General features: G+C 72.2%; 50 protein-coding genes and 1 pseudogene (1 of these 51 running past the window's edge). 24 read left to right on the top strand and 27 right to left on the bottom strand.

Annotation, left to right across the window (positions count from 1 at the left end):
* Positions 1-178, top strand: the 3' portion of a protein-coding gene (locus tag ABZ192_RS25845) for a hypothetical protein (RefSeq protein ID WP_356926838.1). The gene continues 365 nt to the left of window position 1, outside the view; 178 of the gene's 543 nt are visible here — the last part of the coding sequence; its start codon lies off the left edge, out of view; the stop codon is at positions 176-178.
* Between the two features lie 405 nt (positions 179-583).
* Here the strand turns inward: ABZ192_RS25845 and ABZ192_RS25840 are convergent, their stop codons facing one another.
* The 3 genes from ABZ192_RS25840 to ABZ192_RS25830 all read right to left on the bottom strand — a co-directional run bounded on the left by ABZ192_RS25840 (position 584) and on the right by ABZ192_RS25830 (position 3,684).
* Entirely contained in the window at positions 584-1,144 is a 561-nt protein-coding gene (locus ABZ192_RS25840; protein ID WP_356926837.1) for a PadR family transcriptional regulator, read from the bottom strand.
* A gap of 28 nt (positions 1,145-1,172) precedes the next feature.
* Complete coding sequence (locus ABZ192_RS25835) at positions 1,173-3,188, bottom strand: NADPH-dependent 2,4-dienoyl-CoA reductase (protein ID WP_356926836.1); 2,016 nt, start codon at positions 3,186-3,188, stop codon at positions 1,173-1,175.
* A gap of 127 nt (positions 3,189-3,315) precedes the next feature.
* Positions 3,316-3,684, bottom strand: a complete 369-nt coding sequence (locus tag ABZ192_RS25830) for a hypothetical protein (protein ID WP_356926835.1) — start codon at positions 3,682-3,684, stop codon at positions 3,316-3,318.
* Positions 3,685-3,929: 245 nt separating this feature from the next.
* On the opposite strand from ABZ192_RS25830, the gene ABZ192_RS25825 reads away from it, so the two are divergent.
* Complete coding sequence (locus ABZ192_RS25825; protein WP_356926834.1) at positions 3,930-6,008, top strand: SpoIIE family protein phosphatase; 2,079 nt, start codon at positions 3,930-3,932, stop codon at positions 6,006-6,008.
* 35 nt (positions 6,009-6,043) lie between these two features.
* Here ABZ192_RS25825 and ABZ192_RS25820 read toward each other — a convergent pair whose 3' ends face one another.
* On the bottom strand, positions 6,044-6,838 hold the full coding sequence (locus ABZ192_RS25820; protein WP_356926833.1) for a putative protein N(5)-glutamine methyltransferase: 795 nt from the start codon (positions 6,836-6,838) through the stop codon (positions 6,044-6,046).
* 274 nt (positions 6,839-7,112) lie between these two features.
* Here ABZ192_RS25820 and ABZ192_RS25815 point away from each other — a divergent pair, with 274 nt between their 5' ends.
* The 7 genes from ABZ192_RS25815 (at position 7,113) to ABZ192_RS25785 (ending at position 13,252) form a co-directional block, all read left to right on the top strand.
* Positions 7,113-7,577: a MarR family transcriptional regulator gene (locus tag ABZ192_RS25815; protein WP_356926832.1), complete on the top strand. Its 465-nt coding sequence runs from the start codon at positions 7,113-7,115 to the stop codon at positions 7,575-7,577.
* Positions 7,578-7,664: 87 nt separating this feature from the next.
* Positions 7,665-8,270 carry a sulfite oxidase-like oxidoreductase gene (locus ABZ192_RS25810; RefSeq protein ID WP_356926831.1) on the top strand — a complete coding sequence of 202 codons (606 nt, stop codon included), beginning with the start codon at positions 7,665-7,667 and terminating at the stop codon, positions 8,268-8,270.
* Positions 8,263-9,018 (top strand): ferredoxin reductase, encoded by a 756-nt coding sequence (locus ABZ192_RS25805; RefSeq protein WP_356926830.1) that lies wholly within the window; start codon positions 8,263-8,265, stop codon positions 9,016-9,018. Before ABZ192_RS25810 ends, ABZ192_RS25805 begins: the two co-directional genes overlap by 8 nt.
* A gap of 342 nt (positions 9,019-9,360) precedes the next feature.
* Positions 9,361-9,945, top strand: a complete 585-nt coding sequence (locus ABZ192_RS25800; protein ID WP_356926829.1) for a hypothetical protein — start codon at positions 9,361-9,363, stop codon at positions 9,943-9,945.
* Between the two features lie 122 nt (positions 9,946-10,067).
* Complete coding sequence (locus ABZ192_RS25795; RefSeq protein ID WP_356926828.1) at positions 10,068-11,036, top strand: acetylxylan esterase; 969 nt, start codon at positions 10,068-10,070, stop codon at positions 11,034-11,036.
* A 133-nt stretch (positions 11,037-11,169) separates the two neighbouring features.
* Complete coding sequence (locus tag ABZ192_RS25790; RefSeq protein ID WP_356926827.1) at positions 11,170-12,336, top strand: serine hydrolase domain-containing protein; 1,167 nt, start codon at positions 11,170-11,172, stop codon at positions 12,334-12,336.
* Between the two features lie 130 nt (positions 12,337-12,466).
* Entirely contained in the window at positions 12,467-13,252 is a 786-nt protein-coding gene (locus ABZ192_RS25785; RefSeq protein WP_356926826.1) for a GntR family transcriptional regulator, read from the top strand.
* Here the strand turns inward: ABZ192_RS25785 and ABZ192_RS25780 are convergent.
* Positions 13,188-14,147 carry a helix-turn-helix domain-containing protein gene (locus tag ABZ192_RS25780; RefSeq protein ID WP_356926825.1) on the bottom strand — a complete coding sequence of 320 codons (960 nt, stop codon included), beginning with the start codon at positions 14,145-14,147 and terminating at the stop codon, positions 13,188-13,190. The two genes, ABZ192_RS25785 and ABZ192_RS25780, sit on opposite strands and share 65 nt — an antisense overlap.
* 154 nt (positions 14,148-14,301) lie before the next feature.
* On the opposite strand from ABZ192_RS25780, the gene ABZ192_RS25775 reads away from it, so the two are divergent.
* Entirely contained in the window at positions 14,302-15,135 is an 834-nt protein-coding gene (locus tag ABZ192_RS25775) for an alpha/beta hydrolase (protein ID WP_356926824.1), read from the top strand.
* Positions 15,136-15,165: 30 nt separating this feature from the next.
* Positions 15,166-15,987: an alpha/beta hydrolase gene (locus ABZ192_RS25770; RefSeq protein WP_356926823.1), complete on the top strand. Its 822-nt coding sequence runs from the start codon at positions 15,166-15,168 to the stop codon at positions 15,985-15,987.
* On the opposite strand, the gene ABZ192_RS25765 is transcribed toward ABZ192_RS25770, so the two are convergent.
* Both ABZ192_RS25765 and ABZ192_RS25760 read right to left on the bottom strand, forming a co-directional pair.
* The gene (locus ABZ192_RS25765) at positions 15,988-16,716 is read right to left on the bottom strand and encodes a class I SAM-dependent methyltransferase (RefSeq protein WP_356926822.1); all 729 of its coding nucleotides are present in this window, start codon (positions 16,714-16,716) and stop codon (positions 15,988-15,990) included.
* Between the two features lie 9 nt (positions 16,717-16,725).
* Positions 16,726-17,298, bottom strand: coding sequence for a PadR family transcriptional regulator (locus ABZ192_RS25760; protein WP_356926821.1), 573 nt, complete (start codon positions 17,296-17,298; stop codon positions 16,726-16,728).
* 74 nt (positions 17,299-17,372) lie between these two features.
* Here ABZ192_RS25760 and ABZ192_RS25755 point away from each other — a divergent pair, with 74 nt between their 5' ends.
* The 3 genes from ABZ192_RS25755 (at position 17,373) to rho (ending at position 20,067) form a co-directional block, all read left to right on the top strand.
* Positions 17,373-17,771, top strand: coding sequence for a nuclear transport factor 2 family protein (locus ABZ192_RS25755; RefSeq protein WP_356926820.1), 399 nt, complete (start codon positions 17,373-17,375; stop codon positions 17,769-17,771).
* Between the two features lie 80 nt (positions 17,772-17,851).
* The gene (locus ABZ192_RS25750) at positions 17,852-18,679 is read left to right on the top strand and encodes a class I SAM-dependent methyltransferase (protein WP_356926819.1); all 828 of its coding nucleotides are present in this window, start codon (positions 17,852-17,854) and stop codon (positions 18,677-18,679) included.
* Between the two features lie 251 nt (positions 18,680-18,930).
* Positions 18,931-20,067, top strand: a complete 1,137-nt coding sequence (gene rho, locus ABZ192_RS25745) for a transcription termination factor Rho (protein WP_356926818.1) — start codon at positions 18,931-18,933, stop codon at positions 20,065-20,067.
* A gap of 55 nt (positions 20,068-20,122) precedes the next feature.
* On the opposite strand, the gene ABZ192_RS25740 is transcribed toward rho, so the two are convergent.
* Entirely contained in the window at positions 20,123-22,291 is a 2,169-nt protein-coding gene (locus tag ABZ192_RS25740; RefSeq protein WP_356926817.1) for a VCBS repeat-containing protein, read from the bottom strand.
* A 229-nt stretch (positions 22,292-22,520) separates the two neighbouring features.
* Between ABZ192_RS25740 and ABZ192_RS25735 the strand changes: the two are divergent.
* A pseudogene (locus ABZ192_RS25735) lies at positions 22,521-23,405 on the top strand (serine hydrolase); the annotation flags it as partial.
* Between the two features lie 11 nt (positions 23,406-23,416).
* Here the strand turns inward: ABZ192_RS25735 and ABZ192_RS25730 are convergent.
* From ABZ192_RS25730 to ABZ192_RS25660, 15 genes are all read right to left on the bottom strand, one after another.
* A complete protein-coding gene (locus ABZ192_RS25730; protein WP_356926816.1) occupies positions 23,417-24,802 on the bottom strand; it encodes a glycosyltransferase 87 family protein in 1,386 nt (461 codons plus the stop codon).
* A complete protein-coding gene (gene mptB / locus ABZ192_RS25725) occupies positions 24,799-26,193 on the bottom strand; it encodes a polyprenol phosphomannose-dependent alpha 1,6 mannosyltransferase MptB (protein ID WP_356926815.1) in 1,395 nt (464 codons plus the stop codon). The genes ABZ192_RS25730 and mptB overlap by 4 nt, the downstream gene beginning before the upstream one ends.
* A gap of 261 nt (positions 26,194-26,454) precedes the next feature.
* Positions 26,455-27,378 carry a glutaminase gene (locus ABZ192_RS25720; RefSeq protein WP_356926814.1) on the bottom strand — a complete coding sequence of 308 codons (924 nt, stop codon included), beginning with the start codon at positions 27,376-27,378 and terminating at the stop codon, positions 26,455-26,457.
* A 44-nt stretch (positions 27,379-27,422) separates the two neighbouring features.
* Positions 27,423-28,835, bottom strand: coding sequence for an aspartate ammonia-lyase (gene aspA / locus ABZ192_RS25715; RefSeq protein ID WP_356926813.1), 1,413 nt, complete (start codon positions 28,833-28,835; stop codon positions 27,423-27,425).
* A gap of 118 nt (positions 28,836-28,953) precedes the next feature.
* A complete protein-coding gene (locus ABZ192_RS25710; protein WP_356926812.1) occupies positions 28,954-29,970 on the bottom strand; it encodes an asparaginase in 1,017 nt (338 codons plus the stop codon).
* A 32-nt stretch (positions 29,971-30,002) separates the two neighbouring features.
* Complete coding sequence (locus ABZ192_RS25705) at positions 30,003-31,445, bottom strand: amino acid permease (protein WP_356926811.1); 1,443 nt, start codon at positions 31,443-31,445, stop codon at positions 30,003-30,005.
* Positions 31,442-32,119, bottom strand: coding sequence for a FadR/GntR family transcriptional regulator (locus tag ABZ192_RS25700; protein WP_356926897.1), 678 nt, complete (start codon positions 32,117-32,119; stop codon positions 31,442-31,444). The genes ABZ192_RS25705 and ABZ192_RS25700 overlap by 4 nt, the downstream gene beginning before the upstream one ends.
* A gap of 164 nt (positions 32,120-32,283) precedes the next feature.
* Positions 32,284-33,120: an undecaprenyl-diphosphate phosphatase gene (locus ABZ192_RS25695; protein WP_356926810.1), complete on the bottom strand. Its 837-nt coding sequence runs from the start codon at positions 33,118-33,120 to the stop codon at positions 32,284-32,286.
* 72 nt (positions 33,121-33,192) lie between these two features.
* Entirely contained in the window at positions 33,193-33,540 is a 348-nt protein-coding gene (gene crcB / locus ABZ192_RS25690) for a fluoride efflux transporter CrcB (protein ID WP_356926809.1), read from the bottom strand.
* Positions 33,537-33,917, bottom strand: a complete 381-nt coding sequence (locus ABZ192_RS25685) for a DUF190 domain-containing protein (protein WP_356926808.1) — start codon at positions 33,915-33,917, stop codon at positions 33,537-33,539. Before ABZ192_RS25685 ends, crcB (ABZ192_RS25690) begins: the two co-directional genes overlap by 4 nt.
* Positions 33,914-34,375, bottom strand: coding sequence for a fluoride efflux transporter CrcB (gene crcB, locus ABZ192_RS25680; RefSeq protein ID WP_356926807.1), 462 nt, complete (start codon positions 34,373-34,375; stop codon positions 33,914-33,916). Before crcB (ABZ192_RS25680) ends, ABZ192_RS25685 begins: the two co-directional genes overlap by 4 nt.
* A gap of 169 nt (positions 34,376-34,544) precedes the next feature.
* Positions 34,545-35,504, bottom strand: coding sequence for an SMP-30/gluconolactonase/LRE family protein (locus ABZ192_RS25675; RefSeq protein ID WP_356926806.1), 960 nt, complete (start codon positions 35,502-35,504; stop codon positions 34,545-34,547).
* A gap of 57 nt (positions 35,505-35,561) precedes the next feature.
* Complete coding sequence (locus ABZ192_RS25670; protein WP_356926805.1) at positions 35,562-35,819, bottom strand: ArsR family transcriptional regulator; 258 nt, start codon at positions 35,817-35,819, stop codon at positions 35,562-35,564.
* Positions 35,820-36,001: 182 nt separating this feature from the next.
* Positions 36,002-37,552 (bottom strand): arabinogalactan endo-1,4-beta-galactosidase, encoded by a 1,551-nt coding sequence (locus ABZ192_RS25665; RefSeq protein WP_356926804.1) that lies wholly within the window; start codon positions 37,550-37,552, stop codon positions 36,002-36,004.
* Between the two features lie 112 nt (positions 37,553-37,664).
* A complete protein-coding gene (locus ABZ192_RS25660) occupies positions 37,665-39,686 on the bottom strand; it encodes a beta-galactosidase (RefSeq protein ID WP_356926803.1) in 2,022 nt (673 codons plus the stop codon).
* Between the two features lie 184 nt (positions 39,687-39,870).
* Here ABZ192_RS25660 and ABZ192_RS25655 point away from each other — a divergent pair, with 184 nt between their 5' ends.
* The 5 genes from ABZ192_RS25655 (at position 39,871) to ABZ192_RS25635 (ending at position 44,506) form a co-directional block, all read left to right on the top strand.
* Positions 39,871-41,190: an extracellular solute-binding protein gene (locus ABZ192_RS25655; RefSeq protein WP_356926802.1), complete on the top strand. Its 1,320-nt coding sequence runs from the start codon at positions 39,871-39,873 to the stop codon at positions 41,188-41,190.
* Positions 41,187-42,113: a sugar ABC transporter permease gene (locus ABZ192_RS25650; protein ID WP_356926801.1), complete on the top strand. Its 927-nt coding sequence runs from the start codon at positions 41,187-41,189 to the stop codon at positions 42,111-42,113. The genes ABZ192_RS25655 and ABZ192_RS25650 overlap by 4 nt, the downstream gene beginning before the upstream one ends.
* Positions 42,110-43,018, top strand: a complete 909-nt coding sequence (locus ABZ192_RS25645) for a carbohydrate ABC transporter permease (protein WP_356926800.1) — start codon at positions 42,110-42,112, stop codon at positions 43,016-43,018. The genes ABZ192_RS25650 and ABZ192_RS25645 overlap by 4 nt, the downstream gene beginning before the upstream one ends.
* On the top strand, positions 43,015-44,046 hold the full coding sequence (locus tag ABZ192_RS25640; protein ID WP_356926799.1) for a LacI family DNA-binding transcriptional regulator: 1,032 nt from the start codon (positions 43,015-43,017) through the stop codon (positions 44,044-44,046). The genes ABZ192_RS25645 and ABZ192_RS25640 overlap by 4 nt, the downstream gene beginning before the upstream one ends.
* A gap of 70 nt (positions 44,047-44,116) precedes the next feature.
* Entirely contained in the window at positions 44,117-44,506 is a 390-nt protein-coding gene (locus ABZ192_RS25635; protein WP_356926798.1) for a MarR family transcriptional regulator, read from the top strand.
* Between the two features lie 30 nt (positions 44,507-44,536).
* Here ABZ192_RS25635 and ABZ192_RS25630 read toward each other — a convergent pair whose 3' ends face one another.
* The 3 genes from ABZ192_RS25630 to ABZ192_RS25620 all read right to left on the bottom strand — a co-directional run bounded on the left by ABZ192_RS25630 (position 44,537) and on the right by ABZ192_RS25620 (position 46,653).
* Positions 44,537-44,938 (bottom strand): SseB family protein, encoded by a 402-nt coding sequence (locus ABZ192_RS25630; RefSeq protein ID WP_010043978.1) that lies wholly within the window; start codon positions 44,936-44,938, stop codon positions 44,537-44,539.
* Positions 44,939-45,114: 176 nt separating this feature from the next.
* A complete protein-coding gene (locus ABZ192_RS25625) occupies positions 45,115-45,966 on the bottom strand; it encodes an aminoglycoside phosphotransferase family protein (RefSeq protein WP_356926797.1) in 852 nt (283 codons plus the stop codon).
* A gap of 27 nt (positions 45,967-45,993) precedes the next feature.
* A complete protein-coding gene (locus ABZ192_RS25620) occupies positions 45,994-46,653 on the bottom strand; it encodes a 1,4-alpha-glucan branching protein (RefSeq protein WP_356926796.1) in 660 nt (219 codons plus the stop codon).
* A 280-nt stretch (positions 46,654-46,933) separates the two neighbouring features.
* Here ABZ192_RS25620 and ABZ192_RS25615 point away from each other — a divergent pair, with 280 nt between their 5' ends.
* The 4 genes from ABZ192_RS25615 (at position 46,934) to ABZ192_RS25600 (ending at position 53,510) form a co-directional block, all read left to right on the top strand.
* On the top strand, positions 46,934-48,127 hold the full coding sequence (locus ABZ192_RS25615) for an MFS transporter (RefSeq protein WP_356926795.1): 1,194 nt from the start codon (positions 46,934-46,936) through the stop codon (positions 48,125-48,127).
* Positions 48,128-48,210: 83 nt separating this feature from the next.
* The gene (locus ABZ192_RS25610) at positions 48,211-49,974 is read left to right on the top strand and encodes a glycoside hydrolase family 35 protein (protein ID WP_356926794.1); all 1,764 of its coding nucleotides are present in this window, start codon (positions 48,211-48,213) and stop codon (positions 49,972-49,974) included.
* On the top strand, positions 49,968-52,352 hold the full coding sequence (locus ABZ192_RS25605) for a beta-galactosidase (protein WP_356926896.1): 2,385 nt from the start codon (positions 49,968-49,970) through the stop codon (positions 52,350-52,352). Before ABZ192_RS25610 ends, ABZ192_RS25605 begins: the two co-directional genes overlap by 7 nt.
* Before the next feature lie 87 nt (positions 52,353-52,439).
* Positions 52,440-53,510, top strand: coding sequence for a LacI family DNA-binding transcriptional regulator (locus ABZ192_RS25600; RefSeq protein ID WP_356926793.1), 1,071 nt, complete (start codon positions 52,440-52,442; stop codon positions 53,508-53,510).
* Positions 53,511-53,519: 9 nt separating this feature from the next.
* On the opposite strand, the gene ABZ192_RS25595 is transcribed toward ABZ192_RS25600, so the two are convergent.
* Positions 53,520-55,499, bottom strand: coding sequence for a heavy metal translocating P-type ATPase (locus ABZ192_RS25595; RefSeq protein ID WP_356926792.1), 1,980 nt, complete (start codon positions 55,497-55,499; stop codon positions 53,520-53,522).
* Between the last annotated feature and the right edge of the window lie 204 nt (positions 55,500-55,703).

The raw sequence follows: 55,703 nt of genomic DNA, 5'->3' as shown, positions 1-55,703 counted from the left end.
CCCCACGAGATCGCCGTCCCCTTCGGCGTCGCCGTCCCGCGGTGTCATGGGCGGGGTCGGCGGGAGTGCCACGGACTACGGCACCGTCACACTCGTGGCGGGCGGCGCGCTGGTCGGGACCGGCCTCCTCGCGACGGCCTGGTACCTGCGCCGGCGCAACAGGCCGTACCGGCTCTGATCCGGTACGAACGGCGGCCCGCCCCTCCGAAGCGCTCCGGCCGGGCGGGTCGTCGTCACGTCCCCGTCAGGTCGGGCGGTCCGGCGTCACGTCCGCGTCAGGCCGGGTAGCCAGCCGTGGCACGCCGGTCAGGCCGGGCGGGCCCCGGTCACATGCCGGTCCGGCCGGGCGGCCGCCGCCCCACGCCCGTCAGGCCGGGCGGGGCCCCCAGCCCCACGCCGTTCCGGCCGAGCCGGACGGCGCCCCACGCCCGGGCAGGCCGCCGTCGCACGCAAGCCGGGCGCTCCGCTGTCACATCCCCGTCAGGCCGGTCAGGCCGCCCTCCCACCGCCAGCCAGCCCAGTCAGGCCGGGCGGCCAGCCTCCGCGCGCCGGTCAGGGCGAGTGGGTCGCCGGCACATCCCCGTCAGGCCGGATGGGCCGGCTCGTCGGTCGGGAGTTCCGCGAAGTCCGCCAGGGCGCGCCTGAGCCACTGCGTCCAGAACGTCTCCAGGTCGATGCCGGCCTGGAGCACCAGATGCCGCAGCCGGTCCTCGGCGCCGTCCCGGCCGGGCGGGAAGTCGCGCTGCTCGATCTCCTGGTACTCCGCCAGCTGCCGTTCGTGCAGCTCCAGGTGGCGCCGCAGATCAGCCTCCAGTCCCGCGGTGCCGACCACGGCCGCCGCCCGAAGCCGCAGCAGCAGCGCGTCGCGGTGCGGCTTGGGGTCCTGGGAGGTGGCCGTCCAGCGGGCCAGTTCGGCCCGGCCCGCCGGCAGGACCTCGTAGCTCTTCTTCTGCCCGCGCGTCGGCTGCTCGGCGGGCAGCGCCCGGATCAGGCCGTCGGCCTCCAGCTTTCCCAGCTCGCGATAGATCTGCTGGTGCGTCGCGGACCAGAAGTAGCCGATCGACCGGTCGAAGCGGCGGGTCAGCTCCAGCCCGGACGACGGCTTCTCGAGCAGGGCGGTGAGGATCGCGTGCGGGAGTGACATGGCCTCATCCTAGGGACGCGTATCGGCACTACAGGGCGGCCGCCAGCTCGGTGCCCTGCTTGATGGCGCGCTTGGCGTCCAGTTCCGCGGCCACGTCGGCGCCGCCGATGAGGTGGGCGCTGCGCCCGGCCGCGATCAGTTCCTCGTACAGGCCACGGCGCGGCTCCTGGCCGGTGCACAGCACGATCGTGTCGACCTCCAGCACGGTGCTCGCACCGTCGATCGTGACGTGCAGTCCGGCGTCGTCGATCCGGTCGTAGCTCACGCCCGGGACCATGGTGACGCCGCGGTGCTTGAGTTCGGTGCGGTGGATCCAGCCGGTGGTCTTGCCGAGGCCGGCGCCGACCTTGGAGGTCTTGCGCTGGAGCAGGTGGACGGTGCGCGGCGGGGCGGGCCGCTCGGGCGCGGCGAGGCCGCCGGGGGCGCGGTAGTCCAGGTCGACGCCCCACTGCCGGAAGTACGTCTGCGGGTTCTCGTGCGCCTTGTCACCGGTGTCCGTGAGGTACTCGGCGACGTCGAAGCCGATGCCGCCCGCGCCGAGGATCGCGACCCGGTCGCCGACGGGTGCGCCGTCGCGCAGGACGTCGAGGTAGCCGAGGACGCTCGGGTGGTCGACGCCGGGGATGTCGGGGGTGCGCGGGGTGACGCCGGTGGCGACGACGACCTCGTCGAAGCCGTCGACGTCGCCGGCCCCGACGGAGGTGTTCAGCCGTATGTCGACGCCGTGCCAGTCGAGCTGGGTGCGGAAGTAGCGGATCGTCTCGTCGAACTCCTGCTTGCCGGGGACCTTGCGGGCGACGTTGAGCTGGCCGCCGATCTCGCTCGCCGCGTCGAACAACGTCACCTCGTGCCCGCGCTCGGCGGCCGAGACCGCGCAGGCCAGCCCGGCCGGACCGGCGCCGACGACCGCGACGCGCTTGCGCAGCCGGGTCGGGGAGAGCACCAGTTCGGTCTCGTGGCAGGCGCGCGGGTTGACCAGGCAGGAGGTGATCAGGCCGCTGAAGGTGTGGTCGAGGCAGGCCTGGTTGCAGCCGATGCAGGTGTTGATCGCCTCGGGCCGGCCGGCGGCGGCCTTGATGACGAAGTCCGGGTCGGCGAGCATCGGGCGGGCCATCGACACCATGTCGGCCGCGCCCTCGGCGAGCAACTCCTCAGCGAGTTCGGGGGTGTTGATGCGGTTGGTGGTGACGAGCGGGACCGACACCTCGCCCATCAGCCGCTTGGTCACCCAGGTGTAGGCGCCGCGCGGCACGGAGGTCGCGATGGTGGGGATGCGGGCCTCGTGCCAGCCGATGCCCGTGTTGATGATGGTGGCGCCGGCGGCCTCGACGGCCTTGGCGAGGGTGATCACCTCGTCGAGCGTGGAGCCGCCCGGGACGAGGTCGAGCATGGACAACCGGTAGACGACGATGAAGTCCTCACCGACCGCCTCGCGCACCCGGCGCAGGATCTCCAGGGGGAAGCGCATGCGGTTCTCGTACGAGCCGCCCCAGCGGTCGGTGCGCTCGTTGGTCTGCCGCGCGATGAACTCGTTGATGAGGTAGCCCTCGGAGCCCATGATCTCGACGCCGTCGTAGCCGGCCTGCCGGGCGAGGCGGGCGGCGCGGGCGTAGTCGTCGATCGTCCGCTCGATGTCGGCGTCGGTGAGCTCGCGGGGCGGGAACGGGCTGATGGGCGCCTGGAGCGGGCTGGGCGCGACCAGGTCCTTGTGGTAGGCGTACCGGCCGAAGTGCAGGATCTGCATCGCGATCCGTCCGCCCTCGCGGTGCACGGCGTCGGTGATGACCCGGTGCTGCTCGGCCTCCGCCTCGGTGGTGAGCTTCGCGCCGCCCTCGTAGGGGCGTCCCTCGTCGTTCGGTGCGATGCCGCCGGTGACGATCAGGCCCACTCCGCCGCGCGCGCGGGCGGCGTAGAACGCGGCCATGCGGGCGAACCCGCCCTCGGCCTCCTCCAGACCTACGTGCATGGAGCCCATGAGGACCCGGTTGGGCAGGGTCGTGAAGCCCAGGTCGAGGGGGGTCAGCAGGTGCGGGTAACGGCTCATCGGGCCCTCCGTGCGCGGTGTCGTGCCTGTAGTTGTAGAGGACCGCGCACGGTTTATGCAACTAGTTGCACAAGGTGATGGAGGGCACAGGGGGCCGATGACCAGGAAGATCGAGGGGCAGCAGCGGTCACCGGCTTTCGAGACGCACGTGCAGTTCCTTCTCCTGGTCGCCGGAGACCGTGCTCATGTCCCGCACGGCGAACAGCGAGTCCAGCCTCCTGCGGAACTGCTCGATCGCCCAGTAGCCGCCGTGCAGGTCGGCGTCGACGGACGACGACAGCCGGGCCGGTCGCGCCCCCTCGTGCGTGTCGGCGACGTCGAACGTGCCGAGCCACACGGTCGGGCGGGTCGCGTGCAGTTCCTCGGGTACGTCGTCGGCGCACCGGTCGGACTCGAAGCAGGCGCACAGCGTGTCGAACACGATCCGGGCGTCCTGCTTGCTGCACCCGCTGATCTCCACCGAGACGGAGTGGGGATGCGGCTGCTCACGGTCCATCGTGATCGCTCCTCTCGTGGCGTATCCGCCCCTACCCCAGCAAAGCACCACCTTCTGCCGAGCACTACCGGCGGTGCCCCCGCCGTGCTGACGGGTTTACGGAGCGGGTGGCTCCGCGTTGGGAGATGGTGGAAGGTGACGCAAGGGGCCTCGGATCGACGGCTCCGCGCGGTAGAACAGCGGTAGAACATGGGGTGTCGGCACCGTGACGGCGGGCCGCGTGATCGGCGAAGGCGGGGCGTGGGATGAGTGCAGCCGGGTCTCCCCTGGCCGAGGGTGACGAGCCGGCGCGCGCGCCGGTGCGGCCGAGCGGGCTGCTCGACGTCCTGCGCGTGGCCTCGGTGGTCCTGGACGCCGAGGGCCGCATCGTGCTGTGGAGTCCCCAGGCCGAGGAGCTGTTCGGGTACGAGGCTCGGGAAGCACTCGGCGAGTACGCCGCCCGGATCATGGTCCACGAGCAGCACCTCGATCTCGTGGTCAAGCTGTTCGCCGACGTCATGGGCACCGGGCAGAGCTGGGCCGGGGCCTTCCCCGTCCGCCGCAAGGACGGCACCACGCGGCTCGTGGAGTTCCGCAACATGCGGCTGCTGGACGACCAAGGGGACGTCTACGCGCTCGGCCTGTGCGCCGACCAGTCGACCGTGCACCGGCTGGAGCGCGAGGTGGCGCTGTCGACGCGGATGATCGCCCAGTCCCCGACCGGGCTGGCCGTGCTGGACACCGACCTGCGGTACGTCTCGGTCAACCCGGCGCTGGAGGAGCTCAACGGCGTGCCGGCCGAGGAGCACCTGGGCCGGACGGTCCGCGAGGTGGTGCCGCGGATGGACGTCGACGCCCTGGAGGCCGCGGCGCGCCGGGTGCTCGACACGGGGGAGCCGGTCGTCGACCAGTCCACGATCGGCCGCACCCCGGCCGACCCCGATCAGGACCACGCCTGGTCGATCTCGCTGTACCGGCTGGAGAACGCCTTCGGGACCGTGCTGGGCGTGGCCCTCTCGGTCGTGGACGTCACCGAGCAGTACCGCGCGGGCATCGAGGCGGAGGCCGCGCGGCGCCGCCTGGCCGTGATCGCCGACGCCTCCGGCCGCATCGGCACCACGCTGAACCTGGACCGCACGGCCCGCGAGCTCGCCGACGTGGCCGTGCCGGAACTCGCCGACATCGCGGCCGTGGACCTGTTGGACGCGGTGGTGCAGGGCCGGCGGACCAGCCTCGGCCCGGCCGAGGGGGCCGTGATCCGCGCGCTGGCGGTCCAGGGCTACGACTCCGCCGAGGCGCTGGAGGCGGCCGACCCGCCCGGGCAGGTGGCCCGGTACGCGTCCGACCGGCTCATCACCCACTGCGTGCGCACGGCCAGCCCCGTGATGCTTCCGGAGGTCGAGGACGAGGACCTGCCGCGCATCGCCCGGTCCCCGGAGGCGGCCGCGCTGCTGGGCCGGGCCGGGGTGCACTCGTATCTGGCGGTGCCGCTGATCGCGCGCGGCGAGGTGCTGGGCGCCCTGGACCTCAAGCGCACCCGCAATCCGCTGCCGTTCACCGAGGACGACCTGCTGCTGGCCCGCGAGCTGGCGGCGCGGGCCGCAGTGCAGATCGACAACGCCCGCTGGTACCAGAGCGCCCGCGAGACCGCGCTCACCCTCCAGCGCAGTCTGCTGCCCAGCCATCCGCCCGTGACGGGCGGGCTGGAGGTCGCCTCCCGCTACCAGCCGGCCGGGGCCACGAGCGAGGTGGGCGGCGACTGGTTCGACGTGATCGGCCTGGAGGGCGGCAAGACCGCGCTCGTCGTGGGCGATGTGATGGGCAGCGGCATCCCCGCGGCGGCGGCCATGGGGCGGCTGCGTACGGCGACCAACACGCTGGCCTCCCTCGACCTGGATCCGGCCAGGCTCCTGGAACACCTCGACAAGATCACCGCGGGGCTGGAACAGGCCATCGCCACCTGCGTATACGCCGTCCACGACCCGCATCTGCGACAGTGCCGGATCGCCAACGCCGGTCATCTGCCGCCGGTGCGCGTCCGGGTCGGCCGGCCTCCCGAACTGCTCGACCTGCCGACCGGGGTGCCGCTCGGTGTCGGCGGTGTCGCCTTCACCACGACGACCGTCGACCTCGAACCGGGCGACCGGCTGGTGTTCTACACCGACGGCCTCGTCGAGACCCGGCGCGACTCCCTCGACGACCGTCTCGACACGCTGCTGTCCCTGCTCGACGGGCCCGACCGCCCGCTGGAGGAGGTCTGCGACCTGCTGCTGCGCACCCTGCACGAGCCGGACAACTTCGACGACGTGGCACTGCTCATCGCGCGGGCGACGGCACCGGACTGAGGGGCCGCCGCCGGCGAACGGCTGCACTCGGGTCGTTACGGCGCGACGCCGATCACCACATGGGCGTACAGCTCTTCCGAGACGGCCAGGTGTGCCGTCAGGCCGCTGTGTTCGAAGGCGTCGAAGGCGCTCGGTGCCTGGTGGCGGCTCGTCTCCACCAGGACGCAGCCGCCGGGCGCGAGCCAGCGGGGCGCCTCGGCCGCGACCCGGCGCAGGACGTCGAGGCCGTCCGCGCCGCCGTCGAGGGCGACCAGCGGCTCGTGGGCGCGCGCCTCCGGGGGCAGCAGCCCGATCTCGTCGCTCGGTACGTAGGGCACGTTGGCCGCGAGGATGCCGACGCGGCCCCGCAGGTGGCCGGGCAGCGCCTCGAACAGGTCACCTTGGTGGACGTGGCCGCCGGCGGCGGCGACGTTGCCGCGGGCGCAGGCCACGGCGGCGGGGTCGATGTCGGCGGCGTGCAGTTCGACGGGGCCGAGTCCGGCGGCCAGCGCCGCGCCGACGGCGCCCGAGCCGCAGCACAGGTCCACGACGACGCCGGCGCCGGGCGCCCGGGCCAGGGCCTGTTCGACCAGGAACTCGGTGCGGCGGCGCGGCACGAAGACGCCCGGGTCGACGGTGATGCGCAGGCCCCGGAACTCGGCCCAGCCGACGACGAGTTCGAGGGGCAGGCCGACGACGCGGCGCTCGACCATGGCGGCTGCTTCGGCCGGGGTGCGGGCGGTGGTGAGGATCAACTCGGCCTCGTCCTCGGCGAAGACGCACCCCGCGGCGCGCAGGGCGAGGACGACGGAGTCACGGGAGGACGGCGGAACGGGAGACACGGAGGGCATGGAAGCCAGGAGCCTTTCGGGATGCGAAGGGCGCTCCTGCGGTCACCTACGGCCGGCGATCCGCGCGACATCGAGGAGAGAGCACCCGGGCTGACACAGCGGTAATGGGTCTCACCTCCTCGGTTTCCGTCGGCCGGGGTCCGTCCACAGCCGGACGGCAACACTACCCGACGGCCCGGCCGACCGGTACGGCACCTGGCCGGCCGCCCCGCCGACGGGTGGTTGGTCTATGCAACGATGGAGGGACGGAGGACGACGTGGTGAGGGAGGTCCGATGAAGCCGGCCGATGCCGTGGAGACCATCCAGCGGGAGATGACGGTCTTCGCGCGCCGTGCCCGTGCCGCGGCGGGGCGGATGCATCCCGAGCTGTCGCTGGTGTCGTACACGCTGCTCGGTCACCTGGAGGAGAGCGGCGGGTGCCGGGCCACGGACCTGGCCACCCACTACGCCCTGGACAAGTCCACGGTCAGCCGCCAGGTGGCCGCGCTGGAACGCGCCGGTCTGATCGAACGCCGCCCCGACGCGCAGGACCAGCGTGTCCTGGTGCTGCATCTGACGGAGGCCGGCCGGCGCATCCTGGCCCGGGTCACCGAGAGCCGCCGGGCGGTCTTCCGGGAGCGGCTGGCGGAATGGCCGGCCGAGGACCTGGCGCGATTCGCCGACTACCTCATGCGCTACAACGCGGGTCCCGGTCCCGGCCGGCCCGACCAGGAGCGCACCGCCCGTACACACGACTAGGCGCACAGCCCACGTACGGTTGAACACGCAATCACTGAGTACGCCGGCCCGGCGGGGCACCGTCGGCCCGGCCCGGAGGCACACCGCATGCACATCACCCGAGGCTTCACCGGGCGCCCACGCGTGGCCGACCCCGGTCTGCCGCCCGGCCAGTACGACGCGGGTGACGACTGGCCGGTCCTGTCCGCCGAGGTCACTCCCGACCTGGCACCCGCCGACTGGACGTTCCGTATCGACGGTCTGGTGGACGAGCCCCGCACCTGGGACTGGGACGAGGCGCACCGGCTGCCGCCGTCGGCCTACGAGGGCGCCATCCACTGTGTGACGAGCTGGTCGAAGTTCGGGGTGCGGTTCGCGGGGGTGTCCCTGGACGCGTTCCTCGATGTGGTCCGGCCCCATGGGTCGGCGACCCATGCCGTCGCCTACGCGCACACCGGCTACACCACGAACCTCCCGCTCGCCGACCTGACCGGCGGGCGCGCCTGGATCGTCTGGGAGTACGACGGCAGGCCGCTCGCCCCCGAGCACGGCGGCCCGGCGCGGCTGCTGGTGCCGCACCTGTACTTCTGGAAGAGCGCCAAGTGGATAGCCGGCCTGCGGCTCCTCGACCACGACGAGCCGGGTTTCTGGGAGCGGAACGGCTATCACGAGCGGGGCAACCCCTGGGAGGAGCAGAGGTACTCCGGTGACTGAGACCTTCGTGCCTCCCACGCGGTTCGCCGTGCCCGGGCGCATCGCGGTGAGCGAGCAGGCCGCCTCCGTGTGGCAGACGGCGACGCTCACCGAGATCCGGCGCGAGACCGCGCGTGCCGCCACCTTCCGGTTCGCCGTGCCCGGCTGGCCGGGGCACCTGCCCGGCCAGCATCTGATGGTGCGGCTGACCGCCGAGGACGGTTATGCGGCCCAGCGCCACTACTCGATCGCGTCCGCGCCGGACGACTTCGGGCATGTCGAGCTGACCCTGGATCACGTCGAGGGCGGCGAGGTCTCGGGCTGGTTCCACACCGTCGCCCGGCCCGGCGACCAGGTCGAGGTGCGCGGCCCGGTCAGCGGGTTCTTCGCCTGGCCGGGTGACCGGCCCGCACTGCTGATCGGCGCCGGCTCCGGCGTCGTCCCGCTGATGTCGATGGTCCGGCACCACCGGGCCCGGAACCTGACGGTGCCGCTGCGCCTGGTGGTGTCCGCGCGCAGTCCGGAGGACCTCATCTACGCCCGGGAGTTCGGTGCCGAGACGACGCCCGTGTTCACCCGGAGCGCGCCCGAGGGTGTGGCGGTGGGACGTATGGCGGCCGCACATGTGGCGCCGCTCCTGGCCGAGCAGCCTTCCGGTGGGTGGGAGGCCTATGTGTGCGGCTCCAACTCCTTCGCCGAACACGCCTCCCGGCTGCTCGTGACGGCGGGTCAGCCGGTGGACCGCATCCGGATCGAGCGGTTCGGCTGACCTGCACGGCGGCTCATCCCCCGTGGTGTCAGCGGCCCACCCCCCGTGTGTCAGCGGCCTCTCCCCCGGCGGTGTCCCAGGGTGGCGTGCGGCGCGCCACAGGGACGCGCCCCGGTGGTTCACCGCGGCGGCCCGGGTGTTTCACCGCGGCGGCCCCGGGCACTCCGGCCGAAGGGTTCCGGCACGCGGCGACCCGGGCCGTGCCGGGCGATCGATGTGCGTCGGAGGGGGCACCTGCCCGTGTGGACACTCGCACGCGTGACGTGACGTGGAGGGAGCGGCGGCGCCGCCACCGCACGGCCGGTCCGGCCCTCCGGCCGCCGTGACGGCGAGGAGGTCGACATGCGAACCCGGGTGCGCGGCTGGCGTTGGCGGCGCAGTCCGCTGCGGCGCCGGTCGGATGTCGTCGAGGCGTGGACGGTGCTGGTGGTCGCCGTACTGATCCTGGTGGGCGCGCCTCTGGCGGGGGCGACCGCCGCCTGGTGGGCCCATGGCGAGGCGCGGTCGCAGTCGGCGGAGCAACGGGCCGAGCGTCACCGCGTCCGTGCCGAGGTCGTCGGCAGGAAGGGCGACTCGGTGCCGTCGGTGCAGGCCGACGGGCGGCACGCGTACCGGGCCACCGTGCGCTGGACCGAGCCGGGCGAGGGCACGCACACCGCGACGGCACGGGTTCCCGGGGGCGCCCGGCCGGGCGAGGCCGTGGAACTGTGGTTCGACTCCCGAGGGCGGAGTGTGGGCCCGCCGGTGGACGGCACGGCGGTCTGGCAGCACACCCTCACCATGGGCACGTGCGCCGCGGGCGGTGTGGTGCTCGTGGTACTCCTCGGCCACTCCGTCGTACGCCGGGTCGCGCTGCGCCGCCGGCTGGCCGAGTGGGAGCGGGAGTGGGCCCGTACGGAGCCGGAGTGGACGCGTCGAGACGCGTGACAGGACCGACGAACAGCAGGTGAACGGGCTGCGGCAAAAGACCTGGCGAGTCCTCCGACCACTCACGTAGTGTGATCATCCGCACTGTCTCCGCAGCCGTTCCTCACCCAAGGCGGTCCTACATGGCCCTGTTCGACCTTCCTCTCGACGAACTCCGCGAGTACCGCAGCACGTCCACCGAGCCCGAGGACTTCGACGCGTTCTGGTCCAAGACGCTCCAGGAGGCGCGCGAGCACGACCTGGACGCCCGCTTCGAGCCGGTCGACACCGAGCTGACGACTGTGCAGGTGTTCGACGTGACGTTCGCCGGGTTCGGCGGCCATCCGGTCAAGGGCTGGCTGACGGTGCCGGCGGGGGCGGACGGCCCGCTGCCGCTGGTCGTGGAGTTCATCGGGTACGGCGGAGGACGCGGGCTGCCGCACGAGCACCTGCTGTGGGCGTCCACGGGCCGGGCGCACTTCGTGATGGACACCCGCGGGCAGGGCAGCGGCTGGGGAGGGGGCGGTGGCACGGCCGACCCGGTGGGCGGCGCGCCCGCGTACCCCGGTTTCATGACGCGCGGTATCGACGCGCCGGAGAACTACTACTACCGCCGGGTGTTCACGGACGCCGTGCGTGCCGTGGAGGCGGCCCGCTCGCACCCGCTCGCCGACCCGGCGCGCACGGTCGCCGTCGGCGGCAGCCAGGGCGGCGGCATCACGATCGCGGTGGGCGGCCTGATACCGGACCTGGCGGGCATCGCGCCGGACGTGCCGTTCCTGTGCGACTACCCGCGCGCGGCGACGCTCACGGACCGTCACCCGTACCGGGAGATCGGCCTGTACCTCAAGACGCACCGCGGCCGTACCGAGCAGGCGCTGCGCACGCTCTCCTACTTCGACGGCGTCCACTTCGCCGCCCGCGGCCGGGCCCCCGCGCTCTTCTCGGCCGCCCTGGAAGACCAGACCTGCCCGCCCTCGACCGTCTTCGCGGCCTTCAACGCCTGGAGTCACGAGGACAAGACGATCGAGGTGTACGACTTCAACGACCACGAGGGCGGTGGTCCCTTCCAGCAGGAGGCCAAGCTGCGCTGGATGCGCTCCCACGTCTGATCCCGCCGCCGGCCGGCGACTGATCCCGGCCGTTTCGGCGGCGGCGGTCTTCCACCAAGTCCGACCAGTCGGTACGTTCTTCGCGCCCGGGCCGCAGCTCTGCGGCCCGGCCCGGGGAGGGGTGGAGGGGCTCATGCCAGAGAACGAGGCACAGGTGCGCGGTCACTGCGACGCGCGCTTCACGGCGGTGCGCAGGGCGTTCGAGGAGAACTTCCGGGAGCGGGGCGAGCTGGGTGCCGCGGTGGCCGTCACCGTCGGCGGCAGGACCGTGGTGGACCTGTGGGGCGGCTGGGCCGACGCGGCACACACCCGGCCGTGGGGCGAGGACACGCTGGTCAACGTGTGGTCGACGACCAAGGGGCCGGTGGCGCTGTGCGCGCACATCCTGGCCGACCGGGGGCTGCTGGATCTCGACGCGCCGGTGGCCGCGTACTGGCCGGAGTTCGCCGCCGCGGGCAAGGAGAAGGTGCTCGTCCGGCATCTGCTGTCCCACCGCGCCGGCCTGGCCGGGCTGCGTGAACCGCACTCGCTGGAGCAGCTCTGCGACTGGGAGCTGACCACCCAGCGGCTCGCGGCGACGCAGCCCTGGTGGGAGCCGGGGACCACGTCCGGCTATCACGCGCTGACCTACGGCCATCTGGTCGGCGAGGTCGTCCGGCGGGTGTCGGGGCTGCTGCCCGGAGCCTTCCTGGAGCAGGAGGTGACCGGGCCGCTCGGCATCGACTTCCGCATCGGCCTGCCGGAGAAGGACTCCGGGCGGGTGGCCGAGCTGGTCCAGCCTCAGGTCGCCGCGAGCAGTGAACAGGCCGCCGTCTTCGCCCAGTTGGCGCCAGCGGCGATCGCCGCGCTGACCAACCCCACGGTGTCCGCCGCCGGGGCCCTCACGCCCGGGTGGCGGGCCGCCGAGATTCCCGCGGCGAACGGGCACGGCACCGCGCGTGCGGTCGCCGAGCTCTACGGCGTCTTCGCGGGGCGCGGCTCGTACGCGGGCAAGCGCCTCCTGTCCCCCGAGGCCGCCGAGCGGGTACGGGAGGGCCAGGGCAGCTGCCGGGACCTGGTGCTCGGCGCCGGGTTCGACGGCGAGACCGAGGCGGGGCTCGGTCTGTGGCTCAGTGGGCCCAACGGCTCCTACGGGCCCAACCCGCGCGCTTTCGGTCATGACGGCTTCGGCGGCTCCTGCGGGCTCGCCGACCCGGAGGCGCATGTGTCGATGGGGTACGTGATGAACCGCATGGGGCCCCACATCGCGAACGACCCGCGCAAGATGGCGCTGGTCGACGCCCTGTACAGCGCTCTGTGACGGCCGGGGCGGGCGGGCCGGTTTCGGCCGAACCGCCCGGCCGCTCTTCCCGGCTGGTTTAGACCAATGCTAGACCTGGTGGCGCATCGAGCCCGCACGGCTACCGAACGTCACCAACAGGAGGCGCGGCATGGCCCGCACCACCCCGCACGACCACCCGCCGACCGAAGGAGAGCCCCTGTACCGGCGGATCGCCACGGAGCTGCTCGACGAACTGCGCGACGGCACCGTGCCGCCCGGCGAACGGTTGCCGGGCGAGCGGCGGCTGGCCGGGCACTTCGGGGTCAGCCGGGAGACCGTACGGCAGGCGCTGGAGCTGCTGCGCCGCGACGGCCTCGTCGCCACCGACCGGCGCGGCAGCCACGCCACCCTGCCCGGCCTGCCGGTCGAGACCCCCGCCTCGCTCACCTTCCCGGTCGGCGCCCGGGCCGCGACCCCGGGCACGGTCGCCCGCGCCACCGTGGCCTGGGAACCGCCCCCGCCTGACCATGCGCAGGCCCTCGGACTGGCTCCGGGCCGGCCGACCCTGATCCACCGCTACCGGTACGCGACGGCCGACGGACGCGGGCTGCGTACCGCCGTGACGTCCTTCTCGGCCGTGGCCCTCGCGGAGGTGGAGGAGCTGGCCCGCTACCGCGACCGCGCCGACGGCACCGCCACTGCCCATCTGCGGCGGGCCTACGACTGGATGCGCCGGGCCGGTCTGACCCTGCACCACCGCGACGCCATCACCCCCCTGGCGAGCACGCCGTCGGTGCGGGTCACCCGGCGTGTGCACGACCAGTACGCGCGCCCGCTGGAGATCACCGACCTCGTGGTGGACGCCCAACGGGACGCTCTGGTCTACGAGTTCACGCTGCCGGGCCGGACGCCGACGCCCGCCACCTCCGGGGCGTCACACCGTACGCGGCCTTGAATCGGCGCGTGAAGTGGCTGGGATCGGTGAAACCCCAGGCCCGGGCGACCGAGGCGATCGTCCGGGTGCGCCCCGCCGGGGAGACCAGGGTGGCGCGGGCACCCTCGAGGCGCTGCTCGATGATCCACTGCTCCAGGCTCAGCCCGGCCTGTGCGCACAGGCGGTACAGAGCGCGCACCGAGATGTTGTGGGCGTGTGCGATGCGGGCGGCTGTGAGGTCCGGTTCCGTCAGATGGGTGCGGGCGTAGGCGAGGACGCGCTGGAGGAGGGTCTCGGCCAGGGCGGGCCGGGCGTGGGCGTCCACTCCGGCGGCCGAGGTGACCAGCGCGCGCACGAGTTCCACCGTGGCCGTGCCGAGGGCGGCCGCACCCGGGTCGCCGGCGAGGGTGTCGGCGCCGGCGTGGAGCCGGGTGATGTGCGCACGAACCATGTCGTACAGCGGACTGGCCCGCAGCCGCTCGGCGCCGCGGCGGACGATGTGCGGCGGCACGGCGAGGAGGTCGTACGGCACTTGGAGTGCCCGTGCGCCGCCGCTGCCCGACCAGGCGAACTCGTACGGGATGGTCAGGTCGTTGAGCATCAGCTCGCCCGGTTCCACCAGATCCTGCCGGTCCGACTGGCCGAACCGGCCCGTGCCCTCGACCTGAAGGGACAGGGAGACCATCGGCGGGCCCTCGAGCCGCAGACAGCGGGGGCTGCGGGTCACGGCCCACCCCGAGGAGCTGCTGGTGAAGAGCATGAGTTCGCCGAAGTGCCAGCGCTCCATCCGCGCGAACATCCCCTCCCCGCTCTCCTCCGTGCTGACGCGTGACGGCACGGACGAACTCAGCAGGGCGGCACGGAAGGCCTCCACCCGCTCGTCCCCCGGCAGCTCCGCCGTGTCCAGAAGGATCATCCCCAGTTCCCTCCGCCCCCGGCACGGTGAGTCGAGGACCGGGCACCGTGAGCCGGTCCGTCCACCGCGTCCGCTGCAAGTATCGGCCAGAGGTGAACGTCCTGTGCACGTGTACAGGACGACCGAGACCGAGCATCCAGGGGGGAACGACCGGATGAGCACCCATGACGAGGAACTGATCGAGCGCGCCAACGCCGCCGACCGTACGCCCGTCGTCTTCGTCCACGGCCTGTGGCTGCTGCCGAGCAGCTGGGACCGCTGGGCGGAGCACTTCGAGCAGGCCGGGTACGCCCCGGTCTCGCTGTCCTGGCCTGACGATCCCGACACCGTGGAGGAGGCCAACCGGCACCCCGAGGCTTTCGCCGGCAAGACGGTCGGGCAGGTCACCGGCCATCTCGCCGAACTGATCGGCGGGCTGAAGCGCAAGCCGGCCGTCATCGGTCACTCGTTCGGCGGACTGCTCACGCAGATTCTCGCCGGGCGGGGCCTGTCCGCCGCGTCGGTCGCGATCGACCCGGCGCCGTTCCGGGGCGTGCTGCCGCTGCCGGTGTCGTCACTGCGCTCGGCGGCGCCGGTGCTCACCAACCCGGCCAACCGCAATCGCGCCGCGCCGCTCACCTTCGACCAGTTCCGGTACGGCTTCGCCAACGCGGTGAGCGAGGAGGAGGCACGGCAGCTGTACGAGACGTTCGCCGTGCCGGCTCCGGGTGCTCCGCTGTTCCAGGCGGCCACGGCGAACCTCAACCCGCGGACCCAGGCGAAGGTCGACACCGCCCACCCGGAGCGCGGGCCGCTGCTGATCATCTCGGGCGAGAAGGACCACACCGTGCCGTGGGCGCTGTCGAACGCCGCCTACCGGCGCCAGCGGCGCAATCCCGGGATCACGGAGATCATCGAGATGAAGGACAGGGGTCACGCCCTGACGATCGACCACGGCTGGCAGGAGGTCGCGGACACCGCCCTGACGTTCGTACGGCGCTTCGTCTGATCGCGTCCCACGCCAGCGAGAGGATTCCCCATGAGCACGTTCACCACGTCCGACGGAACAGAGATCTACTACAAGGACTGGGGTGAGGGGCAGCCCGTGGTGTTCAGCCACGGCTGGCCCCTCAACGCGGACGCCTGGGACGGGCAGGCGCGGCTGGTCGCCGAGCACGGGTTCCGGGCGGTCGCACACGACCGCCGCGGGCACGGCCGCTCGGGTCAGCCGTGGCAGGGCAACCACATGGACCGGTACGCCGACGACCTGGCCGAGCTGATCGAGGCGCTGAACCTCACCGACGCGGTCCTTGTGGGCCATTCGACCGGCGGCGGCGAGGTGGCCCGCTACATCGGGCGGCACAGGACCGCGCGGGTCGCCAAGGCCGTGCTGCTGGGAGCGGTGCCGCCGCTGATGCTGCGGACGGAGGCCAATCCGGAGGGCACGCCGAAGGAGGTCTTCGACGGGATCCGCGCGGCCGTGGCGGCGGACCGCTCGCAGTTCTACTGGGAGCTGAGCGAGAGCTTCTACGGCTTCAACCGGCCCGGGGCCGCCGTGTCGGAGGGCATGCGGCGGGCGTTTTGGATGTGGAGCATGCAGGTGGGGCTGAAGGGCGCCTATGACTGCGTCGCGCAGTTCTCGGAGACCGACTTCACCGAGGACCTCGGGCGGATCGACGTACCGACGCTGGTCGCGCACGGCGACGACGACCAGATCGTGCCGATCGGCGCCTCGGCGCAGCGGACCGCCCAGCTCGTCAAGGACGCGACCCTGAAGATGTACCCGGGCGCTCCGCACGGCCTGGTGGGAGACTTCGAGCAGGCGTTCAACAACGATCTGCTGAACTTCTTGCGCGGCTGACTACTCCGGCGTCCGGGCGACGACGAGCCGTACCCGCGGGCTGCCGTCCCGTCGCCGCCCGAACTCCGGCAGCGCGTGGAGGTCCACCCGGAAGCCGGCCCGGGCGAGCTCACGCCGTACGTCCCCGAAGCGGAACGCGCGGTAGTACATGACGAACGGCGGCCGCCACAGCGCGTTGCGCACCCGCATCACCGTGTCGAAGCCGAGCAGCGTCCAGTAGCCGAGCGAGCCCGGGCGGGGTGGCGCGACCAGCGGAAACGCGAAGCGGCCGCCCGGCCGCAGGACGGAGCGGACCTGCGTGAACAGTCCGGGCAGCTCGCGGGGCAGGAAGTGCCCGAAGGCCCCGAAGCTCACCACCAGGTCGAAGACGGCGGGCCCGAAGGGCAGGGCACGGGCGTCCGCGCGGACGAAGGAGACTGCCGGCCCGGTCGGCCGGACCCGCTCCCGGGCCACGCCGAGCATGCCCGCACTGAAGTCGACCCCGACGACGCGCTCCCGGCACACCCCCGCCAGCACGCCGACGCCCGCGCCGGTGCCGCAGCACAGGTCGAGCCCGGTGTCGAAGGGCCCCGTCCGCCGCAAGGCGGACTCGACCGCGGCGAGGACCGCGTCGGGCGTCCGGAAGGGGGTGTGGTCGAACTTCGGCGCGAGGAGGTCGTAGCCGCGTTCGACGGACGACAGCGCCTGAACGGCGAGCTCGCGCAGACTGGGGCCTTCGGGGCTGAACACCGGCTCAGACTAATCGGCTCGGTCCAGGGGAGCTCGCTGCTTGAGGATCGTGAGGACGCGGGCGCACCAGCGGAGGTTCTCCTCCTCGTAGGCGATGCCTCTCATCAGCGTGAGGTACGGGCCGATGCGGTCGGCCTCCCGCAGGTATTCCTCCTCGCCGCGGCCGGCCAGGAGGCGTTCGCGGACGCGCTCGTAGCGGGCGAGCTTGCCGCGCGACCACGCCTCGCGCTCCTCGACCAGCGCGCGGGTGGCCTCGGGGTCCACGCCGTCCGTGGCCTGGATCTTGATGAGGAGTTCGTCGCGGATGGCGGTCGGCCGGCGGGGCGGTGTGACGGCGAAGGCGCGCAGGTCCTCGCGGCCCGCCTCGGTGAGCGTGAACATCCGCTTGTCGGGCCGCCGTTCCTGGCGTACGACCCTGGCCTCGATCAGCCCGTCCCGCGCGAGCCGCTCCAGCTCCCGGTAGAGCTGCTGCGGGGTCGCGGCCCAGAAGTTCGCGAGCGACACGTCGAACACCTTGGACAGCTCGTAGCCCGAGGCCTCGCCCTCCAGGAGAGCGGCCAGCACGGCGTACTTGAGAGACATGTGGACACCGTATCAACAGTTGATTAATCTACTCCGCACCTACTCACTTAATTGACTAAGGCGGGGTTCGTTCGATGCGTGCATTCCGTGAGGCGGTCGAGGCACTCGACCTCGACGCCGCCGAGGCGCTGCTGGCGCCGGACGTCGTCTTCACCAGCCCGGTCGTGTTCAAGCCGTACACCGGCAAGCCGATCACGGCGGCGATCCTGCGCGCCGTCAGCGGTGTCTTCGAGGACCTCCGCTACGTGCGCGAGATCAACGACGTGAACGGCCGTGACCACGCCCTGGTCTTCACCGCCCGCGTGGGCGACCGGGAGCTCAGCGGCTGCGACTTCATCCACGTCGACGACGACGGGCTCATCGACGAACTGACGGTGATGGTCCGCCCGTTGTCGGCGGCGCAGGCGCTGGCGGCGGCGATGGGCGCGCAGTTCGAGCGGATCGCCGAGGAGGCACGGGCGCGCTCGATGTGAGCGACACGCGAGCGACACGTCCGGGGCCCGTTTCCCGTGTTCTGCCGCCGCTCGCGGCTCGCCGGCGGTTGGATGTCCTCATGACGTCCGTCGATCACGACCGGCTGATGCGTGCCAACCAGGCGAACTGGGACGCCCGCACGCCCGTCCATCTCGCCAGCCGGTTCTACGGTCTCGACCAGGACTCCGACCCCGAGCGCTGGTTCGCGCCCTGGGAGTGGGAGGACCTCGGCGAGCTGGCCGGCCGTGACGTGCTGCACCTGCAGTGTCACCTCGGCACGGAGACGATCGCCTTCGCACGGCGCGGCGCCCGGGCCGTCGGCCTCGACTTCTCCGAGGCGTCCGTGGCGGCGGCGACCGGCATCGCCGCGAAGGCGGGCGCGGACGTGACGTACGTCCGGGCGAACGTGTACGACGCCGACGAGGCCCTGGGCGGGCGGCGGTTCGACGTCGTCTACACCGGCAAGGGCGCCCTGTGTTACCTGCCGGACCTGGACCGGTGGGCGCAGGTCGTCGGCCGGCTCCTGCGTCCGGGCGGCCGCTTGTACGTCGTCGAGTTCCACCCCCTGCTCAACTCGCTCGGCCCGAAACCCGCTCCGGGCGAGGGCCCAGAACTGCTCCTGCGCCACGACTACCTGGGCGGCGGCGGTCCCGTGCACCGGGACGCGACCCACACGTACACGGACGGCCCGGCCGTCGAGGGCGCCACGGACAGTTACGAGTGGATGCATGGAATGGGTGAGGTCGTCAACGCGTTGACGGAAGCGGGACTGGCCGTCCGGCGGCTGCGGGAAAGCGACGAACTGCCGTGGCCGCGCTGGCCGCAGATGGCCCGTACGGAGTCCGGCTGGTGGCGGCTGCCCGAGCCGCGCATCCCCCTGCTGTACGGGCTGCTGGCCGCCCGCTGACGCATATCCCTCTCCCCCGGCGCCCCGCCGGGTGGTAGCCTGCAGACAGCACTCGTGCACGCCCCTCTCTGTATGGGCGCCGGTGCGGTTCTTCCTCTCCTCTCCATCATTTCCGGCATCTCGACGAACTCTGTCGTACCCGAGGTGCTGTTCCCCCGCCGCCGGTGGCGTGCCCCAGGCCCCTCCGTTCGCGGCTCTCTCCCTTCCCTTCGCATGTCCCCTGCCTGCCGTCCGTGAAAGGACACCTCACCATGACCACCACACTCGACACCCCTCCCGCCCAGCGGCACTCCGAGCCCCGGACCGCACTCGGCGTCCTCGACATCGACGCGAGCGGGAAGGGGCATCTGCGCGGCGAGAACTACCTGCCCGCGCCCACCGATCCCGTCGTCTCCCCCGCCCTGATCCGCCGCCACGGCCTGCGCAAGGGCGACCTCGTCGAGGGCTCCCTGGGCGACCGGAGCGTTCTCACCGGCGTCGCACGGGCCGACGGCCGTACGCCCGCGGAACTGCGCGGCCGCCGGCACTTCCGGGACCTGACGCCCCTGCATCCGCACGAGCGCCTGCGTCTCGAACACCCGGCCGCCGGAATGGCCGGCCGGGTCGTCGATCTGATCGCACCGGTCGGCAAGGGCCAGCGCGGGCTTCTCGTGGCCCCGCCCAAGACCGGCAAGACCGTCATCCTGCAGCAGCTCGCGGCCGCCGTCACCGGCAACCATCCCGAGTGCCGGCTGATGATGCTGCTGCTCGACGAGCGGCCCGAGGAGGTCACCGACATGCGGCGCAGCGTGCGGGGCGAGGTGTACGCCTCGACCTTCGACCGGAGCGCCCGGCAGCACATCGCGCTCGCCGAGCTCGTGATCGAGCGGGCCAAGCGGCTCGTCGAGGCCGGTGAGGACGTCGTGATCCTCCTCGACTCCCTCACCCGGCTGTGCCGGGCGCACAACAACGCGGCCGCCTCCGGAGGGCGCATCCTCACCGGGGGCGTCGACGCGTCCGCGCTGACCGGTCCCAAGCGGTTCTTCGGCGCCGCCCGGTCGGCCGAGGAGGGCGGTTCCCTCACGATCCTCGCGACCGCGCTGGTGGAGACCGGTTCCCGGGCCGACGACTTCTACTTCGAGGAGCTGAAGAGCACGGGCAACATGGAACTCCGCCTGAGCCGCGAACCGGCGACCCGCCGCGTGTTCCCGGCCGTCGACATCATCCCCTCCGGCACCCGCCGCGAGGAACTCCTGCTGCCCCCGGCCGAGTTGGCGGCGGTCCACGGCCTGCGGCGCGTGCTGCAGAACCGGGACGGGCAGGGCGCCCTGGAGACCCTCCTGGAACGCATGCGCGAGACCCCGGACAACGCGACGTTCCTGCGGCGTATCCAGCCGACGCTGCCCTAGCCTAGGGCTGCCCCGGGGAGCGTCTTCTTCCCGGACCGCGCCCGGATCCGTGCCGTCAGGAGATGCGGATGTCCGACCAGTCCGTGGTCTTGCCGACCTGGGACCGGTTGTCGAAACCGCCCTTGCCGTTGCCCCGGTTCAGCCAGGCTCGGCCGTCCTTGTCGAGCGAGACCAGGTCGGGCCGGCCGTCACCGGACAGGTCGAGCCCGCCGACCACGTCCTTGTAGGAAGTGCCCCAGTCCTTGAAGACCCGCGACCGCGACTTGAAGGTGCCGGCGCCGGTCCCGTCGAACCGCCACAGCTCGTTCGACGCGTCGATGGCCAGCAGGTCGCTCTTGCCGTCGCCGCCCAGGTCTCCCGCGGCGATCAGCCTCTTGTAACCGCCGAAGCCTGACCCGGCGAGCGCTCGGGCCTTGAAGCCGCCCGCGCCGTTGTTCGCGTAGACGTACAGCTTCCCGGTCGAGGCGGACCGGGTCAGCAGGTCGGCCCTGCCGTCGCCGGTCACGTCGCCGGGCGAGACGACCGCGTCGTACGCGCTCCAGTCCGAGGAGACCTTCACGGAGAGCGACTGCTGGTCGGGCAGCCCGCCGCCGCAGATCGTCGGGTGGACGCGGGCCTCGCCCTTCGGGGAGCGGACGAACACGTCGTTGCAGCGGTCGCCGTCGAGGTCGCCGAAGGGCAGGACGAGCGTGCCCGTAGGCCAGCCGCTCGCGCGCTGCCCCGCGGTCAGCTTCGTCGCGTCACCCGCGTACACCTTGAGCCCGGCGCTGCCCCGGCCGAACAGGTCGGCCTTGCCGTCGTCCGTGTGGTCACGCCACTTGGGCAGTGCGCGGGCGGTGGCGGTGGCCTGGTACACGCCGTCCAGGACGGTGTTGTTCGTCTCGCCCACCAGGTACTCGTCCCACAGCACGACGGGCCGGCCGAGCGCGTCGGCGGCCACCTGCGGCGGCCCGGCGAACTGGGCGCTCTTCGCACTCAGCCGCCGCGGGGTGGACCAGGTGCCGCCCTTGAAGACGGCGGCCATCGTGTACTCCTCGTACGAGTAGCCCTCCCGCCACGTCACCGTGACCGTGCCGCCGGAGGTGGCCGCCGCGGCGACATTGCGCACCTTCTTGTGGGTGGAGAAGCGCTGCGCGTACGACCGCCAGAGGCCGGTGGCCGCCGAACGCACCGCGTACCAGGGGGTGGTGGGTCCGCCGGCCACGAAGAGGTCGCCGTTGGGCAGGTGGACGGGCGCCGTCATCCTGTACGTGCTGCCACGGCTGTCGGCGGACCGCGGGGTGCTCCACTGCGTGGCGCCGGCGGGTCGGCGGGAGTGCATGAGGTGCGCGTCGTCGTAGAAGACGTCGAAGCCGCCCTGCGGAACGGCGAACACCTTCGGGCGCACGAAATCCTTGCCCGGGACCGGAAAGCCCTGGACCGTGGTCCAGGCGGACGCGCCGGGGGCCTTCTCCAGGGCGACGACGGCCTTGCTCGCCTGCCACTGCCACACCAGCAGGGCGGTGCCGTCCTTGTCGACCGCGAGGTCCATGTTGGCGATGTCGCGGCTGCCGGACGGCGGCTGCGCGTTGAGGTCGGCCGGAGCGGTCCACGCGGCCCGCGGACCGGCCTTCTCGGCGGCCCTCACGACACCGGAGACCGACCACACGGCGACCAACCGGCCGTCGGGGGCCGCCGCCAGGTGGTGGTAGCCCTTCTCGGGGACCGCGGCGACGTATTCGGGCTCGGAGAAGGCGGTCGCGCCGGGCGTGAGGGTGGCGACCTTCAGCCAGTGGTTGCCCTGGTCGTCGGCGCGCTTGGCCCGCCAGGCCAGGCGCACCGAGCCGTCGCCGAGTGCAAGCAACTCGGTGCTGTATCCGCCGGCGTCCGGCCAGGTCTGCGGGGTGAGCCAGCGGGTGCTGCCGACGGGCCGGATCCGGGTGGCACGCCCATCGTGGGTGAGGGAGACCAGGGCGCCGTCCCCGGCCGACACCAGGGCGCTCAGCCCGCCCGAGGCTTCACCTGGTCTGGGGGCCGGGGCGTGGAGGGCGCGGGTGCCCCACGGGCCCGGCGCACGCGTCTCGGCGGCGGCCGCAGCGGTGCCGGCGGTCGTGGCGGTGGTGGCCGTGCCGGTGGCGGTGGTGGTGGCCGTGGCGGTGGTGTGGGCGGCGGCCGGGTCGGTGGCCGCCAGAGCGAAGACGGGAGTGAGCGCGATGCCGAGCACCGCGCGGGACTGCGAAGTCATGGGAATGCCCCCCCGGGCAGGACGAATCGGTTGGCACGGATTCGCCGAACTGTTCGAACAAGTCTGACGCAGCGTATATCAACCAAGATCGTCCCGCGTGGGGGAATTCGGGAACTGCCTCCCCGTGCCCGGCGGGGTTCGGCGCCGCACGTGCGGCATCCGGGTGCTCGCGCGTGGCGTCCGGCCCGGTCGCCGCGGCGCGGAGGACATCCGTTTCTACGTTGATCCTATGATCTACGGATTCTCTTCCCGGGTGGCCGCGTCGACCTGTGCGCTCTGTACGGCGGGGCTGCTGGCCGTGATGCCCGCCGCGGCGGCCCGTTCCGGCGGGGCGGAACCCAGTCCGCCGGCCGGGCCGAGGGCGGCGGCCCCGCACCCCTCGCTGCTGTACCGCCCCGGTACCCAGGTCCGCCCGCGCGCCGGGGCGCCCCGCCTCCCGGAGACCTCCGCGCTGTCCTGGCTGGTGGCCGACGCCCGCACCGGCGAGGTGCTCGCCGCCCACAACGCGCACCGCAGACTGCCCCCGGCCAGCACCCTGAAGACCTTGTTCGCCCTCACGGTGCTGCCCACGCTGCCGGCCGGCATCCGGCACACGGTCCGCGCCCGGGAGCTCCGGGGCATCGGGGCCGGCAGCAGCATGGTCGGGGTCACCGAGGGCGGTACCTACCGGGTCGACGACCTGTGGCGGGGCGTCTTCCTCAACTCCGGCAACGACGCCGTGCACGTCCTGGCCGAACTCAACGGCGGCTGGCGGGCCACGGCGCAGCGCATGCAGGCCAAGGCCCGCTCCCTCGGCGCCCGCGACACGCATGTGGTCTCCCCGGACGGCTACGACGCGCCGGGCCAGGTGTCGTCGGCGTTCGATCTGGCGGTCTTCGGCCGCGTCGGGCTGCGCAACCCCGACTTCGCGCGGTACTGCGCCACCGTCGAGGCCAGGTTCCCGGGCGGCGGAGACTGGTCGTACCCGATCCGCAACACCAACCGGCTGCTGAGCGGCGCCCGTGGTGTGAAGCCGTACCGGGGGCTGATCGGCATCAAGAACGGCTACACCAGCAAGGCGGGCAACACCCTCGTCGCGGCGGCGCGGCGCGACGGGCGCACCCTCGTCGTGACGGTGATGAACCCTCAGGAGGGCGGCGGCTCCGCGGTGTACGAGGAGGCCCGCTCACTGCTCGACTGGGGCTTCGAGGCGGGCAGCCGGGTCGAACCGGTGGGTTCGCTCGACACGTCGAAGCCTGCGGAGCGACCGGCCGCGGCGACTCCGCCCACCGTCGCGGCCGCCGTCCCGAAAGAGGCCGGTTCCGGGTGGACGGAAGCGGGGCTGATCGCTGGTGCCGCCGGGCTGGGCGCTGTGGTCGTGGTGCTGGTGCTGCGGCTGCCGGTCCGCCGTTCCGGAGACTGCTGACCGGCCGGCAGCCACAGCAGCAGGCCGAGGGTGATCCAGGCGTAGGTGTTGCTGCCCAGGAAGCCGTCGACGCCGGACGCGTCGTCGAACCACAGCCACACCACACTCGTACACAGCACCGCGTACAGGGCCCCCGCGATCCGGGTGTGCCCGGTACGGATCAGCACGGCGAAGGACGGCAGCAGCCACACGAGGTGGTGCACCCAGGTGACCGGGCTGACGAGACAGGCGGCGAGCCCGGTCAGGGCGAACGCCGCCGTCCAGTCCCCCGCGGCGACCGCCCGGCGCGCCCGCAGCGCCCACACGCCGAGGACCAGCAGGACCGCCGCCGCCCACACGGCCCGGTCCGTCTCGCCCAACCGGGCCAGGACGCCCTGCACCGACTGGTTCGAGACGTAAGCGAGGCGGCCCACCCGGTTGGTGTCCCACAGCGCCTCCGTCCAGTAGAAGCGCGAGGCGTCGGGGTCCGCTGACGCGGCGAGGGCCGTGGCACCGAGGGCGACGGCCGTGGCGACCGCCGCCGCGCGCCACCTCCGGGCCACCAGCAGCAGACCGATGAACAACGCCGGCGTGAGCTTGATCGCGGCCGCCAGCCCGATGCCGACACCCGCCCAGCGCGTCCGTCCGCCGGCGAGCAGCGCCGCGTCGGTGAGCACGAGCGCCAGCAGCAGCAGATTCACCTGGCCGAAGCTGAAGGTGTCGCGCAGCGGCTCGAACAGCGCGAGGACGCAGGCGGTCACGGCCCAGCCGTACCAGCCGTGACGCCGCCAGGCCGGGCCGGCGAGCAGCCACAGGATCAGGGCCAGGGCCGCCACGTTGAGCAGCAGGGCGGCGGCGATCGCGGTGCGCAGGTCCAGCAGGGCCATCGGCAGCATGGCGACGGCCGCGAACGGCGGGTAGGTGAAGCCGTACCCCGTGCCGGGGACCCGGTAGTCGTAGATCCGGCCGCCGTGGTGGACCCAGTGGTCGATGGTTCCGTAGTAGACGCGCAGATCGAACCAGTCGCGCAGCAGGGGCACGGTGGCGGTGAAGACCGTCACCACCGTGGCGAGGGCGAGCAGGAGCAGCAGGCGACCGCGGTCGGTGCGCGGCAGGCCCGGGGTCATGCCGTGTTTCCCAGCGCCGGTGCCAGCTGGGCCTGGTGGGCCTGCCACAGCACGACGACCGCGAGTGCCCCTCCCGAGACGGCCAGCACGAGTTGGCCGGTGTCGGCCGGGCCGCCGCCGGGCAGAACGCAGAGCGCCAGCACGCCGGTCACCGCCGCTGTGCGGTGGCGTACGGAGGTACTGGGCGCGGCGGCGGCGATGAGGAACAGGCCCCACAGGGCGTACCAGGGGCGGATCGCCGGACCGAGGGCGGCCACCGCCGCCAGGCTCAGGCCCAGCGCGTACACCGGTCGTGGCCGCAGCCGGAGCCAGATCAGGACGATCGCCGCCCCGGCCGCCACGACGCCCAGCGCGTGCCAGGCGGGGATCGCCAGGGGTGCGAGATCGCTGCCGAGGTGTTCCAGCAGGGCGCGGGTGGCGCGGCCGAGCAGGGTGGTCAGGGCCCAGTTCTGTGGTGAGACGGGGGTGTTCAGGGCGCCGATCCAGCCGTAGCCGGTGCCCGCCGCGGCCGTGGCGGCGACGGTCGTCCCCGCGGCCGCGACGGCGGTCGCCACGAGGGCCTTCGCCGTACTGCGGCCCGCACGCACCTGGAGGACGACGACGGCGGCGAGACCGAGGGCGGCGGGCGCCTTGACCAGGGCGGCGAGCGTGACGAGGACGGCGCCGAGGAACGGCCACCGGCCGAGCGCCGCCACCAGCCCGGCGCCGAGCAGGCCCAGCATGACGGCGTCGTTGTGGGCGCCCGCGACCAGGTGCAGCAGGACGAGCGGGTTGAGGGCGCCCAGCCACAGCGCGGCGGCCGGGTCGGCGCCGCTGTGGCGGGCCAGTCGGGGCAGCGCGGCGGCCATCAGGGCCACGCCGGCGAGCGCGACGAGCCTCATCCCGAACAGTCCGGCGGGCAGTTCACCGCGCGTCAGCGCCGACAGGGCCGCCGCGACGGCGAGGAACACCGGGCCGTACGGGGCGCCGGTGTGGCGCCAGAGCGGGGCGACCTCGCCGGCGAGGGGGCCGCCGAGCTGCGCCGGCCCGTGCGCGTAGACGTCCATGTGCGCATCGACCATCGCCCCTTGGGCGAGGTAGCTGTACACGTCCCGGCTGAACAGCGGCGGGGCGAGCAGCAGCGGGGCGGCCCAGACGGCGAGGACGAGCAGCAGGGCGCGGGGAGCGGGCGGTCTCGGCCCTCGGACCAGCCGGCCCAGCAGCGCCCAGGCCGCGATCAGCAGGACGAGTCCGAAGTACACCGCCACCAGGCCGAGGGCGGCGCCTGCGGAGGCCGGGTGCAGGAGGTCGCGTACGGGCAGGGCTCCGGCCGTCTCGCCTCCTGCCGCGAGGAAGGCGGTGCCGGCCAGACCGAGTATCTGGCAGCGGCGGAGATCGACGGGGAAAGCCATGGCCAACACTCGGGCAGCGTGTCAACGTGGGGTGGCCTCGCGGCGACGTGGAGCCCTCTGGAGGGGAGCGGGAGTGTGACCGGCCGGTGATCAGGTGTGGGGCGGTGGGACCGGTGGGCAGCTGCCGGGTGCGGTGGTGTGCGGGGTGCGGGGTGCGGGCCCGTCGTGGCTTGTCGCGCAGTTCCCCGCGCCCCTGAAGGCATGACCCCGGCGCCCGCCGAGATGTGAAGGCATGACCCCGACGCCGGCTGAGATGTTCCGTCAGAACACCGACAGGCCCGTCAGGGTCGTGAATCGGTCCAGGGCCGCCACACCGGCCACCGAGTTGCCCCGTTCGTCCAGGCCGGGGCTCCACACGCAGAGCGTGCAGCGGCCCGGGACGACCGCGATGATGCCGCCGCCCACGCCACTCTTGCCGGGCAGGCCCACGCGATAGGCGAAGTCGCCCGCCGCGTCGTACGTGCCGCAGGTCAGCATGATCGCGTTGATCTGCTTGGCCTGGCTGAGGGTGAGCAGGCGGGTGCCGTCGGCGCGTATGCCGTGCCGGGCGAGGAAGGCGGTGGCGAGGGCGAGATCGGCGCAGGACGCCGCGATCGAGCACTGCCGGAAGTACTCGTCGAGCAGGACGGGTACCGGGTTGTCGATGTTGCCGTAGGACGCCATGAAGTGGCCGAGCGCGGCGTTGCGGTCGCCGTGCGCCGATTCGGACGCGGCGACCTCCTGATCGAAGGTCAGACCCGTGTTGCCGCTCTCCGCCCGCAGGAACGCCAGCAGTTCGCCCGACGCGTCGCCGGTACGGGTGTGCAGCCGGTCGGTGACGACGAGGGCGCCCGCGTTGATGAACGGGTTGCGCGGGATGCCGTTCTCGTACTCCAGCTGGACCAGGGAGTTGAAGGGGTTGCCGGACGGCTCGCGGCCGACGTGTTCCCACAGGGCGTCGCCCTCGCGGGCCAGGACGAGGGCGAGGGTGAAGACCTTGGTGATGGACTGCGCGGAGAAGGGCCGCCGCCAGTCCCCCACGCCGTACACCGTGCCGTCCGGCTCGGCGACGGCCATGCCGAAGCTGCGCGGGTCGCGGGCGGCGAGCGCCGGGATGTAGTCGGCGGGCCGGCCCCGGCCGGGCGTCCGCTCGATCTCCTCGGCGATGCGCTCCAGGACCGGCTGGAAGGTCGTCGACGACGTCATGATCCGATTGTCCCTCCGTGCCGGTCCCGGTGCGCTCGCGTCCGTCAGGCCACCGGAGCCGGGCCGCTGCCCGCCAGGACCTCCGGGCGCAGCAGCCCGGCGAGGGTCTCGGCGGGCAGCAAGCCCTTCTCCAGGACGAGTTCCGCCACGCCCCGGCCGGTGGCGAGGGCCTCCTTGGCGATGTCGGTGGCGGCCGTGTAGCCGATGTGCGGGTTGAGCGCGGTGACGAGGCCGATGGAGTTCTCGACGGTCGCGCGCAGCGCCTCGGTGTTGGCGGTGATGCCGGCCACGCAGCGCTCGGCGAGGGTGAGGCAGGCGGCGCGCAGGTGCGTGATGGACTCCGACAGGGAGTGCAGGATGATCGGCTCGAAGGCGTTGAGCTGGAGCTGTCCGGCCTCGGCGGCCATGGTGATGGTGACGTCGTTGCCGATCACCTCGAAGGCGACCTGGTTGACGACCTCGGGGATCACCGGGTTGACCTTGCCGGGCATGATGGACGAACCGGCCTGCACCGGCGGCAGGTTGATCTCGCCGAGTCCGGCGCGCGGCCCGGAGGACAGCAGCCTGAGGTCGTTGCAGCTCTTGGAGAGCTTGACCGCGATGCGCTTGAGCACACCGGACATCTGGACGAAGGCGCCGCAGTCCTGGGTGGCCTCCACCAGGTTGGCCGCCGTCACCAACGGCAGGCCGGTGATGGCCGCGAGGTGGCGGCGGGCCGACTCGGCGTATCCGGCGGGGGCGTTGAGGCCGGTGCCGATGGCCGTGGCGCCGAGGTTGATCTCATGGATCAACTCGACGGCCTCGGCGAGACGGGACCGGTCCTCGTCCATCATGACGGCGTACGCGGAGAACTCCTGGCCGAGCGTCATCGGCACCGCGTCCTGCAACTGTGTACGGCCCATCTTGAGCACGTCGCGGAACTCGACGGCCTTGCGGGCGAAGGCGTCCTGGAGGACCGCCATCGCGTCGAGCAGCCCGCGCACCGCGAACACCGTCGCGATCTTGACGGCGGTCGGGTAGACGTCGTTGGTGGACTGGCCGAGGTTGACGTCCTCGTTGGGGTGCAGGTACCGGTACTCGCCCTTGGCGTGCCCCAGCAGTTCCAGTGCCCGGTTCGCCACGACCTCGTTGGCGTTCATGTTGGTGGAGGTGCCGGCGCCGCCCTGGACGACGTCGACGACGAACTGGTCGTGCAGCTCGCCGTCGCGGATCTCCCGGCAGGCGGCGACGATCGCGGCCGCCTTCTTCGGGTCCAGCAGCCCCAGTTCCTCGTTGGCGAGGGCGGCGGCCTCCTTGACGGCGGCCAGCGCGTCGATCAGGTGCGGGTAGGCGGAGATGGTCATGCCGGTGATGGGGAAGTTCTCCGTGGCCCGCAGGGTGTGCACACCCCAGTAGGCCTCGGCGGGAACATCCCGGTCCCCGAGCAGATCGTGTTCGGAACGGGTGGCGGCGGTCATGAGCGGGAGAGTCCCTTTTCTGGAAATGAGGGTGGATGTACGCCCTCAAGGGGCGCGGGGAACTGCGCGAGCAACCACGGACGGCCCGCAGTCGCCGACGCGCAGATCCGGCACACTGTCAGGCGCGAGCAGATCCGACAACGGGCTCCAGCGAGCGAACGGGCCGCACACGCCCGACCTCCCGGCCGCCTCCGAGAAGCGGCTCACCCGCGAACTCGGCCAGCAGCTCCGGATCGACACCCGCCCGCGCCAACGCCGCGGCAGCAACCGGCACCCGCGCCCGATTCGCACCGTCGGCGATCTTCACGGCAACGGCCCGGCCATCGGCCAGCGCAGCAACCTGCACGCCCTCGAAGCCGTCCTTGGTCAAAAGCCCCGGCACCGCCCGCATCATCGCGGCGACGTCCCGGCCGGAGCCGGAGGCCATCTCGGCGTGCTCGCGCATCGCGTCGGCGACCCGGGCCTCGGGCGTGCCCGGCGCGGCGGTGACGATCCGGGCGGTGGCCCGGGCGAGGCCGTGCAGGGAGATGGAGAACAGGGGCGCCCCGCAGCCGTCGACGGTGACCCGGGCGATGCGCTGCCCGGTGAGGTCCTCGACGATCTCGGCGATGGCCTGCTGGAGGGGGTGGCCGGGGTCGAGGTGGTTCTCCAGCGGCCAGTCGTTGAGGGCGCAGGTGTAGAGCATGGCCGCGTGCTTGCCGGAGCAGTTCTGCGCGAGCCGGGAGGGCAGCCGGCCCTCGCGCACCCAGGCGTCCCGGACGACCGGGTCGAACGGCAGGTCCGGGACGTTGCGCAGGTGGTCCTCGGTGAGCCCGGCGAGTTCGAGGATGCGCCGGGTACCGGCGAGGTGGCGTTCCTCGCCGGAGTGGCTGGCCGCGGTCAGCGACAGCAGCTCGCCGTCGAGCGGCAGCCCGGCCCGGGCCATGGCCACGGCCTGGACGGGCTTGATCGCGGAGCGGGGGTAGAAGGCGGCCTCGATGTCTCCGATCTGGAGCTGGACCTCTCCGTCGGCGCCGAGGACGACGACGGAGCCGTAGTGGATGCCTTCGACGATGCCGCCGCGTATGAGGTGGGCGACGGGGGCGTGGACGGGTTCACGGACAAGGGGTGCGTCCGCGAGGGAACTGCTGTACATCACTGCCTGCTTCTCATGGAGCGGCGCGTTCCTCACGCGTCGGCTCCGGTGGTGGACGTGCGCGCGACACGGCCGCGGACGGCGAACCATCCGGCGACCAGTGCCCCGACGATCAGCGGCAGGCACAGCACGGTGGTGCGTCCCGCGCCGCCGTCGGCGTACATGAGGACCAGGACTGAGGCGAGGAACGCCAGCGTCACGAGCTCGGTCCAAGGGGAGCCCGGCAGCCGGTAGCCCGGGCGGGTCAGCTCGCCCTTCTGGGTCTTCTGCCAGAAGAGGAGGTGACAGATCATGATCATGCCCCAGGTGGCGAGGATACCGATCGCGGCGAAGTTCAGCACGATCTCGAACGCCTCGGCGGGCACGACGAAGTTGAGGCCGACGCCCAGGACGCAGATGCCGCTGGTGAGCAGGATGCCGCCGTAGGGGACCTGGCTGCGGCTCATCACGGACGTGAACTTCGGCGCGGACCCGGCCATGGCCATGGAGCGCAGGATGCGGCCGGTGGAGTACAGGCCGGAGTTGAGGGAGGACATCGCGGCGGTGAGGACCACGAGGTTCATCACGTCGCCGGCCGCCGGGACGCCGATGTTGGACAGCACCGTGACGAAGGGGCTCTCCCCCGCCGTGTACTTGTTCCAGGGCAGCAGCATCGACAGCAGGACGACGGAGCCGACGTAGAACACGCCCACGCGCCACATGATCGAGTTGATCGCCTTGGGCATGATCTTCTCGGGGTTCTGCGTCTCACCGGCCGCGACGCCGACGAGCTCGACGGAGGCGTAGGCGAAGACGACGCCCTGGATGATCAGCAGCATGGGCAGCAGGCCGTGCGGGAAGAGGCCGCCGCTGTCGCTGATGAGGGACGGGCCGGGGCTGTGGCCGTCGACGGGGTGCTGCGTGACCAGCAGGAAGATGCCGATGCACATGAAGACGACGAGCGCGCCGACCTTGATGATCGCGAACCAGAACTCCAGCTCGCCGAAGATCTTCACCGAGATCAGGTTCACGGTGAGCACGACCGCCAGCGCGATGAGCGCGATCACCCACTGCGGGATGTCGGAGAACATGCCCCAGTAGTGGGTGTAGGTCGCGACGGCGGTGATGTCGGCGATGCCGGTGGTCGCCCAGTTGAGGAAGTACATCCAGCCGGCGGTGTAAGCGCCCTTCTCCCCCATGAACTCGCGGGCGTACGACACGAAGGCGCCGGAGGAGGGCCGGTACAGCACGAGTTCGCCGAGGGCGCGCACGACCAGGAAGGCGAAGAGGCCGCAGACCGCGTAGGCGATGAAGAGGGAGGGCCCGGCGTCGGCGAGGCGGCCGCCGGCGCCGAGGAAGAGGCCGGTGCCGATGGCGCCGCCGATGGCGATCATGTTGACGTGCCGGGACTTCAGGGACTTGCTGTAGCCGGCGTCTCCGGCGTCGACATGGCCGGAACGTTTCTGCACGCCTTCGTGCAGGGACTGCTCGCTCACGCCTCGGGTCCGCCTTCCGTGGGGGTGTCCGTGCGCGCGGGGCGCACGATGTCGGTGAGGGTCGTCTCGACCCGGTCGAGGTGGTGGGCCATGGCCTCCACCGCGTCGTTCTCGGAACCGTCCATCAGCGCCTCGACGATCGCCCGATGCTCGCGGTTGGACTGCTCACGGCGGCCGCCCAGCTCGTTGAGGAAGGCGGACTGGCGGGCCAGCGCGTCCCGGATCTCCTCGATGACCCGGCGGAAGACCGGGTTCTGCGCGGCCTCGGCCACGGCGAGGTGGAACAGCGTGTCCATCGCGACCCAGGCGGTGGTGTCCGTCTCCCGTTCCATCCGGTCCAGCAGGTGGGCCAGGTGGTCGAGGTTCTCCGGGGTGCGGCGCCGGGCCGCGTACCCGGCGACCGGGATCTCGACGTGGCGGCGCACCTCCAGAAGGTCGCTGGCCGAGTAGTCGCCGAAGGTGGGGTCCTCGACGGTGCTGGCGACGACGAAGGTGCCCTTGCCGGTCCTGGAGACGGTCAGGCCCATGGTCTGCAGGGCGCGCAGCGCCTCGCGCAGCACGGGCCGGGAGACCTCCAGGGTGCGGCAGAGTTCCGCCTCGGAGGGGAGCTTGTCGCCGATGGCGTAGTCACCGCGCTCGATGGCGTCGCGCAGATACGCCAGCACCGCTTCCATGGCGCTGACGCGCCGCACGGGCTGTCCGGCTGTCCGGCTGTCTGACAGGTTCACGGTGGCGATCCTGCGGGTCGCGGGAGGCGCCTGTCAAGGGGTCGCAACGAAACGTCCAGAGGGCCGCAAGCCCGCGTTCACGCGCCCGGCCCCCTCGCCGTGGCGACCGGTCAGCCGGTGAGCACACCCGCCCCGAGCAGGCCGAACAGCAGCACGCCCACGACGATCCGGTAGATCACGAAGGCGTTGAAGGAGTGCTTGGCGACGAACTTCAGCAGCCAGGCGATGGAGCCGTAGGCCACCACGAAGGACACGATCGTGCCGACGGCGAGCGGGGCCGCTCCCACGCCGGTGCCCAGGGCGTCCTTGAGTTCGTAGAGGCCGGCGCCGGTCAGGGCGGGGATGCCGAGGAAGAAGGAGAGCCGGGTGGCGGCGACCCGGTCCAGGTCGAGGATCAGCGCCGTGGACATGGTCGCGCCGGAGCGGGAGAAGCCGGGGAAGAGCAGGGCGAGGATCTGGGAGCTGCCGACGAGCATGGCGTCCTTGAAGGAGGTGTCGTCCTCGCCGCGCTTGTGCCGGCCCATCTGGTCCGCCGCCCACATCACCCCGCTGCCGGCGATCAGCGAGCCGGCCACCACCCACAGCGAGGCCAGCGGACCCTCGATGAGCGGCTTGGCGGCGAGTCCGACGGCGACGATCGGGATCGTCGCGCAGATGACCCACCAGGCGAACTTGTAGTCGTGGTGGTAGCGCTCCTCGCGGTCGCGCAGGCCCCTCCCCCACGCGGACACGATCCGCACGATGTCCTTGAAGAAGTACACGAGCACCGCGGCGATCGCGCCGACCTGGATGACGGCCGAGAACCCGACCACGGCACTGTCGCCGACGGGGATGCCCATGAGCCCTTCGACGATCTTCAAATGGCCGGTGGAGGAGACGGGCAGGAACTCGGTCACCCCCTCGACGGCTCCGAGGACGACGGCCTGACCGACGCTGATGACGCTCATGGGATCCAGTTCTGTGCGAGGAGAGACGGGCGCGGAGAGGACCGTCTTACTACACGCGGGCGAGAACGGATCTCACAGACGCGCGAGCGCCACCCCCGCGAACGCCGCCCCGAGACCGGCCGTCATGCTCGCCGTCACATTGAGGACGGCGTAGCCGCGGGCTCCCGTCTCCACCAGCCGCAGCGTCTCGTAGGAGAACGTGGAGTACGTCGTCAGGGCCCCGCACAGACCCGTGCCGAGCAGCAGTTGGACGTGTCCGGCGACGCCGGTGAGCAGGCCGAGGACCAGGCAGCCGGTGACGTTCACCGCGAAGGTGCCCCAGGGGAAGACGGAGTCGTGCCGGGACTGCACCGCACGGTCGGTGAGGTAGCGCAGCGGGGCGCCGACCATCGCGCCCCCGACGACCAGCAGCCAGTTCACAACGACCTCTTACCCTTCGTGTCCGTTTCGCCCGGGGTGTCCTCCCGGCCCATGTACCGGATGACCTCGCAGTCGTCGAGGGTCACCAGTCCCTCGGTGACGAGTTCGTCGAGCTGGGGCAGGAAGGCCCGCACGCGTGGCTCGGTGTCGACGATCACGACGGCGACCGGCAGGTCCTCGCTCAGGGACAGCAGCCGCGAGGTGTGGATCAGCGAGGAGGCGCCGAAGCCCTCGACGCCCCGGAAGACGCTGGCGCCCGCGAGGCCCGCCACGTGGGCCCGGTGGACGATCTCCGAGTAGAGGGGCTTGTGGTGCCAGGTGTCGTTCTCGCCGACGAAGACGGTCAGGCGCAGGGCCCTGCCGGTCAGCCGGGTCATGGCTGCCTCCACTTCAGGACACGGCGGGTCGACCAGGCCGCGAGCCACACCGCCGTGAGCGCCGCCACCGGGGTCGCGGCGAGGTAGGCCAGGCCGGTGCGGAGGTGGCCGCCGTCGGCCAGGTTCTGGATGTCGACGGCGTAGGTCGAGAAGGTCGTGAAACCCCCGAGCACGCCGGTGCCGAAGAACGGGCGGACCAGGCGGTGCGCGGCCCGGATCTCGGTGATGACCACCATGAACACGCCGATCACGGCACAGCCGGCCACGTTGACCCAGAAGATCGTCCAGGGGAAGCCGCCGGTGTGCGAGGGCCACCACAGGGACGCCGCGTAGCGGGCGGCGGCCCCCGCTCCCCCGCCGAGCGCCACCGCCGCGACGACGGGCGCCTGGCCGCGCCAGGCGGGCGGGGGCAGGGCAGCGGGCCGGATGCGGGGGCTTTCCGTCTCGGGGGCCGTCATGGTCCTACGTCTCCTACTCGCCGGGGCCCGGGATCGTGCGGGCGCGTGCCGTCGCAAGTAGGGACCGTTGGCGGCGTCCGTGCCGCGGTTCGGGAACGGCGGGCCCCACCGCCGCGCCGCGAGAGGTGTCGCGGCCGGGGTTCAGGTTAACCCCGGTGGCGAACCGACGTCACTTCGGGCCGGGTGGCTCGCAGACCGCCACGCCCGGCTCCCAGAGGCTGCCCAGCACGAGGTGTCCGCCCGCTTCGCACACGCTGGTGACCATCCGGTACCCGGAGTGGCGGCGGGCGAGGTGGTGAAGGACGCGGCCCTCGTCGTCGAAGGCCAGGACGGCGATCGTGCCGGTGGGACGGAAGGGAGCGCGTACGGCCACGCGGGCGGCGGCCCGGCGGACCCCGGGCGCGCTGCGGTGGAACAGGTCGAGGGCGGGGACGCGGGGCCCGGCCAGCGCGACCCAGACCGGTCCGTCCGGGGTGCCGCGCCAGAGGTTGTCGGGCATGCCCGGGAGGTTCTCGGCGAAGGGTTCGCTCCGGCCTGCGCCAGGGCCGGTGAGCCGGTAGCGGATGAGCCGGCGGGCGCCGGTCTCGGCGACGACGAGGAACGACTCGTCGGCCCCGGCGGCGAGCCCGTTGGCGAACTGGAGGCCGTCCAGCACCACCTCGGGGGTGTCCGCGCCGGGGGCCAGGCGCAGCAGGCGTCCCGTCCCGGTGTGTTCGACGATGTCGCCGATCCAGTGGTCCAGGGGGTGGCGGCGGCTGGAGACGGTGAAGTACACACTGCCGTCGGAGAGGGACACCACGTTGCTGGCGAACCGCAGCGGCTCCCCCGCCACCGTGTCGGCGAGGACGCGGAGCGTGCCGTCGCCGGTGCCGACGCGCAGCAGTCCGCGTTCGGCGTCGCACACCAGCAGGTCGCCGTCCGGGAGGAGTTCGAGTCCGAGCGGCCTGCCGCCGGTCTCGGCGATCACCTCGGTACGGGCCGTCACCGGGTCCCCCAGGCCGTCAAGGCGCAGGATGCGGCCGTCGGCCAGGCCGGTCAGCACGCGGCCGCGCGGGTCGGCGACCACGTCCTCGGGGCCGTGGCCCACCGCGACGTAGTGGCGTGGGACGAGTGCCGTGGGGCGGTCCATCGCGTGTGTCCTTCACCGTCGGGGGAGCTTCCGGGGTACGGGGTCGTACCGGGTCGCCTACCAGCCCTTTTCAAACATCCGGGCGACCTCGGCGATGCGCATCTCGTCGCGGTGGTAGTGCACGCGGCCCGCTGACCGGCTGGTGCGCAGCATGCCGGTGGCGTGAAGCAGCCGGAGGTGGGTGACGGCGACCGGGCGGGGCATCGAGAACCTCTCGGCGACGGCGTCCGCGGTGACGCCGTGCGCGGCGGGGCCGGGTTCCTTCAGCCAGGCCAGGATGCGCAGGCGCGTGTCGTCGGTGGGAGTCCTCAGCATGTCGTGCCCCTGCCTCGCGGCTCTGTCCTCTTACCGCGTCTTCCCACTGTCTCGCAGTCGAAGCCGCCGCGCTCGGGACTCGGCATCCTTGACCGATACCGAACTGCCGTATGCCACAAGTGAGTTCGGAAACGGGTGAGGGCCCGGCCGTGTGCGTGCGGCCGGGCCCCCTTCTGCGTGGGTCAGCGGTGGCGGAACCAGGACATCGACGACAGCGCCCGGTCGTCGTAGCCGAACAGCGCCTGGTTCTCCCAGGCGTTGCCGGAGGACGCGTCGGTCGGATCCCAGCCGTTGCCGTTCACCGCGGTCCAGGTCGCCTCCCAGTAGAAGATGCCGAGGCCACGGCCGTTGGGGACGGCCTCCACGATGCTCGCCACGTCGTTCATCCACCGGGTCTGGCCGGACACGCTCGCCGGGTAGCCGGAGACCAGCTCGGCGCTGGTGTCGATGATGTTCTCGTGGGAGTCCTCGCTGTCCAGGCGGAACGGGTAGGCGGTCTCGGCGACGAAGACCGGCTTGCCGTAGCGGGAGGCCGCGTCGTCGAGGGTGGTCTGGAAGTCGGCCAGCGTGCCGTGCCAGTAGCCGTAGTACGACAGGCCGATCGCGTCGAACTTCACGCCGTTGGAGCGCGCGCTGTCGAACCACCAACGGGTGCCGGCCAGGTCACCGCCCTTGGCGAGGTGCAGGGCGACGGTCGTGCCGGCGCTGACCGCCTTGACCGCGTCGTAGCCGGAGTTGAGCAGACCGGCCAGCTGCGGCCAGTTGGAGGTCGATCCCTCGTTCCACAGCATGCCGCCGTTGATCTCATTGCCGACCTGGACCATGTCGGCGGTGGTGCCCTGCGCCTTCAAGGCGTTCAACACGTCGTACGTGTGGTTGTACACGTCGGTCTTGAGTTGACTGTACGAGTGTCCGGCCCAGGCGGCGGGCTTGTCCTGGCGGCCCGGGTCGGCCCAGAAGTCCGAGTAGTGGAAGTCGACGAGCAGCTTCATGCCCTGCGCCTTGACGCGCTTGGCCGTGGCGAGGACGTGCGCCTTGTTGTTGTAGCCGTCGGCCGGGTTCACCCAGACCTTGAGGCGCGCGTAGTTCATGCCGGACGACTTGAGGATCGTCAGCGGGTCTCCGGCCGTGCCGGAGCTGTTCCGGTAGGCGCCGCCCTTGGCCTCGCTCTTGGGCAGTGACGAGATGTCGGCACCCTTGATCGACGTACTGGACGTGCCCGGCGTGAAGGTCAGGTCGTCGACATTGATCCAGTTACCGGCGTTCGCGTCACTGTTGACGCTGATCGTGCACTGGTTGCCGGTCACATTGACCGGCACGACGATCCGGATCCACCCACTGGCCGAGACCGGCAGGTCGGTGCGCTGCTCGGCGCCGCCGCAGTTCTTCAGCGCTATGTACGCGGACTTCTGCCCGCCGCCGGAGCGCACCCAGGCGGTGAGCTTGTAGGCACCGTTGGTGAGTCCGGACAGGTACTGGTACGTCTCCACCTTGTAGGCGGTGGAGGACCAGTGGCTGAGGCGGTAGCTGCCACCGTGACCGCCGGACTCGGTGAACGAGGCACCGGTGTCGCCGTACTCGGACCAGCCGGCCGGCGTGGCCGCGCCCGCGCCGTCGGTCTCGAAGCCGCCGTTGGTGAGCGTGCTCGCGGCGTTGGCGGGCAGGGCGGTGAGGGCGAGCCCCGCCGCGAGCGGGAGCAGCAGGGTTCTGAGCGTGCGTCTGGGATGGAACATCGTCGTCCGTCGTCCCTTCGACGTGGGGGTTGGGGGTGCCCCTCGCCCGAGTGGGGCGAGAGAGCCCTCCGCCCGCGGTTCCTGCGGCTCGCACGGGCGGAGGGGAGTCGGTTCAGCCGTCGAGCCGGACGACCCGGACGGCTCCGGCCGGGACCGCCAGGCGGCCCGCGGCGCGTTCACCGGTCAGCAGTTCGGTGCCGTCGGCCTCCAGCGGCACCTTGGCGTCCGAGCCGGTGTGGTTGACGGCGAACAGGTAGGTGCCCGACTCGCCGGTGCGGCGTACCACTTCGACGTCCCGGGGCAGATCGGCGCGCGGGGCGAGGCGGGCGTCCTCGACCGCCCAGCCGAGCAGGGCGTCGAGTCCGTCGGCTCCGAGCCGGGTGGAGACGTACCAGGCGGTGCCCTCACCGAGGCGGTGCCGGGTGACGGCGGGCCGCCCGGCGGTGAGGCCGTCGGCGTACGTCAGGACGGTCTCGGCGCCGCGCGGCACCACGAACTCCGTCCACACGTCGGCGCCCAGCTCGGATCCGTCGGGGCCGGTGACGCTCACCCGCTCGCCGGGCAGCAGCGGTGAGAACTCCTCGACGGTGAGGCCGAGGACGTCCCGCAGCGGGCCCGGGTAGGCGCCCTCGTGGACGGCGTCGTGCTCGTCGACGATGCCGGAGAAGTACGAGACGACCAGTGTGCCGCCGTTCTCGACGTAGGCCGTGAGGTTGCTCCCGGCCGCCTCCGTCATCAGGTACAGGGCCGGTACGACGACAAGGGGATACCTCGACAAGTCGGCTTCCGGGTGGGCGAAGTCGACGGTGAGGTGGCGGTCGTAGAGGGCCTCGTAGAAGGAGTCGGCGCGTTCGCGGGCGTCGTGGTCGACGCTGGGGCGCCAGTCGAGGTTCTGCGCCCACCAGGAGTGCCAGTCCCACAGCACGGCCACGTCGGCCTCGGTGCGGGTGCCGCGGATCTCGCTCAACGCGCCGACTGCGGAGCCGAGTTCGACGACCTCGCGCCACACGCGGGTGTCGGTGCCGCCGTGCGGGACCATCGCCGAGTGGAACTTCTCGGCGCCTCGCCGGGACTGGCGCCACTGGAAGAACATGGCTCCGTCGGAGCCGCGCGCCACGTGGGTGAGGGAGTTGCGGGCCATCTGGCCGGGGGCCTTGGCGGGGTTCCGGGGCTGCCAGTTGACGCCCGAGGTGGAGTGTTCGAGCAGCAGCCAGGGGGCGCCGCCCGCGACGGAGCGGGTGAGGTCGGCGGCCATGGCCAGGTTGACGTGGGTGCGGCGGCCGTCGGTGATCAGGTAGTGGTCGTTGGTGACGATGTCGACCTCGCGGCCCCAGGCCCAGTAGTCGACGGAGTCGCACTGGCTCAGCGCCGTCATGAAGTTGGTGGTGACCGGGACACCCGGGGACAGGCGGTGCAGGATGTCCCGCTCCGTCACGAAGTTCTCGCGCATGGTGGCGTCGGCGAACCGCTTGTAGTCCAGCGCCTGGCTCGGGTTGACGGCCGCGGGGGTGAGCCGGGGTGGATTGATCTGGTCGAGGTCGGTGTAGCGCTGGCCCCAGAAGGCCGTGCCCCAGGCCTCGTTGACCGCGTCGACCGTGCCGTACGTCGTCGCCAGCCAGCGGCGGAAGTGCGCGGCGCACGAGTCGCAGTAGCAGGCCGAGACGGGGACGCCGTACTCGTTGTGCACGTGCCACATCGCCAGGGCCGGGTGGTCGCCGTAGCGTTCGGCGAGCTTCGTGGTGATGGCGGCGGCGGCCGCGCGGTAGTCCGCGTTGCTGTGGCAGATCGCGGCGCGGGAGCCGAACTCGTAGCGCATGCCCTCGGCGGTCACGGGCAGGGCGTCGGGGTGGGCCCGGTAGAACCAGGCGGGCGGTACGACGGTGGGGGTGCCGAGGTCGACGCGGATGCCGTGCTCGTGCAGCAGGTCCAGGAGCCGGTCGAGCCAGCCGAAGTCGTGGCGGCCGGGTGAGGGCTCCAGCAGTGCCCAGGAGAAGATCCCGACGCTCACCATGGTGACGCCGGCCTCGCGCATCAGCCGGACGTCCTCCTGCCAGACGCTCTCCGGCCACTGCTCGGGGTTGTAGTCCCCACCGAAGGCGAGCCTGGTGAGGCCCCTGGGGGTGGTCTCCGGCATGGATGGTCTCCCGGTCGGTCGATCAAATGGGAACGTGCACACACAGCGGCGCGGTGCGGAGCCCAACATAACCGCACAGCAACAACCATTGACAAGTGTCCGGGATGTTTCTCTACTGTGAACGCTCACAGAAGCATGGCAGGTTCTCGCAGCAGGCGAGGACCCCAGGTCAGGGGAGAGATCCATGCCGTACACGAAGCGCCGCCGCCTCGTGACATCCGCCGTCGCCCTCGCGCTCGGCACCACCGCCCTCGCCGCCTGTGGCTCGGAATCCGGGGACAGCGAGACCGAGTCGGGGCCGGTCTCGCTGACGTACTGGACCTGGACGCCCGGCATGGACAAGGTCGTGGACCTGTGGAACCAGGGCCCGGGCAAGAAGGACCAGATCACCGTCACGGTGAAGAAGCAGGCGTCCGGCGACACCCTCGTCACCAAGATCCTCACCGCACACAAGGCGGGCAAGGCGCCCGACCTGGTGCAGGCGGAGTACCAGGCGCTGCCCACGCTGGTCAGCAACGACGCCCTGGCGGACATATCGAAGAACGTGGGCGACGCGAAGGACAGGTTCGCCGACGGTGTCTGGCAGCAGACGACGCTGGGCACCGACGCCGTCTACGCGGTCCCGCAGGACATCGGGCCGATGATGTTCTACTACCGCGAGGACCTGTTCAAGGAGTACGGCCTGACGGTGCCGACGACCTGGGACGAGTTCGCGAAGACCGCCCGCAAGCTGAAGCAGGCCGCCCCCGACAAGGACCTCACCACCTTCTCGGCCAACGACTCCGGCCTCTTCGCGGGCCTCGCCCAGCAGGCGGGCGCCAAGTGGTGGACGACCTCCGGTGACCAGTGGAAGGTCGCCATCGACGACGCGGCGACGCAGAAGGTCGCGAAGTTCTGGGGCGGCCTGGTCAAGGAGGGCGCCATCGACAACCAGCCGATGTACACCCCGGCCTGGAACAAGGCCCTCAACACCGGCAAGCAGATCGCCTGGGTCAGCGCCGTGTGGGCGCCGGGCACGCTCACCACGGCCGCCCCCGCCACCAAGGGCAAGTGGGCCATGGCCTCGCTCCCCCAGTGGTCGGCGAACGAGAACAGCACGGGCAGCTGGGGCGGCTCCTCAACCGCCGTCACCACGGACTCCAAGCACCAGGAGGCCGCCGCCAAGTTCGCCACCTGGCTGAACACCGACGGCGACGCCCTCAACGCCCTGGCCAAGGAGAGCGGCATCTACCCGGCCGCCAAGAACGCCCAGACCAGCGGCGCCTTCCTCAAGCCGCCGGCCTACTTCTCCAACCAGGCCGACTTCTACAGCAAGGCCGCCGACATCGCGGAGACCACGGCGCCGGCCGCCTGGGGCCCCAACGTGAACGTCGCCTACACCACCTTCAAGGACGCCTTCGGCGCCGCCGCGAAGAACAAGTCGGACTTCGGCGCCGCGCTGAAGGAGATGCAGGACGACACCGTCGCCGACATGAAGAAGCAGGGCTTCGAGGTCGCGGAGTGAACAGCACGGCACGTCGGCAGTCGTACGGGGTCAAGGGGGCCCCGTACGCCTTCCTTGTCCCCGCGACGATCCTGTTCGCACTGTTCTTCGCACTGCCGATCGGCTACGCGGTCTGGCTCAGCCTGCGCAAGGTGAAAGTCTCCGGCCTCGGTCTCGGCTCCGGCGCCCGCAAGGAGGTCTGGGCCGGTCTGGAGAACTACACCGCCGCCCTCACCGACAGCGAACTGGTGAACGGGGCGCTGCGCGTGCTGGGCTACGGCTGCATCGTCGTCCCCGTCATGCTCGGCCTCGCCCTGCTGTTCGCGCTGATGCTGGACTCCGAGAAGGTGCGGCTGGCCCCCTTCACCCGGCTCGCGATCTTCCTGCCGTACGCCATCCCCGGTGTGGTGGCGGCGCTGCTGTGGGGCTTCCTTTACCTGCCGGACGTCAGCCCCTTCTACTTCGTGCTCGACAAGCTGGGCCTGCCGCAGCCGGGCCTGCTGGACGGCGGGCCGCTGTACCTGGCGCTGTCGAACATCGCGGTCTGGGGCGGCACCGGCTTCAACATGATCGTCATCTACACCTCGCTCCAGGCGATCCCGGCGGAGGTGTACGAGGCGGCGAAGCTGGACGGCGCCACCCCGGTGCAGATCGCGCTGCGGATCAAGATCCCGATGGTGGCTCCCTCGCTGGTGCTGACCTTCTTCTTCTCGATCATCGCGACGCTCCAGGTGTTCAGCGAACCGACCACCCTCAAGCCGCTCACCAACTCGGTGTCCACGACGTGGAGTCCGCTGATGAACGTGCACCGGGACGCGTTCGGCGAGGGTGACATCTACGGCGCCGCGGCGCAGGCCGTGATCATCGCGGTCGTCACGCTCCTGTTGTCCTTCGGCTTCCTGCGGGCCGCGAACCGTCGTCAGAAGCAGGAGGCAGCCCGATGAGCTCCCTTGCCGTTTCCCAGGCCGAGCCGGTGGCGGGCACCGCGCCCGGCACCACCCAGGGCCGCCCGCCGCTGCGCCGCCGGATCGCCCTGATCCCGACGGTCACGCTGTTCCTGGGGGCGGTCTACTGCCTGCTGCCGGTGGCCTGGGTGGTCATCGCGGCCACGAAGTCCGGCAGTGAGCTGTTCTCCACGTTCACCTTCCTCCCGGGCACGGGCTTCGCCGACAACTTCCGGGATCTCAGCGCCTACCGCGACGGCGTCTACTGGTCGTGGATGGGCAACTCCGCCCTGTACGCCGGGCTCGGGGCCCTGCTGTCGACCTGCGTGTCGGCGTTCAGCGGCTTCGCGCTGGCGACCTACCGCTTCCGGGGCCGCGAGACGATTTTCAACGTGCTGCTCGCGGGTGTGCTGATGCCGCCGGTGATCCTGGCCATCCCGCAGTACCTGCTGCTGGCGAAGGCCGACCTCACGGACTCCTACTTGTCCGTGCTGCTGCCGCAGATCCTGTCGCCGTACGGCGTCTACCTCGCCCGGATCTACGCCGCCGCCGCGGTGCCGGCCGACGTGGTCGAGGCCGGCCGGATGGACGGGGCGAGCGAGTGGCGGATCTTCACGCGGATCGCGCTGCCGATGATGATCCCGGGCATGGTGACGGTGTTCCTGTTCCAGTTCGTGGCGATCTGGAACAACTTCCTGCTGCCGTACATCATGATCAGTGACGACGAGAAGTTCCCGATCACCCTCGGCCTGTTCACCTTGCTGGAGCAGGGCGCCAACACCCCGGCGCTGTACACCCTGGTGATCACCGGCGCGTTCCTGGCGGTGCTCCCGCTGGTCGCTCTCTTCCTGGTCATCCAGCGCTTCTGGAGTCTGGATCTGCTCTCCGGAGCCGTAAAGTCATGACCATGAACGCTGCGGGGGGCAGGCGCAGGCCGCCCACGATCCACGACGTGGCGCGCGAGGCGGGGGTCTCGCGCGGCACGGTCTCGCGTGTACTCAACGGCGGCCACTACGTCAGCCCGGCCGCCCAGGAAGCGGTCAACGCGGCCATCCGCAGGACGGGTTACGTCGTCAACCGGCACGCCCGCTCCCTGATCACCGGGCGGTCCGACTCGATCGGCTTCCTGTTGACCGAACCGCAGGAAAAACTGTTCGAGGACCCCAACTTCAACGTCCTGCTGCGCTGCTGCACCCAGGCGCTGGCCGCGCACGACATCCCCCTGCTGCTGATGCTGGCCGGCACGCAGGACGAGCGGCGGCGGATCATGCGGTACATCACCGCGGGCCACGTCGACGGCGTGCTGCTCGTCTCCAGCCACTCCGCCGACCCGGTCGCCGAGCAACTGCACGGAGCGGGGGTCCCCCTCGTGCAGTGCGGCAAGCCCATGGGGCGCGGTACCAAGGTGAGCTACGTGGCGGCGGACGACCGGGACGGCGCCCGCGACATGATGCGCCACCTGCTGTCGCTGGGCCGCCGCCGCATCGGCATGGTGAACGGCCCGGTGGACACCCCGGGCGGTGTCGATCGCCTCGCCGGCTACAAGGAGGTGCTCACGGAAGCGGGCCTGGAGATCGACGAGCGGCTCATCGTCTCCGGCGACTGGGGCCGGGCCAGCGGCGAGGCGGGCGCCGAGCGGCTGCTGGCGCAGGCCCCGGACCTGGACGCGGTCTTCGTCGCCTCGGACCTCATGGCGCAGGGCGTGCTGGCGGCCCTCCAGCGGGCGGGGCGGCGCGTGCCGCAGGACGTCGCGGTCGGCGGCTTCGACGACTCCCCGGCCGCCGTGGCCTCCAGCCCCGAGCTCACGACCATCCGGCAGCCGTGGGACCGGATCAGCGCCGAGATGGTGCGGGTGCTGCTCGCGCAGATCGGGGGCGAGGATCCGGCGGCGGTGATCCTGCCGACGGAGCTGGTCAAACGGGAGTCGACCTAGGATCGGTGCCCGGAGAGGCATGCATTGCATGCACGGACATTGAATGCCACCTCGGTGTTACCGTTCACATATGGCGTCGAAAACGGCTGGTGCGCGGCTCGAGGAACGGTGGCGGGACATCCTGTCGGCGCACGCGCGCACGATGTGCGAGATCGACCGGGTGCTGCATCCACACGGCCTCGGCGCGTCCGACTTCGAGGTCCTGGACATCCTCGCCACGGCGGCGCCCGGGGAGGGCGAGCAGTGCCGGGTGCAGAACCTGGTCGGGCGGGTCCATCTCAGCCAGAGCGCGCTGTCCCGGCTCATCGCCCGACTGGAGAAGGACGGGCTGGTGACGCGTTCGGTGTGCGTGGAGGACCGGCGCGGCGTGTGGGTGGCCCTGACCTCCAAGGGCCGTGACCTGCACGCGGAGGTACTGCCGCTGCAGCGGGCCGCGCTGGCCCGGACACTGGGCGAGTAGACCACCCGGCCCGGGCCGGCGTACTCGGCCCTACGGGCGTGCCAGCAGGGTGCGTACTCCCTCCGAGGTGAGGGTCAGGCGGTGCTCCGAGCTGCCGTCTATGGTGAGCGACAGGTCGTCGGCCGGCCACTGGGCGGCCAGGGCGCCGAGCGGCACCAGGCGGTAGCGGGAGACGAACGGCAGCAGCCCGGCCATCTCCACCTCGGAGGTGAACACGGGCACCACCGGCTCCCCGCCGGGCTGCTCCAGCACCGGCAGCGCCACCGCCGAGGGGTTGGCGGCGTCGGCGTCGTTCGCGTCGTCGGGCACGGGGATGAGCACGTCGCTGTTGGCGAGCGCGTCCAGAGCCGCCGCGTCCTCGGTGTTCTCGGTGAGGACGTCCAGAGCCCGCTGGGCGGGCGTGGGCGTGGGGTCGTTTGCGGGTGTCTCCATGGCAGATTCCCTGGTAGCGGCGGTCGTGCGGCCCGCCCGGGGCATGATCCGCCCCGGACGCGGTGCTGCTCGCGTACCCGATCGGGCCCGGAGCAATCCTGCTTGATCTTTGAGGTTCGGGGGATGGGGGGGACGGGATTCAGGAGAGGGCAGAGGAACCCGTCTGCCACCCGCGATCAACCCTGCCGATCCAGGCGGTTCCGATCGACTGCCGCCCGGATCTGGCTCAGCCACTCCCCGGCCAGTCTGCGCCCGTCGGGGAGCTGGTCGTCTCGGTCCCAGCGCCATGTTGTGATCATCGCCAGCACGAGGATCCGGCACTCGCGCAGCAATTCCTGGTCGACGCCCGGACAGTGCTCGCCGACTTCTTCGGGCGCATGGGCGAGGTCGAATTCGACGGGCCCGCGGCAGCACGTCTCGAGGTCGATGAACAGCGGCCCGTTCCTCGTGGTGAGGAGGTTGCCCGGGTGCGGCTCGCCGTGCAGCAGCTGCTCGGCGGCGCCGCGCTCGCCGATCGCCCGTCTGAGGGTCCGTAACGTGCCCCCGAGCAGCTCCCGGTCCGCGTCGGCGAGCGCCGGCGTGCGGTCGTGGTTCGCCACGAGTTGTTGAGCCTGCTCGACTCGGTCCGTGAAGTGCGGAGCAGGGAAAGCGAGTTCGCGCATGCCGGTATGCAGCAGCTTGAGCGCGGTGGCGTAGTCGGCCGGTGAGATCTCCCGTGGGGTCACGGGTTCGTAGTAGGTCCAGAGCGTGATCTCGTAGCCGTCACGCTCATGGACGCGTGGCTCCACTCGACGCTCGAGAGCAGCCACAGGGCATCCGGCCTCGGCGAGCCGCTGGGCGAGGTCGACTTCGAACTGTGCGACCTGATGCGCCGCAGGTGCCACCCGGGCCAGCACATCGCACGGCAGCAGACGCAGAGTGAGCTTGTTCGAGTCATGAAGAACGCGCGCGTCGTCGGCTTTCAGGCCGAGTGAAGAGGCGGTCGAAAGCGCCGCAGCCACCGCCCGGCGGGCCTCAGACCTCTTCATCGTCGCCTGGCCCCTCTCCCTTGAGCACTAGATGCGCGGGCCGGTGTGCAGAACGGCGAAGACCCCGCGGGCCGGCGTGCCGTCCGGGAGCTCCCAGGCACCGGTGACCTGGCCGGTCGCTCCCGTGGCGGGGGGAAGCGGGCCTTCGGGGGCCGGGCGCAGGATGCGGTGCAGGTGGAGGGTCGTGCCGTGCGGGGCGGTCAGCCGGGTGCCGTCCTGGTCGTCGGTGGCGGTGAAGTCCGCGGGGAGGGGGCCTTCGCCGGTGTGGGAGGCGGCGACCTCCCGGTCGGGTTCGTTGCTGACGCTCTGGGCCTGGGCCTGCGCCCGGCCCTCGATCAAGGCGGCCAACTGGGCGACCAGCACGGGGTCGTGGCAACCGTCGTAGGCCCAGCGCCGCCCGAGCACGCCGTGCTCCATGGTGCCCACGAGGGCGCGCTCCGCCCCGTCGAGCGCGGCACCGCGATAGGTGAGCGGCACCTGGTAGGTGACGGGCTGTGGGCCCGAGGTGTCGGTGACGACCATGAACTCGATCCCGACCTCGCCCTCCGGGTCGTCCAGCCGGAACCCGCCGGCCTTGGCCAGCTGCGGTCCGGCACCACCACCGCGGTACCACGGACGGGACGGCAGCCAGGAGGTGAGCAGTTCCAGCTTGGTCGGTGCGACCGTGGTGCGGTGGATGACGGCCATGCCGAGGGTTTCCTTCCGTCCGTTGTGCCGGTCCGAGGGCGCGGGTGGCCCACGCGCGCATTAGATCAGCCGCCGCACCGGGTTGACCACGCGATTACCGGTGGGGGCGAAGCAGCCCGGAGGTCGCGCGGGCTTCTCATTCGTGCCGTCAAGGGGTGTCGGCGAGCCGGATGTTACCGGTAACATCACCCTCGCCCGTTCCTCCGCCCGTCCTCGCCTCGAGCCGTACGCGCCATGTCCTCCGCCCGCCGCACCCGGCCGGCCGTCCCCCGGAGTCCGCGTGACCGACCCGCCCACCGCGCAGCGCGCGGTCAGCCTCTCCCCCGACGCGCCGGCCCCGGTCTTCAGCCGGTCCGCCACGGTCGCCTCCTGTGTGGGCTTCGTGCTCATGGGTGCGTTGCAGGCCCTGTACGGGCCCGCGATCCCCGGCTTCCGCGCGGAGTTCGAGCTCTCGCCGTCCGCTGCCGGGCTGGGGCTCAGTGCCCACTTCGTCGGTGGCGTGGCCGGTGTGCTGCTGTTCGACCGGCTCTACGGGCGAGTCGGCAACCGGCACCTCCTCGGCAGCTCCTACCTGCTGATGGCGGTCGGCGCGGCGGGTGTCGCGCTGGCGCCCGGCTGGCCCGTCGCCCTGGCGGCGGCCCTGCTCGCCGGGCTCGGTTTCGGCGGCATCGACTACGGGCTCAACCAGCTGTTCGCCGTGGGCTTCGGCCACCGTTCGGCCGCGATGCTGAACATCCTCCACGCCCACTTCGGCATCGGCGCCATCCTCAGCCCCGCCCTGATCGGCATGGTCGGCTCCGAGCACTACCCGGCCGTCTTCCTCGGCTTCGCCCTCGCCAACCTGCCGTTGCTGCTGTGTCTGAGGGGCGTACGGAACGAGGCGCCCGTCCCGGCCACTGACGAGGCGAGCCGTGGCGGGGTCCTCCGGCGGAGCCTCGCCTCGGTGCTCGGCGTCTTCGTCGCGCTCTACGTCCTGCACGTGGGCATCGAGGCCGGTGTCGGCGGCTGGGAACCCACGCATCTGGAGACCGTCGGCTACGGCGCGGGCGTGGCCGCCACCGCAACCTCCGTGTACTGGCTGATGATGACCGTCGGCCGCTTCCTGGTCGCGCCGCTCGCGCTGCGCTTCTCCGCCCAGGCGATCATCACCGTGTCCTGCGCGGGCATGACGGTGTGTCTGCTGGCCGCGTCCGTGCCGGCGCTGGCGCCGTACGCGTACGCCGGTGTGGGTCTGTTCATCGCGCCGATCTTCCCCACCGGGCTGCCCTGGCTGAACCGGGCCGCCCCGCGGGCCCGCAGAGCCGGTGCCCTCGTCATCGCCGCGTCCATGGTCGGCGGTGTGGTGGCGGGTCCGGCACTGGGCAAGGCCATCGAGTGGTCGGACGTCCGCGCGGTGCCCCTGCTGCTGTGCGGTGTCTCGGCGCTGTGCCTGGCGGCGACGCTCTGGCTGATCCGCGTCACCCGCTCCCACTGAAACGTCCACCGCCGTCCATCGACCTCCATCGACCTCCACGACGTCCATTGACTTCCGCCCGCATCCCGAAGGGAAGCCTGCTCATGCCCGCCCTGACGACGACGTCCGACGGATTCCTGCTGCACGGCGAGCCGTTCCGGATCATCTCCGGTGCGCTGCACTACTTCCGTGTCCACCCCGGCCTGTGGTCCGACCGGCTGCGCAAGGCGCGGCTGATGGGCCTCAACACGGTGGAGACATACATCCCCTGGAACCACCACCAGCCCGACCCGGAGGGCCCTCTCGTCCTCGACGGCCTCCTCGACCTGCCCCGGTTCCTCCAACTCGCCCGGGACGAGGGGCTGCACGTGCTGCTGCGTCCCGGTCCGTTCATCTGTGCCGAGTGGGACGGCGGCGGCCTGCCCGACTGGCTGACCTCGGACCCGGACATCCGGCTGCGGTCCAGCGATCCGCGTTTCACCGGGGCCGTCGACCGCTACCTGGACCTGCTGCTGCCCGCGCTCCGGCCGCACCTGGCCGCGGCGGGCGGTCCCGTCATCGCCGTGCAGGTGGAGAACGAGTACGGGGCCTACGGCGACGACAGCGCGTATCTGAAGCACCTGGCCGACGCGTTCCGCTCGCGGGGCGTCGAGGAGCTGCTGTTCACCTGCGACCAGGGCGACCCCGAGCACCTGGCCGCCGGGAGCCTGCCCGGCGTGCTCACCGCCGGCACCTTCGGCAGCCGGGTCGAGCAGAACCTCGGGCGGCTGCGCGAGCACCGACCCGAGGGCCCGCTGTTCTGCGCGGAGTTCTGGATCGGCTGGTTCGACCACTGGGGCGGCCCGCACCACGTACGGGACGCGGCCGACGCCGCCGCCGATCTGGACCGGCTGCTGTCCGCCGGGGCGTCCGTCAACCTCTACATGTTCCACGGCGGCACCAACTTCGGCTTCACCAACGGCGCCAACCACAAGCACGCCTACGAGCCCACCGTCACGTCGTACGACTACGACGCCGCGCTCACCGAGTGCGGTGACCCGGGCCCGAAGTACCACGCCTTCCGGGAGGTCATCGCCCGCCATACCGGCGTCCCCGACGAGCCCGTCCTGGTGCCCGGCCCCAAGCTGCCGCCGACCGGTGTCGAGTGGGACGGACGGGCACCCCTGCTGCCCCTCGCCGACACGCTCGCCGCTCCCGTCCGCACCGACGACCCGGTGACCATGGGCGAGCTCGGGCAGCACGCCGGCTACGCGCTCTACCGCACCGTCCTGCGCGCCTCCGGTGACGGCCTGCTGCACTTCGCCGGTGGGGTCGGCGACCGTGCCCAGGTCTTCGTCGACGGCGCACCCGTCGGTGTCCTGGAGCGCGAACGCCACGACGAGACGCTGCCGGTGCGTGTCCACCCGGGAGCCAGGCTGGAGGTGCTCGTCGAGAACATGGGCGGCGTCAACTACGGGCCCCGCATCGGCGCCCCGAAGGGCCTGCTCGGGCCCGTCTCCTTCAACGGCACGGCCCTGCGCGGCTGGGACTGCCACGCGCTGCCTCTGGACGACCTTGAGGCCGTGCCGTTCGCCCCGGACGACGGGACGGCGGTCACCGTCCCGGCCTTCCACCGCGGCACGTTCGAGGTGGACACGCCCGCCGACGCCTTCCTCGCCCTGCCCGGCTGGACGAAGGGGCAGGCCTGGGTCAACGGCTTCCACCTGGGCCGCTACTGGAACCGCGGCCCGCAGCGCACGCTGTACGTCCCCGCGCCGGTGCTGCGGCCGGGCGGCAACGAGCTGGTCCTGCTGGAACTGCACGGCACCACCGCCACCCACGCGCAGTTGACCGACACGCCTGACCTCGGCCCGGAGAACACCTGGTGACCCCGCACCGGCTGCGCGTGCCCGCGCCCTCCGCTCCCCCGCCGACCGGCCACCTGCCCTTCACGGACGCACCCGGCGTGCCCGACCCGATCGAGGTCACCGGCCGCTGGCTCACCCGTGGCGGCCGCCCCTGGTTCCCGGTCTCCGGCGAGTTCCACTACTCCCGCTACCCGGCCCGGGAGTGGGAGGAGGAGCTGCTGAAGATGAAGGCGGGCGGGGTGACCGCCGTCGCCTCGTACGTCATCTGGATCCACCACGAGGAGATCGAGGGGCGGATCCGCTTCGACGGCGACCGCGACCTGCGTCGCTTCGCCGAGCTGTGCGCCCGCCACGGCCTGGACTTCATCCCGCGCATCGGCCCCTGGTCCCACGCCGAGGTGCGCAACGGCGGCCTGCCCGACTGGCTGCTCGCCAGCGTCCGGGCGCCGCGCACCGACGATCCTGCCTATCTGGAGCCCGTACGCACCTGGTTCGCGGCCCTCGCGGAGCAACTGCGCGGCCTCGACCGGGCGCACGGCGGCCCGATCGTCGCGATCCAGATCGAGAACGAGCTCTACGACCAGCCCGGCCATCTGCGCACCCTGAAGCGCCTGGCCGAGGAGGCCGGACTGAGCGCGCCGCTGTGGACGTCGACCGCGTGGGGCGGGGTCCAGCTGCCGGGCGACGAACTGCTCCCGCTGTACGGAGGCTATCCGGAGGCCTTCTGGACGGAGGCGGACGGCGGCTGGCCCGACACCTGCCGCAAGCACTTCTTCTTCACCCACGAGCGCGACGACGAGGGCATCGGCGCCGATCTGCGACCCACGACCGTACGCGGCGCCGACCCGGTACCGGCGGACCGATTCCCCTGGGCCACCTGCGAGTTGGGCGGCGGCATGGCGGTGGCCTACCACCGGCGGCCCCGGGTGGAGGCCGCCGACGTGGCCGCGCTGGGGCTCACCAAGATCGGCTGCGGTTCGGTGTGGCAGGGCTACTACATGTTCCACGGCGGCACGAACCCGCCCGGCGAGCTGACAACCCTTCAGGAGTCGCACGCCACCGGCTACCCCAACGACCTGCCGGTCCTGACCTACGACTTCCAGGCCCCGCTCGGGGAGTACGGCCAGGTGCGTTCCTCGTACCACGAACTGCGACTTCAGCACCTGCTGCTGGCCGACTTCGGGCACCGGATCGCGCCCATGGAGTCCGTGCTGCCCGAGCGGCTGCCGACCGGGCAGCACGACCGGGAGACGCTGCGCTGGGCCGTCCGTACCGACGGCACGTCGGGCTTCCTGTTCGTGACCGACCACCAGCCCCACGAGCCGCTGCCCGACCACCCGGACACAGCCTTCACGGTCGCCTTCCCGGACGCACCGCCGCTGACCCTGCCGAGCACTCCCGTCGCCGTGCCCTCCGGCTCCTGCTTCTGCTGGCCCCTGCGGCTGGACGTGGCCGGGCTGCGGCTGGACTGGGCGACCGCGCAGCCGGTGTGCACCGTCGAAGCGGGCGGCCGTACGGTCCTGGTGCTGGCCGCGACCGACGGCATCGCGCCCGAACTGGCCCTGGACGCGGACACGGTGGCGTCCGTCGCGACACCGACCGGGGAGGTCACGCCGGTCGGCGGCCGGATCCTGGTCAGCGGAGTGCGGCCCGGTACCGACGCCCTGGTCGAGGTGGACGCCGCCGACGGTTCACGCGTCGGGCTGCTGGTCCTGGACGCGGCGACGGCCCGTACCGTCTACCGGGGTGAGGCCTGGGGAGCCGAGCGGCTGGTGCTGTGCGGGGACGGCGTCGTCTTCGACGGTGACGAGGTACGGCTGCACAGCCCGGCCGCCGAGCCGTCGTTCGCCGTGCTGCCCTCGCCTGATTCCGCCCCGGTGGTGGCGGGGACACGGATGCGGGAGGCGGCGGACGGTGTGTTCACCCGCTACACGATCGAGGCCGCGCCCCTCCCGGACAGTGCCGTGCCCGTCACCCTGGTCAGGCCCGCCGGTCCGGCGCCCGAGCCGGTGACCGGCGTGCAGGGGCGGGCGAGCGTGCCGGCGGACAAGTACGTGGAGACGGTGGCCGCCGAGTACCGCGTCGACGTACCGGAGGAACTGCTTCGGGCGCCCGCCGGTGTCCTGCTGCGGCTGCGCTGGACGGGTGATCTGGCCCGGGCCTACGTGGGGGACGTCCTGGTCGCCGACCAGTTCTACTCGGGCCGGGTCTGGGACATCGGCCTGGACCGGCTGCCGGTCGAGGCGCTGAGGACGGAGGGCCTGCGGCTGATGGTGCTGCCCTTGGCGGCGGACGCCCGGGTTCATGTGCCGGGACAGGTGGGCGAAGCGTGGCGAGCGGCGGGTGTGCGGCACGCCGAGTGGGTGGTCACGCGCGCGTGGGCGGTGCGGGCCGGCTGAGAAACCCCACGGCCCCGCCCGGCCTATGCTGTGCTCCTGCCGGGCGGGGTCAGGACCGCCGTAACCGACGTCGAGGAATCACCCGTCATGACACCGAGCGCCACCGACAGCCCTGTCCCCAAGGGCCGCAGCAGGCGCAACTTCGCGGGGGCGCGGCCGGTGATGGCCGACGTGGCCCGGCTGGCCGGCGTCTCCAAGCAGACCGTCTCCCGGGTGCTCAACGACCATCCGGCCGTCCGCCCCGAGACGCGCGAGGCGGTCCTGGACGCCATGCGCACCCTCGGCTACCGGCCGAGCCGCAGCGCGCGGTCGCTGGCCAGCGGCCGGACCCGGATGCTCGGGGTCATCTCCTTCGACGCCGCCCGGTACGGGCCCGCGTCCATCCTGACCGCCATCAACACGGCGGCCCAGGAGGCCGGTTACCTGGTGAGCTCCATCGCGCTCGACACGGCCGACCACGACACCGTCGTGGAGGCCGTGAACCGGCTCTCGGCCGAGGGCGCGGACGGCGTGATCGCGATCGCCCCGCAGCAGTGGGTGGGCCAGGCCCTGGCGGAGACCGACCTCGGGACTCCCCTGGTGGTGCTGGAGAGCGCCCTCGACGACAGTACGCCCCTGGTCACCGGCGACTCCCGCACCGGGGCCCGCAAGGCCACCGAGCACCTCCTCGCCCTCGGGCACGCCACGGTCTGGCACATCGCGGGCCCCGCCGGCTGGACCTCCGCCGACCACCGCCTGGCGAGCTGGCAGGAGACGCTCCAAGCGGCCGGTGCGGACATCCCGGCCCCGCTCGCCGGGGACTGGAGCGCCGACTCCGGCTACGACCTGGGCCGCCGGCTGGCCCGGCGCCCGGAGGTGACGGCGGTGTTCGCCTCGAACGACCAGATGGCCCTGGGCCTGCTGCACGCCCTGCACGAGTCCGGGCGCTCCGTCCCCGGGGACGTCAGCGTCGTCGGCTACGACGACATCCCCGAGGCCGGACATCTCCTGCCGCCGCTGACCACCGTCCGCACCGACTTCGCCGAGATCGGCACCCGTTCCCTGCGGCTTCTCCTGGACCGCATCGACGGACCCGGGGGGCAGCCTCGCGTCGACACGCTCGTCCCCGTGGATCTCGTGGTGCGGGCCAGCACCGGCCCGCCACCGCCGGTGGGCTGACGGCGTTCGTCAGCCGCTTCCCTCGGCCAAGGCCCGCTGCCAGGCCGTCTCCCGCAGCAGACGCAGGCCGTTCAGACCGACCAGGACCGTGGAGCCCTCGTGGCCCGCGACGCCCAGCGGCAGCGGCAGGTTTCCGGCCAGGTCCCAGACGACGAGACCGGCGATGAACACCCCGGCGACGACGAGGTTCTGCACGACCAGCCTGCGCGCGCGGCGCGAGAGGGCGACGGTGGCGGGGACCGCCGCGAGTTCGTCGCGCACGATCACGGCGTCGGCGGTCTCCAGGGCGAGGTCGGAGCCCGCCCGGCCCATGGCGATGCCGGTGTGGGCGGCGGCCAGGGCGGGTGCGTCGTTGACGCCGTCCCCGACGACCAGCACCTTGCGGCCCGCGCGCTCCATCTCCTGTACGGCCGTCAGCTTGTCCTGCGGCAGCAGCCCGGCGCGCACGTCGTCGATGCCGGCCTCGGCGGCGAGGTGTGCGGCGGCCCGGGGGTTGTCGCCGGTCAGGAGCGTCGGGGCGGTGCCGGTCAGCGTCGTGAGCGCGGCGACGGTGGCGGCGGCGTCCGGGCGCAGCCGGTCGGCGATGCCGAGCAGCCCGGCGGGGGCGCCGTCGACGAGGACCAGGACGGCGGTACGGCCGGACTCCTCCAGTTCCCCGGCGACGGCGGCGACCGTGCTGCCGGTGCCGTCCAGGAGACGGAGCGGGGCGCCGACGGCGACCGCACGGCCGCTCACGACGGCGGTCACTCCCACGCCGGGCGCGGAGGTGAAGTCATGCGCTTCGGGCAGGCCGAGACCGCGCTCGCGGGCCGCGTCCACGACCGCCCGGGCCAGCGGATGCTCGCTGGGCCGCTCGGCGGCTGCCGCCAGTGTCAGCAACTCCCCTTCGTCCAGGTCCGATCCGGGCAGCAGCCGGACGTCGGTGACGCGCGGGCTGCCTTCGGTCAGCGTGCCGGTCTTGTCCAGCGCGACCGCGTCGACCTGGCCGAGCCGCTCCATCACCACGGCCGACTTCACCAGCACGCCGTGCCGCCCGGCGTTGGCGATGGCCGACAGCAGGGGCGGCATGGTCGCCAGCACGACCGCGCACGGCGAGGCCACGATCATGAACGTCATGGCGCGCAGCAGCGCGTCGGTGAGCTGCTCGCCGAAGGCGAGGGGCACCAGGAAGACGGCCAGGGTCGCGGCCACCATGCCCAGCGAGTACCGCTGTTCGACCTTCTCGATGAACAGCTGGGTGGGCGCCTTCGTCTCGGACGCCTCTTCCACCATGCGGACGATGCGGGCGATCACCGAGTCGGACGCGTCGCGCTCGACCCTGATCCGCAGGGCGCCGGTGCCGTTGAGGGTGCCCGCGAAGACCTCGTCGCCCGGTTCCTTCGCCACGGGGAGCGGCTCGCCGGTGATGGTCGCCTGGTCCACGTCGCTCGCCCCGTCCAGCACACGGCCGTCGGCGCCGACGCGCTCACCGGGGCGGACCAGGACGGTGTCACCGACCGCCAGCTCCTCGACGGGTACTGCCTGTTCGCCGCCGTCCGGGGCCAGCCGGGTGGCCGTGACGGGGGCGAGATCGAGCAGGCCGCGGACGGAGTCGGCGGTGCGGGCGGTGGCCAGCGCCTCCAGCGCGCCAGAGGTGGCGAAGATGACGATGAGCAGGGCACCGTCCATGACCTGCCCGATCGCCGCCGCGCCCAGTGCGGCGACGACCATCAGCAGATCGACGTCGAGCGTGCGCTCCTTGAGCGCCTTGAGCCCCTCCCAGCCCGGCTCCCAGCCGCCCGTGACGTACGACAGGGCGTAGAGCGGGCCCCAGGTCCAGGAGGGTGCGCCGGTCAGCTGCAAGGGCAGCGCGAGCAGGAAGAGGACGGTGGCCGCCGCGGCCCAGCGCGCTTCGGGGAGCGCGAGGACACGGGTACGCCGCCGGGGCACGGTCCCGGTGCGCGCGGGCTCCGCCCGGTCGACCGGCTGCGGCGTGAGGGTGGAGGTCATCACAAGAGTCCTTCGGGCGGGGGCATGCCTCCCCACCATACAGGAACACATGAAGACTGATTCATGTCTTCATCGGTGACCGGGCTCAGCCGCTGCCGATCGCTCCGGGACTAGGCCGTTTCTGATGGCTCTTGGACGGTGTCGCGGAGCCAGATCACGATCGCGGTGACGGTCAGGGTGCCGTTGAAGATGTAGTCGCGCTTG

The sequence above is a fragment of the Streptomyces sp. NPDC006235 genome (assembly GCF_040613735.1).
Taxonomy (GTDB): Bacteria; Actinomycetota; Actinomycetes; order Streptomycetales; family Streptomycetaceae; genus Streptomyces.
Note: the sequence above shows the minus strand (reverse complement) of the source record. Positions and strands in the feature narration are given on the sequence as shown.

Excerpts from the sequence above, each read along its gene's own strand:
- ABZ192_RS25700 (WP_356926897.1), bottom strand. The coding sequence starts at position 32,119 with ATGGAAGCGGTGCTGGCGTATCTGCGCGACGCCATCGAGCGCGGTGAC.
- ABZ192_RS25655 (WP_356926802.1), top strand. The coding sequence starts at position 39,871 with ATGCCGTACACGAAGCGCCGCCGCCTCGTGACATCCGCCGTCGCCCTC.
- ABZ192_RS25660 (WP_356926803.1), bottom strand. The coding sequence starts at position 39,686 with ATGCCGGAGACCACCCCCAGGGGCCTCACCAGGCTCGCCTTCGGTGGG.
- ABZ192_RS25825 (WP_356926834.1), top strand. The coding sequence starts at position 3,930 with ATGAGTGCAGCCGGGTCTCCCCTGGCCGAGGGTGACGAGCCGGCGCGC.
- ABZ192_RS25770 (WP_356926823.1), top strand. The coding sequence starts at position 15,166 with ATGAGCACGTTCACCACGTCCGACGGAACAGAGATCTACTACAAGGAC.
- ABZ192_RS25840 (WP_356926837.1), bottom strand. The coding sequence starts at position 1,144 with ATGTCACTCCCGCACGCGATCCTCACCGCCCTGCTCGAGAAGCCGTCG.
- aspA (WP_356926813.1), bottom strand. The coding sequence starts at position 28,835 with ATGACCGCCGCCACCCGTTCCGAACACGATCTGCTCGGGGACCGGGAT.
- ABZ192_RS25820 (WP_356926833.1), bottom strand. The coding sequence starts at position 6,838 with ATGCCCTCCGTGTCTCCCGTTCCGCCGTCCTCCCGTGACTCCGTCGTC.
- ABZ192_RS25595 (WP_356926792.1), bottom strand. The coding sequence starts at position 55,499 with ATGACCTCCACCCTCACGCCGCAGCCGGTCGACCGGGCGGAGCCCGCG.
- ABZ192_RS25755 (WP_356926820.1), top strand. The coding sequence starts at position 17,373 with ATGCGTGCATTCCGTGAGGCGGTCGAGGCACTCGACCTCGACGCCGCC.
- ABZ192_RS25720 (WP_356926814.1), bottom strand. The coding sequence starts at position 27,378 with ATGACGTCGTCGACGACCTTCCAGCCGGTCCTGGAGCGCATCGCCGAG.
- ABZ192_RS25730 (WP_356926816.1), bottom strand. The coding sequence starts at position 24,802 with ATGACCCCGGGCCTGCCGCGCACCGACCGCGGTCGCCTGCTGCTCCTG.
- ABZ192_RS25600 (WP_356926793.1), top strand. The coding sequence starts at position 52,440 with ATGACACCGAGCGCCACCGACAGCCCTGTCCCCAAGGGCCGCAGCAGG.
- ABZ192_RS25835 (WP_356926836.1), bottom strand. The coding sequence starts at position 3,188 with ATGAGCCGTTACCCGCACCTGCTGACCCCCCTCGACCTGGGCTTCACG.
- ABZ192_RS25795 (WP_356926828.1), top strand. The coding sequence starts at position 10,068 with ATGGCCCTGTTCGACCTTCCTCTCGACGAACTCCGCGAGTACCGCAGC.
- ABZ192_RS25780 (WP_356926825.1), bottom strand. The coding sequence starts at position 14,147 with ATGATCCTTCTGGACACGGCGGAGCTGCCGGGGGACGAGCGGGTGGAG.
- ABZ192_RS25810 (WP_356926831.1), top strand. The coding sequence starts at position 7,665 with ATGCACATCACCCGAGGCTTCACCGGGCGCCCACGCGTGGCCGACCCC.
- ABZ192_RS25635 (WP_356926798.1), top strand. The coding sequence starts at position 44,117 with ATGGCGTCGAAAACGGCTGGTGCGCGGCTCGAGGAACGGTGGCGGGAC.
- crcB (WP_356926807.1), bottom strand. The coding sequence starts at position 34,375 with ATGACGGCCCCCGAGACGGAAAGCCCCCGCATCCGGCCCGCTGCCCTG.
- ABZ192_RS25665 (WP_356926804.1), bottom strand. The coding sequence starts at position 37,552 with ATGTTCCATCCCAGACGCACGCTCAGAACCCTGCTGCTCCCGCTCGCG.
- ABZ192_RS25620 (WP_356926796.1), bottom strand. The coding sequence starts at position 46,653 with ATGGCCGTCATCCACCGCACCACGGTCGCACCGACCAAGCTGGAACTG.
- ABZ192_RS25830 (WP_356926835.1), bottom strand. The coding sequence starts at position 3,684 with ATGGACCGTGAGCAGCCGCATCCCCACTCCGTCTCGGTGGAGATCAGC.
- ABZ192_RS25610 (WP_356926794.1), top strand. The coding sequence starts at position 48,211 with ATGCCCGCCCTGACGACGACGTCCGACGGATTCCTGCTGCACGGCGAG.
- ABZ192_RS25640 (WP_356926799.1), top strand. The coding sequence starts at position 43,015 with ATGACCATGAACGCTGCGGGGGGCAGGCGCAGGCCGCCCACGATCCAC.
- ABZ192_RS25710 (WP_356926812.1), bottom strand. The coding sequence starts at position 29,970 with ATGTACAGCAGTTCCCTCGCGGACGCACCCCTTGTCCGTGAACCCGTC.
- ABZ192_RS25775 (WP_356926824.1), top strand. The coding sequence starts at position 14,302 with ATGAGCACCCATGACGAGGAACTGATCGAGCGCGCCAACGCCGCCGAC.
- ABZ192_RS25785 (WP_356926826.1), top strand. The coding sequence starts at position 12,467 with ATGGCCCGCACCACCCCGCACGACCACCCGCCGACCGAAGGAGAGCCC.
- mptB (WP_356926815.1), bottom strand. The coding sequence starts at position 26,193 with ATGGCTTTCCCCGTCGATCTCCGCCGCTGCCAGATACTCGGTCTGGCC.
- ABZ192_RS25675 (WP_356926806.1), bottom strand. The coding sequence starts at position 35,504 with ATGGACCGCCCCACGGCACTCGTCCCACGCCACTACGTCGCGGTGGGC.
- ABZ192_RS25670 (WP_356926805.1), bottom strand. The coding sequence starts at position 35,819 with ATGCTGAGGACTCCCACCGACGACACGCGCCTGCGCATCCTGGCCTGG.
- ABZ192_RS25815 (WP_356926832.1), top strand. The coding sequence starts at position 7,113 with ATGAAGCCGGCCGATGCCGTGGAGACCATCCAGCGGGAGATGACGGTC.
- ABZ192_RS25760 (WP_356926821.1), bottom strand. The coding sequence starts at position 17,298 with ATGTCTCTCAAGTACGCCGTGCTGGCCGCTCTCCTGGAGGGCGAGGCC.
- ABZ192_RS25800 (WP_356926829.1), top strand. The coding sequence starts at position 9,361 with ATGCGAACCCGGGTGCGCGGCTGGCGTTGGCGGCGCAGTCCGCTGCGG.
- ABZ192_RS25750 (WP_356926819.1), top strand. The coding sequence starts at position 17,852 with ATGACGTCCGTCGATCACGACCGGCTGATGCGTGCCAACCAGGCGAAC.
- ABZ192_RS25685 (WP_356926808.1), bottom strand. The coding sequence starts at position 33,917 with ATGACCCGGCTGACCGGCAGGGCCCTGCGCCTGACCGTCTTCGTCGGC.
- rho (WP_356926818.1), top strand. The coding sequence starts at position 18,931 with ATGACCACCACACTCGACACCCCTCCCGCCCAGCGGCACTCCGAGCCC.
- ABZ192_RS25695 (WP_356926810.1), bottom strand. The coding sequence starts at position 33,120 with ATGAGCGTCATCAGCGTCGGTCAGGCCGTCGTCCTCGGAGCCGTCGAG.
- ABZ192_RS25740 (WP_356926817.1), bottom strand. The coding sequence starts at position 22,291 with ATGACTTCGCAGTCCCGCGCGGTGCTCGGCATCGCGCTCACTCCCGTC.
- ABZ192_RS25630 (WP_010043978.1), bottom strand. The coding sequence starts at position 44,938 with ATGGAGACACCCGCAAACGACCCCACGCCCACGCCCGCCCAGCGGGCT.
- ABZ192_RS25790 (WP_356926827.1), top strand. The coding sequence starts at position 11,170 with ATGCCAGAGAACGAGGCACAGGTGCGCGGTCACTGCGACGCGCGCTTC.
- ABZ192_RS25625 (WP_356926797.1), bottom strand. The coding sequence starts at position 45,966 with ATGAAGAGGTCTGAGGCCCGCCGGGCGGTGGCTGCGGCGCTTTCGACC.
- ABZ192_RS25645 (WP_356926800.1), top strand. The coding sequence starts at position 42,110 with ATGAGCTCCCTTGCCGTTTCCCAGGCCGAGCCGGTGGCGGGCACCGCG.